We start from the raw sequence: 54,134 nt of genomic DNA on the forward strand, positions 1-54,134 counted from the left end.
ACCCCGCCGGTGGGTGACGATGTGACCGACACCGACGAGGAGGACGTGACCGCGGTGCAGACCCCGGCCATCGACCTGGTGAAGACGGCCGACGTCGAAACCTACGACGCCGCGGGCGACGTGATCAGCTACACGCTGACCGTCACCAACACCGGCAACGTGACGCTCACCGACGTGACCGTGACCGACGAGCTGCTCGGCGTGGAGGCTGCCCTCTGCGCGGAGACGCTGGCGCCCGGGGAAGGCTGTGCACTCGTCTTCGAGTACACCGTGACCCAGGCCGACGTCGACGCGGGCAGCGTCTACAACCTCGCCACGACGACGGGCAACCCTCCGGGTGAGACCCCGCCGGTGACGGACGAGGACGACGAGACGGTGCCCGGCGACCAGTTCCCGGCGATCGACATCGTCAAGTCCGCCGACGTCGACTCGGTGGACGCGGTCGGCGACGTCATCACGTACACGCTGACGGTCACCAACACCGGCAACGTGACGCTGACCGACGTCGTGGTCACCGACGAGCTGCTCGACGTCGAGAACGCGCTGTGCGCCGAGTCCCTGGCCCCCGGCGAGCAATGCTCGCTGGAGCTGGAGTACACGGTGACCCAGGCGGATCTGGACGCCGGTGACATCCTCAACGTCGCCACGACGACGGGTACGCCGCCTGGCGACAACCCGCCGCCGAGCGACGACGACGAGGAGACCGTGCCGGTCGGCCAGGCGCCCGCGATCTCGCTGGACAAGTCGGCCGACAAGGCGCAGTACGAGGTGGTCGGTGAGGTCGTTACCTACACCCTGGTGGCCACGAACACGGGCAACGTGACGTTGACCGACGTGGTGATCAGCGACGAGATGTTCGACCTGGTCGACGTGCTCTGCGCCGAGTCGCTGGCTCCGGGGGAGCAGTGCTCGATCGAGTTGAAGCACACCATCAGCCAGGGCGACATCGACGCGATGTTCGTGCACAACATCGCCGTCGTCGAGGGCACCGCCCCCAACGGTGACACCGTCACCGACGAGGACGACGTCCTGGTCGAGGCCCCCGAGGTCCTGGCCCCGGTCAGCAAGATCGAGATCGTCAAGACCGCCGACAAGGCCGGCCCCGTTCGCCTCGGCGACAAGCTGGTCTACAGCTTCAAGGTGACCAACACCGGTGAGGCGACGCTGTCCGATGTCCGCGTCGACGACCCGAAGCTGAAGGCAGCCGGCATCTCGGTGACCTGCCCGGTCACGGTGCTGGAGCCCGGCCAGTCCACCACGTGCACCGCCTCGGCCGCCTACACGGTCACGGCGGCGGACGTGGCGGCGGGCAAGGTCCTCAACGTGGCCACCGTCACGGGTGAGAACCCCGACGGTTCGCCGGTCACGGACGACAGCGAACACCAGGTGCCGGCGCAGCCGACACCGAAGCCGGCGCCCAAGCCGATCGTCAAGAGCGGTGACCCGCTGGGCATGGGGGCAGATTCCAGCCTCGTGCTCACCGGTGTCGCGCTGCTCCTGATGGCCGGTGGGGCTACCGCGATGGCCATGAGGAACCGTCGCCGTAGCTGAGATGTGCGTCTCCGGGACGGGCCTCATCCCCCCGTCCCGTCCCGGAGGCCTGCCGGGTCCGGTTGACGGACACAAGGATCGCCCCCGCGTCGAACACGACGCGGGGGCGTTTCCCCGTTTCAGGCTGGTGAGTGGGTCACTCGTCCACGTGCGTCATCGACACGTTCGTGAGCCGCACCGCCGACATCGACTCGGCGCCCCTGCGCAGCAACTCGGCGATCGCCATGGACGCCACGACGTTGGGTGAGCGGGCCAACAGCTCGTCGAGGTCTGCCCCGGGCGTGCGGCTGCCCTGGTAGCCGATGTCCTCCCCGCGCATGGTGGCGGCGTCGACCCTGTCCGCCAGGTGCTGCCGTCCGATGGCCTTGGCGGCCTCCACGTCCACCACCTCGACGGTGAACTCGAGGCGCATCCGGTGCGTGCTCATGGCTCAGCCCAGGGCGCCGGCGGGGGCCGAGCGTGCGTTCAGCACGCAGCGGCTGGCGTCGGCGGGGATCTCCGTCTCCAGCGTGAAGTCGCGGCTCTCGCCCGCCGGCACGCCGGCCTCCTGGAAGACCTTGACCGACAGCGAGCTGCCGCTGCCGTCCTTGCCCAGCCAGATGACCGCGACGACCACGTCGCGTGCCTCGTCAGCGGAGTTCGTCACGGTGCCCGTGGCGCTCACTGCACCGGCCTCGAGGCCGCACTCCTTGAGGTCCACGTCGGAGGCGATGCCTGCCTCCTCGGCGCCCAGCGTGGGGATGGTCTCACGCTCACCGTGTGCGATGGGCGACGGCTCGACGGCCGGGGTGCTGCTCTCCGTGGGTTCGACGGACGGCGCCTCGGTTCCGGTTGCGCTCGTCGAGCCTGTCGGGGTGTCGGGTGACGGGCTCTGCTCCCCTGTGCCGGTGCATCCGGTGAGGATCAGCCCGGATAGTGCCACGGCTGCGAGCGTCGTGCGGAAGTCCATGTCAGTGCCCCATTTCATCAAAGGTTCCGTCGGGCCTCACACTACTGCACGTTGTACTCTCACCGTCGTGAAGAGTTCAGGGGCCCGGAGGGCGGGGTTGGTCAGGAAGTTCCGCGGCCTGTTCGCCGACACCAGGCCCCTGCAGACCCCCGATTTCCGCCGCCTCTGGACCGCCAACATCGTCACGGTCATCGGTGCGCAGCTCACCGTGGTGGCCGTGCCGGCGCAGATCTACTCGATCACCGGGTCGTCCGGCATGGTGGGCCTCACCGGCCTGTTCGGCCTGGTGCCGCTGGTCGTGTTCGGTCTGTGGGGCGGGGCGCTGGCAGACCACATGGACCGACGTCGGCTCCTCGAGGTCACGACGCTCGGGCTGGTGGTCACCTCTGCGCTGTTCTGGCTGCAGGCGTTCCTCGGGCTCAACGACGTGTGGTTGCTGCTGGTGCTGTTCGCGCTGCAACAGGCGTTCTTCGCCATCAACCAGCCCACCCGCACCGCGATCCTGCCGAAACTGCTGCCCGCGGGCCAGTTGCCGGCGGCCAACGCGCTCAACATGACGGTGATGTCGGCCGGCGCCATCGCGGGGCCACTCGTGGGCGGCGCGCTCATCCCGGTGCTGGGCTACTCGTGGCTGTACCTGCTCGACACCGCCACGCTGTTCGCCACGCTCTACGCCGTGTGGAAGCTGCCGCCGCGGCCCATCGACAATCCGCAGGGGGCGCCCGGCCTGCGCTCGGTGTGGGAGGGCCTGGTCTACCTGGCCGGGCACAAGGTGCTGCTGCTCAGCTTCCTCGTCGACCTCATCGCGATGGTGTTCGGCATGCCCCGCGCCCTGTTCCCGGAGATCGCGCACGAGGCGTTCGGCGGGCCGGTCGGCGGTGGGCTGGAGTTCGCGCTGCTGTTCGCGGCCATCCCTGCCGGGGCCGTGCTCGGCGGCGTCTTCGGCGGCTGGGTCTCGCGGGTCAACCGGCAGGGCGTCGCGGTGCTGTGGGCGGTTGCCGTCTGGGGTGCGGCGATGGCGGCGGCCGGTTTCGCGGTGGGCCTGGCGCCCTGGGCGCCGCGGGCGATGCTCGGTTTCGCGCTGGGGATGCTCATCGTGGGCGGCGCGGCCGACATGGCTTCGGCGGCGTTCCGCCAGACGATCCTGCTGACGGCCACCGACGACGCGCGTCGGGGCCGCCTGCAGGGGGTGTTCATCGTGGTGGTCGCCGGTGGCCCGCGCATCGCGGACGTGCTCCACGGCGGGGCCGCGGAGGTGGCGGGTCCGGCTTGGGCCACGGGCGGCGGTGGGCTGCTGGTGCTGGCCGGCACCGCCGTCGTGGCCCTGCTGTTCCCCGCGTTCCGGCGGTACCGGGCCGGCTGATCAGACGGGGGTGCCGTCGACGGTCAGGCGCCAGTTGTCGACGAAGAAGTCGGCAGGGTCGATGACCTGGTTGGCCACGGCCCAGTCGATCAGCAGCTGGCGGATCTCCTGCATCTCGTTGTAGACCACCGGGGCCGACGCGATGTGCGGGAAGTTGCCGCCGCCGCTGCGCCGGTAGTTGTTGACCGCGACGACGAACTGCTGCTCGTCGGCGACCGCCACGCCGTCGACGCTGATCTCACCGATGCGCGAGCCCACCGGCTGGCTCAGGTCGATCTCGTAGTCGATGCCGGCGAGGATGTCGTAGTTGTAGTCCCAGACCTGCTGGCCCTCGTGGACGACGGAGGTGTGGGCGTCGGGGTCGAAGGTGCCGCCGGTGGGGACCTGCCCGAAGTACTTGGCGGAGTACTCGAGGTAGTCGCGGAGCTCGGCGCCAGTCATGACGACGGCCTCGAGGGTGTTGTCGTAGATGTAGAGGCCGGCCATGTCGCGGATGGTGACGTCGCCCTGCGGGAACACGGCGGTGCGGCTGAACGGGGCGGCGATGCTGAGCACGGGCAGGTCGCCGTACTCGGTGCCGGCCAGGGCCTGCTCCACGGTCTGCGTCTGCACCATCTGGATGTAGTCGATGATCGCGGTGTCGCGGTAGCGGCTCTCCGTGGCGGGCAGCTCGGCCACGGAGGTGGCGATCGTGGTGTTGACGTACTCGACGGTGGTGCTGTGCGCCTCGTCGAGGGCGTCGAGGAAGTCCTCGTCGGGGGCGAAGTCGCGCGAGTAGATGGGCTCGGCGTTGGCGGCGGCGACGGTCCACTGGCCGCGGACCTTCTTCAGGTCGAAGGTCAGGTCGCTGACGCCGGAGGCCCACCAACGGGGCTGGGTGATCAGCACGTCGCGGCCGGTGGCCTCGTTGGTGACGTACTGGACAGGGGCGTCGCGGTGGGTGTGGCCGATGACCATCGCGTCGATGCCGGGCACCTCGCGGGCGATGTCGGCGGCGGGGTTCTCGTCGCCCAGGCCGGTCGCCTCGGTGTCGTAGCTGGACAGGCCGATGCCGGCGTGGCTCAGCACGACGACGATGTCGGCGCCGGCCGCGCGCACCTTCGGCACCCAGTACTGCGCGGCGTCGACCATGTCGTCGATGCGCACCTCGCCCTCGAGGATGCCCTTGTCCCAGATCATCGAGCCGGGCGTGGTGAGGCCAAGGAACCCGACGGTGACCGGCTTGTTGTCGTCGACCTTGCGGGTGACCAACTCGAAGGGCTGGTAGGCGGGCTCGCCGGTGGCGGCGTCGACTACGTTGGCGCCGAGCACCGCGTGGTCGGCCTCGTCGATGTAGGCGTCGAGCAGGTCGAGGCCGTAGTTGAACTCGTGGTTGCCGAGGTTCTGCGCGTCGTAGCCGATCTCGTTGAACGCGTCGGCCATCGGGTGGGTCTCACCCGTGACGGTGACGGGTTCCTGCTTGGCGTAGTACGTCGTCAGCGGCGTGCCCTGCAGGAAGTCGCCGTTGTCGACGACGAAGACCGAGTCCTCGCCACGTTCCTCGCGCACCGAGTCGACGATGCTGGACACCTGGGCCAGGCCGATCTCATGGCCCGCGCGTTCGCTGTAGGGCTGGTTCGAGAAGTAGTTCCAGTTCTGCACGTTTCCGTGCACGTCGGAGGTGGCGAGCACCGTGACCTGGGTGGTCTGCTCGCTGCGGGGGTTGGGGGCTGCGGCGGCTGGGGTCACCAGCGAGACGCCCAGGGTGAGGGCGGCCGCGAGCGCGAGGGGGTTGCGCATGTTTCTCCTTGTGAGAGACGGGTACGGATCTCCGCAGCGTAGGCTCCCGCAGGCTCACCGGCCCCCCACTTCGTCAGGAGTTCAACCAAGCTTCATCCGCTCGTTCCGTTGAGGCGGGCGGAGTCGTCCTCGACCGCCCCGGCCAGCCTCTTCTCCAGCTTCTGCCGCCAGCGCTGCGGCAACTGTTGCGAGGCCAGGAGCCGGCGGGCACCGTCGAGGTCGCGCTTGTCACGGTTCATCACCCGGGCCACCTCGGCGACCGTGGGCTCGTCCGGGCGCTCGAGCAGTTCGACGGCGTCACCGGCGGCGACGGCGCCGGGTTCGAGCACCCGCACGTACCAGCCCGACCACCCCGTCTCCTGCACGTCCAGCACCAGCGAGGGGATGCCCCAGCGCTTGGCCAGCTTCCAGCAGGGCGAGCGGGGCTGGCTGACCTGCACCACCGCGCCGCCGATGCGCCAGGTCTCGCCCAGCACGACGGTGGTCTCGTCCGGGCCTGCGCCGTCGACGTCGGCGAGCGTGAGGTTCTCGAAGAAGCCGCCGTCGGGCATGGCGAGGGAGCGTTCGGCGTGCCAGCGCGGGTAGTGGTGTGCGGCGTAGAGCAGCGCCGCCTTCTCTGGCCCGCCGTGGACGGCGGTGTCGGCCTGTTCGTCGCCGTCGAAGCCGAGCGGGCCGAGGTGCACGGGGCCGTCGATGGCGTGCTTGACGGCGCCGCTGCTGACCTCGCGGCCCTCCCACAGGTGGGTCTGCACGCGGCCCACCCGGACGGCGGCGATGCGGGCGAGGATTTCCATCCCGCCACCATAGGCGCGGGGTAGCCTTCGGGTCATGTTGAGTGCTGACGATCGACGTTTCCTGGCCCGTGCGGTGGAGCTCGCGGAGGATGCGCTCCTGGCCGGCGACGAACCGTTCGGCTCCGTGCTGGTGTCCGCGGACGGGGAGGTGCTGTTCGAGGACCACAACCACGTCGCCGGCGGGGATCACACGCAGCATCCGGAGTTCGCCATCGCGCGGTGGGCGGCCGGCCACCTGACCGAGGCCGAGCGGGCGGCCGCCGTGGTCTACACCTCTGGGGAGCACTGCCCCATGTGTGCCGCGGCGCACGGCTGGGTGGGATTGGGGCGCATCGTCTACGCCTCGTCGTCGGCGCAGCTGGGGGAGTGGCTGGCGGAGCTGGGCTTCGGCCCTGGCCCGGTGGCGCCGCTGCCGATCCAGACCGTGGTGCCGGGCGCCGTGGTGGATGGGCCCGATGAGGAGCTGGCGGCGCGCGTGCGGGCGCTGCACGAACGCCGCGTCGTTTCCTGAGCCAGCCGTCTGCGGCTGGTCGAAGGACCCGGGGGGTTCGCCGTCGCAGGTTTCCTGAGCCAGCCGTCTGCGGCTGGTCGAAGGACCCGGGGGGTTCGCCGTCGCATGTTTCCTGAGCCAGCCGTCTGCGGCTGGTCGAAGGACCCTCGTCCTTATTCCCTCCCCCGCGCACATTCCTCTCTGAGCAGACTCGCTGGCTCCGGGGCGGGTGGGGCGCTTACGCTCCTCGGCATGAGCATCGTCGGATTCCCTGACCCGGTCAACGAGAAGGCGGCGCGTGTCGTCGCCGCCGGCGTCTGTGCGCTGTCCGTGCTGGTGCTGGCGACCGGCTGGCAGTGGCTGCTGCCGCTCATGGCGCTCGGCTTCGGCCTGCGTGTGCTCTCCGGCCCGAGGTTCAGCCCTCTGGGCCTGTTGGCCACCAGGGTGATCGCCCCCCGACTCGGCGAGCCGGTCCTCGTGTCGGGCCCGCCGAAGCGCTTCGCGCAGGGGATCGGGCTCGCCGTGACCACCGTCGCCACCGTCCTGGGGCCGGTCCTGGGCCTGGGCCTGGCTGCCGGTTGGCTCGTGGCGGTGCTGGTGCTGTTCTCGTTCCTCGAGTCGGTGGTCGGGTTCTGCGCGGGGTGCTGGATGTACGCCCAACTGATCCGGGTGGGCGTGGTGCCGGAGGCGAGTTGCGCGAGCTGCGCCGACATCTGGGCGCCGCGCGGCGCCTGATCAGGTGGGGGCCGCGGGCGGGAGGCCCTCGGGCGGTGCGCCGAACTTCGCGGCGTGCCAGCGCACGTAGGCCTGCACCGCCGTCGGCAGCGTGGCGAAGATGTACGACTGCCCCACTTTGTCGATGAAGCCGGTGCGCGCCAGTTGGTCCCTGGTCTCCTGCTTGACGCGCGCCATCGCGAAGGTGATGTCGCGCGCCGCCAGGTTCTCACGCAGTAGCTCCAACGTGTCGACGGCGGTGAGGTCCCATTCGACGTTGGCCTCCGCGTTGAGCAGGAACCAGTGCACGGGCTGTTGAGCCTGGTCGACCGCCCGCTCGGCGCGGGCCAGGAAGTTCTCGGCGTTGGCGAAGAACAGCGGCGAGTCGTAGCGGTAGACCACCAGGCCGGGCACCTGCTGGGCGTCCGGGTAGTCGGCCACGTCGTGCATCCCCGCCAGGTCCGGCGCATAGCCCAGCACACCGTCGTGGGGGTCCGAGATGCGGCGGACGAGGTCGAGGATGGACAGCGCGATGGCGATCCCGATGCCGATCAGGATGCCGAGGGAGAGCACCGCAGCGGTGGTGACGAGCATCAGGACGAGCTCGCTGGTGCGGAAGCGGGCGATGCGGCGCATCTCCGGGAGGTCGACGAGGCGGGTGGCGGCGTACATCACCAGCGCGCCCAGCCCCGCCGTCGGGAACGACGCCAGGACCGGGCCGGCGAACAGGAGCACCGCCACCACGCCGACCAGCGCCACGAGGGAGTGGAGTTGCGTGCGCGAGCCGGCGGAGTCGCCGAGCACGGTGCGTGAGTTGCTCGACGACACAGGGAAGCCCTGCACCAGTCCCGTGAGCACGTTGGCGGTGCCCAGCGCGAGGAGTTCCTGGGTGGCGTCGATGTGCTCGCGGCGCTTCGCGGCGAAGGCGCGGGCGGTGAGCACGTTGTCGGTGTAGCCCACCACCGCGATGCCCAGCGCGAACGGGAGGAGGGCCCAGACGGAGAGGTCGCCCAGCGCGGGCACCCGCAACGCCGGCAGGCCGGTCGGGACGCTGCCGATGGTGTCGATCCCGTGGCGCTGCAGGTCGAACAGCGCGACGGCGGCGGCACCCATCAGCAACACGATGAGCGGGCCCGGGGAGGTGGGGAAGAACCGTCTGGCGAGGAACAGCAGCGCGAGCAGGATGAGGGCCAGCGCCGTCGTCGGGAGGTGGGCGTCCGGCAGCTGCCTGAGGAAGGACCACGCCTCGTCGACGGGGCGCTCGGCGCTGACGTCCAGCTTGGTCACCTTGCCCAGCTGGCTGACGATCATCAGCACGCCGACGCCCGCGAGGTAGCCCACCAGCACGGGCCGGGACAGGAGGGTGGCGAGGAAGCCCAGGCGCAGCACCCACCCGGCCAGGCACACCAGCCCGACCGCGATGGCGAGGACGGCGGCCACCTCTGCGTGCCGGTCTGCGCCCACGGCCCCGACGAGCGCGCCCACGCCGGCGGCCGTCATCAGGGCCGTCGACGCCTCAGGGCCGATGGACAGTTGGCGGGAGGTGCCGAGGACCGCGTACACGGCGAGGGGCAGCAGGATGGCCCACAGGCCCGCGACGCTGGGGAGGCCGACGATGGCGGCGTAGGCCATCACCTGCGGCACCAGGTAGGCCGCCACCGTGATGCCGGCGACGACGTCGCCCCTCAGCCAGCGGCGCTCGTAGTGGCGCAACACCGCCACGCCGGGGAGGTAGTGCTCCCACCCGCGCTGCGTGTCGCCCATGCCCGGAATGTACCGCGCAGGGCATCGCGCTGGTCGGGGTTCGTGGCGCTCGGTGGCCGGCCGATGGGTGCGGTGGCCCACGCGGTCAGGGGCGCCAACCCTCCGGCGGGTCCTCGCCGACGACGCCGTCGACGGCCTCGCGGAGGAGGTCGGCGTGGCCGGTGTGGCGGGAGTACTCCTCGACGACGTCATGCAGCATGCGACGCAGGCTCATCGCCACGCCCCAGACCTCGCCGAGGTGCACGACCTGGTCCAGGCCGCCGTCGAGCAGGGCCTCCTCGAGCCGCTGCCGGGACCGGGCCACGGCCGCGTCGTAGTTGGCGTAGAGCTCCTCGGGGGAGTCGTCGGCGGCAGACCTGAAGGGCCAGTTGCGGTCACCCTCGTCGGAGAAGTCGAGCGAGGCCCACGGCTCGCCGGGGCTGCTGCCGTCGATCGCCCACGTGAACTTCGTGGACTCCACCTCGGTGAGGTGCTTGACGAGGCCGCCGAGGGTGAGGGCGGAGGCGCCGATGCGGGTGTTGAGCGCGGCTGAGTCGAGGCCGCCCACCTTCCAGCGGAAGGTCCATCGCATCCGGTCCAGCGAGCCGAGCAGCTGCTCGCGATCCGTGCCGGCCAGGGGCGGTTCCCAGGGGGTGAGGTCGTCGTCGGCCATGACAGCACACTACGCCGGGCCACCCCTGCTGGGAACCTCCCGCGGCTCGCGGGTCAGGCCGACATGTTGCTGCCCGACTCCAGCAGCGTCTTGAGGTCCGACAGCACCCACGGCCAGCCGCCGCCACCCTGCGCTGGGTCGTGGCCGCCGGCGAACTCGGCGCCGCTGCCGGGGGCTGCGCTGAGGTCGTGCGTGAGCACCACCTTGGTGAGGCCGCCCGGGTACTCGGTGAGTTCCCAGGTGAGGAGGGTGGCTGCGAGGCCCGGCATCCAGGTGGGCTGCCAGGAGAGCGCCAGCCGGTTGGGCGCCTCGACGTCGACCACCTCACCCTCGACGGCGACGTCGCCCATGCCCATCGCCTTCATCTCGTCGGTGGAGAGGTTGCGGTAACGGCCACCGGGCGTCAGTTCGACGTCGATGTCGCCGCCGTAGCCCCACTTGCGGGTGTACTCGGGGGTGGTGATGGCCTCCCACACCTTGTCCTTCGGGGCCTTGATGTAGACGGTGTAGACCTGCAGGTCGCTCATGATGGGTCCTCTTCTTCGAGTTGTCGCTTCAGGTGGAGCAGCCCCGCGGCGATCTCCGCGCGGCCGGTGTACTTGCCGATCCAACGTTCGTGGATCTGCTGGATGGGTACCGGGTTGAGGAAGTGCAGCTTCTGGCGTCCCCGCTTGACGGGGGTGACGAGGTTGGCGGCTTCGAGGATGCGCAGGTGTTTGGCGACCCCGAAGCGCGTCATCTCGACGTGCTCGTTGATGACCTGTTCCAGTTCGCCGAGCGGGCGGCCGTCCCGCTCGAACAGGGCGTCCAGGAGCAGTCGGCGGACCGGGTCCGCCAACGCCTTGAACACCAGGTCGTCGTCCATGACCACACGTTAGGTGACTGTTTGGTCACGTGTCAAGGGGAGTCTGGGCCTGACGTCCGGGCAGTCCTAGGCTGTGGGCATGAGAACCATCGGCCTCATTGGCGGCATGAGCTGGGAGTCCACCACCGAGTACTACCGCATCATCAACCGCGCCGTCGCGGAGCGGCTCGGCGGGCTGCACTCAGCCCGGATCCTGATGGAGTCGCTGGACTTCGCGGGGATCGCTGCGCTGCAGTCGGAGGGCCGGTGGGACGAGGCGGGCCGGGTACTGGCTGGTTCGGCTCGCCGGCTTGCCGATGCGGGGGCCGAGTTGATGGTCATCTGCGCCAACACCATGCACAAGGTGGCCGACGAGGTGGCCCACGCCGTCGACGTGCCGCTGGTCCACGTCGCCGACGCCACCGCACGCGTGGTGCTCGAGCGTGGCTTGGGCCGCGTGGGGCTGCTCGGGACCGCGTTCACGATGGAGCAGCACTTCTATCGCGACAGGCTGGAATCCCACGGGCTCTCGGTGCTCGTGCCGCCGCCCGACGACAGGGCCGAGGTGCACCGCGTCATCTACGACGAGTTGTGCCGCGGGAAGGTACTCGACGGCTCCCGCCGTCGGCTGTTGGAGGTCATCGGGCGCCTCATCGAGGCTGGCGTCGAGGGCGTGATCCTCGGCTGCACCGAACTCGAACTGCTGCTGGACGCCGATGCCGACGGGCCCGTTCCCCTGTTCGCGACCACCCGCATCCATGCCCTGGCGGCAGTGGACGCCGCGTTGGAGGCATGAGGATGGAACTGCTCATCGCCCGGAACCCGGAGGACTCCAGCCTGCCGTACCTGGTGCTGGTGCCGATCGGGGAGGGGATCGTGCTGCGGGTCAAGGACACCTGGCCCAGGGCGTCGAAGATCTACTGCCACCGGCACGGGCTGCCGTGGCCCGAGAACCCCGAGATCGTGGAGTCGCTCCCGCTGCGGTCATGCGTGCAGCGGGGAGCGGCGATCAGCATCGAGGTGGACCGGGCGCGCGAGTCACGCTCGCAGTTCGTGATCACCCAGGCGCGGGGGCGGGAGATGATCTTCTGGCAGTCGGCCCGCACCACCAAGGCGGCCCGGCCCAACGTGGCCCTGCCGACGGCGAGGGCGTCGGGGCTGGCAGACCTGCAGTTCTCCGTCGACACCCGGGAGCGTTACGCGTGGAAGTTCACGCAGCAGCAGGTGTCGACGGTGAAGGAGGCGCTGCCGGTGGGTGACTACGGCGTGAAGGTCCACGGGGAGTGGGCGGCCGTCGTCGAGCGGAAGTCCCTGGAGGACCTCGCGGGGAGCCTGACCACCGGCAAGCTGCGGTTCCGGCTGGAGGCGCTCGCGGAGCTCCCGCGGGCCGTGGTCCTGGTGGAGGACCGGTACTCCTCGATCTTCAAGCTGAAGCACGTGCGGCCGGCGCTGGTGGCCGACATGTTGGCCGAGTGCCAGATCCGCTACCCGCAGGTGCCCGTGATCTTCGCCGAGAACCGGACGTTGGCGCAGGAGTGGGCCTTCCGCTTCCTGGGCGCCGCCGCCCGCGAGGCGCTCGAGGGTGAGGCGGCGGCCGAGCGTTGGGCAGCGGCGGAGTAGGGACTTGGCCCGCCCTCCGAGGCCGTGATCGTGCCCCCGGGAGGTTGTGCGGGGCCAGTTGCGGTCAGGCGGCGCCCGGGAGTCGCGGGTTGCGCCATTCGCGGTAGCGGGCAACCAGTTCGTAGACCATCGTGCCCAACTTCCAGCGCCAGCGCTCCAATGGGCGGAAGTCGGCGGCGGGCTGGAGCTTGCGCGCCAGCTCGGGATGCAGCCGTGCCAGGAACTGGCGGGCGCGCCAGGCGTGCATCGGGTCGGACACCACGCGCAGGACGTCGAACTGGGCCACCAGGGGAGCCGAGTACTCGAGGTTCTGCCACGTGCTGAGCGCCTGCTCCTCGAGCACGATCAGGCTGTCGGGGATGCCCCGGCTGCGGGCGTGGGCCGCCATGGCCGATGCCTCGCTGACGCCTGTCTTCGCCGTCGTGCCGGTGAACACCACCACCTTCACGCGGGGGTTCATGGTGCGGGCGGCGATGTCGACGCGCCAGCGCTGGAGCGGATGGAGCGAGCCGTCGGGGTGAGTTGGGCACCCGAGCACGATGAGCGCCTCGGTGGCGTGCGGCCCCGTGGGCGGGTTGCCGTACTCACGGGTGCTGGCCCAGCAGTGGGCGAGGTCCGGAATCACGCCCAGCAGTACCGCCACTGCCGTAGTCGCCTTGACCCACCGTCGCATGGTGCTCAGCTTAGGCGTGGGTTGGGCTGGGGGCTCACGGAGCACCCCAGTGGACGGAGCGCCCGTGCGCCTGCGCCCAGCCGAGGGGCTCGCCGTCGAGGGCGATCAGGAAGCTCGCGGCCTCCGGCATGGGGCCCAACGACGACGGGTCGAGGCCCGGCACCACGCGCGGGCCCTCCATCGAGACCCAGTGGGCGCCGGAGCCGCGGATCGCGTCGACGACGGCCTGCCTGTCGTCGCGGGAGAGATAGGCCAGGAACGCGGAGTGGACGATCACGGGCGTGGCAGAGGGCGCCTGTTGGCGGACGGTGTCGACGGCGGCCGAGATCACCGTCGCCGGGTCCTGCGTCAGGTCCGCCCTGGTGATCCGCGGCCGGACCTCGGCGGCGACATGCAGGGCCGCCGCCAGTCGCTCCTCACGATCCTCCTCCCCGGGCCAGACCAGGGCCCGCAGCCAGCGGCGGGTGTCGGGATCCGTGGGGTCCAGCGGGTTGAGGTCGACGCCGGCGCGGGCGGCGACGGTGAGCTCCCGCGGGTCGCCGGGTGGTGCGCCGGTGACGCGGCAGGGGAACTCCGGGGCGTCGGGTGCTGCGGCCGCCGAGCGGATGGGGTCGCCGTCGTGGGAGTACGCGTAGCGGTCCGGGAGTAGACACAGCCCCGCAGAGGCGCCGAGTTCCACCAACGCGATCGGCTGGGGGAGGGAAGCCAGCACCGGGGCGACGACGGCGCACCGCCCCGGCTCGTTCGTCTGGGTCGTGCGGCTGAGGACGATGCGCTCGACCTCCGCCCAGTTGTCGTCGAGCCACGCGACGAACGCGGCTCCCGGCTCCGTCGGGCCGCCGAGGAACCGCAGCGCCGCTAGGAAGCGGTTGGGTTGCCGCGCCTGGCCCGGGAGGTCATCGAGGCGACTGTGTACCTCCGGCGTCCGCGCGATCCACCGCGACAGCGCCTCCCACGTGGGGGACGTGGCGGCGGTCTCGGTGGCGAACCACTCGTAGAGCCGCCCGACGGGCTCGGTCTCGAGGAATCGGCTGCCCCTCACGCCTCGTCCAACTCCGCTGGGCCGGGGTTCTCCCAGTGGCGGTGCAGGAGCGCGATCTGCTCCGGCAGGATCCGCGAGGTGGACAGCTCAGGCAGGTCGTCGACGGCGAACCACCCCAGCTCGCTGGTCTCGTCACTGCGGTACGCCAGGTCGACGGGGGCGAGGGCATCGCAGACGAACAACATCTTGTAGCAGTGGTGGTCGAGGGGCGGTTGGTGGCCCCAGACCCCGCGGTCGAGGACGGCGGCGAGGTGCCTCGCCCTGACGGCCACGCCCGCCTCCTCGAGGACCTCGCGCTCGATCGAGCCGCGTGGCGTCTCACCGATGTCGCACCACCCGCCGGGCAGGGTCCAGAGGTCGTCGTCGAGGATCTCGCGCACCAGCAGCACGCGGCCGTCGTCGTCGAACACGGCACCGCGCACGTCGATCTTCGGCGTGGTGTACCCCGCCGTCGAGGCGACCTCCCGGCTGAAGGGCGGCAGCTCGTCGCGCGAGACCAGTTGCAGGAGGTCGCGCCCGATCTCCGCGACGCGGTGGAAGCGCTCGATGTCGAAGCGGTCGGTGCAGTAGGCCAGCGCGCTCTGCGAGATGGCGGTCAGCTCCATCGCGATGCGGTGCAGGTCCTCCGACTCTCGGTTCAGGCCAGCCACTGGATTGCGCTATCCGAGGAGTTCGGAAGCCAGTCGGTCGACGCGCCGCTGGATGTCGTCGCGGATGAGGTCCATCCGCTGGTCGCCCTCGACGCCCTGCTCGGAGGGTTCGACGGTGTCCCACCGCTCGATGTCGGCCTTCATGCCGGCGACGGGTTGGACCTCGGCGTCGCGGCCGAGGATGATCACGCGGTCGGCGGTGCGCAGGGTGTCGTCGTCGATGGCCTTGCTGATGGCGCCGTCCATGCTGGCTCCGGCGCGGGCCACCGAAGCGGCAGACTGCTGGTTGACGGCGCCCTTCGGATGGGTGCCGGCCGAGGTGATCTGTGCCGAGTCGCCCACGCGGGCGCGCATGAGGGCTTCGGCCATCTGGGACTTGCCTGCGTTCGAGACGCAGATGAACAGGACGCTGGGGCGATCGGCGGTCATGACCACCACGCTAGCGCTGACCGGGGCATGGGAAGACCCGAATCCAGAGCCGCGCCAGGTCAGGCCTCCGGCTCCTCCTGGGCGATACGCGCCTCGATGGTCTCTTCCCCAGGCTCGTCGACGTGCAGGGCGTCGTCGACGGGGCGCTCCAGGTTGTCGGGCGTCATGTCTGCGGCATCCTCACCGTTGTCGATGAGGTCCTGCGTGCTGAGGTCCTCGCGGAGCACCTCGCGGTGCTCTCGGGCGGCGTCGTCGATCTGTTGCGCGACGAGGTCGTTGTCGGCGTCGGGGTCCACGAAGTTCTCCGGGGCAAGGTCGTCTGTGCTCATGCTCCACCCTGACAAGGGCGGGGAGGGTGCCGCATCCCCCTTGGGGGTAGGGCGACACCCTCCCGTCCCGGTTGCTCAGGCGGCTGCCACCAGGCCGTCGATCTGGTTGACCGCCTGCGTGGCGCCCTCCTCCATGCCCATGTCCAGCACGGTCTGGAAATCCTCGGCCGAGGCATAGGTGGTGGTGGCGATCAGGCGCGAGCCGCCGTCGATGGACTCGAAGCGGAACGTGTTCTCCCCGACGGGCAGGTTCTCGTCGGGCGTGAAGTCCTCCTTGGCGAAGCCGTCGAGGAAGCGGAAGCTCTGGCCGTCATTGACCTCCTGGATGTCCCAGTAGCCGTGGTAACGCTCGCCGTCGGGCCCCTGCATGTAGTAGTTCATGCGGCCGCCGGGCGTGAGGCTGTGGTCGACGAACGTGGCGGGGTAGCCGGGAGGGCCCCAGACGCGCTCGAGCTGGCGGGGGTCTGCGTAGACCTGCCACAGTCGCTCGACCGGTGCGGCGAACTCTGCGGTGAGGGTGAGCTTGCGCTCGTCGAGATTGCGTGTGATGTCGGTGACAGGCATGGTGTCCTCCTCGTGGACGGTCAGTGGGTGCCTGGGTACTGCTGGAGGAGGTCGTCGATCCGCGCCACGCGTCCGCGCCAGATGTCCTCCAGCTCATCGAGCATGGAGGCGACAGACCTCACAGCCTCCACGTCACCACTTGCGAGGGCCTCGCGCCCTTGGCGGCGCTTGGTGATGAGGCCCGCGCGTTCCAGCACGGCGACGTGTTTCTGCACGGCGGCGAAGCTCATGTCGTACTTCTCCGCCAGGGCGGAGACGGAATGCTCCCCGGTGAGGACGCGGCGCAGGATGTCGCGCCGGGTCCGGTCCGAGAGCGCGTGGAACAGCGCGTCTGCACGATCCTCGTCCGTCTCTCCCATGACCCAAATCTACAACCATTCGGTTGTATGTCAAGACCCATTCTGATCCTCTTGTGACCTCCCGGATTTATCGCTACGCCAAGAAGGGGTCAGGTGTGGATTATCCACATCTCTCACTCTGATGCCGTAGAGATAATCACCGCGGAGGTGAGAGGCTGGGGCATGCAGAGTCGCCATGTGAGTTGTGTCATCGAGGCGCCGCCGCTGCGCGTCTACGAATACGCCGCAAACCTGGACAACCTGCCGTCCTGGGCGGCGGGTCTGGCCGAGGCCAAGGTCGAGCACCGGGAGGGGGCGGTCGTCGTCGATTCCCCGATGGGCCGCGTGCAGGTGCTGTTCGCGGAATGGAACGAGTACGGAGTCCTCGACCACGACGTGACCCTGCCCTCGGGCGAGGTGGTCCACAACCCCATGCGGGTCGTCGCCCACCCGCTGGGCGCCGAGGTCATCTTCACCGTCCGGCAGCTCGACCTCAGCGATGAGCAGTTCGAGCGCGACTGCCAACTCGTGGCCGAAGACCTCCACCGCCTCAAGGGGATCATCGAGGAGTCCCAGCCCAACTAGCCCGACGGTCCCACCTCCCGGCGTGCCACTCCCGGGTGCCATTCCCTAGCCGATCGGCCGATGGGTACGGGGGCATGGGGAAACCTACGATTGCCGTTGAACCGTCAACGAACGAGGAGTGAGCATGGGACTGCGGCTACTGATGGTCGGCGCTTTGGTGATGGGCCTTGCCGCCTGCACGCCCGAGCCTGAGCGTGGGGCCGACGAGACCCCGAGCGCACCGGCGTCGCCATCGCCCGCCCCGTCCGCGTCCGCCTCTGCGGCCAGCCCCTCGCCAACGGCGGCGGAGCCGAGCCCGTCAGCGACGACGAGCGCGGCCCCGTCGGCGAGCCCCAGTCCGGCGGCACCGGCCACGCCGCAGGAGGAGCTCGACCAGCTGCTCCGCGACGCCGCGTGGGCCAACGACGTGGCCAAGGCCCGCGAACTCGTCCTGCAGGGCGCTGACGTCAACGCCAAGGACAGCACGCAGCAGTCGGCGTACCTCGTGGCCACCAGCGAGGGCTACGGCGACCTGCTCGACCTCACCCTGGTCAACGGCGCCCTCATCGACGACAAGGATTCGTGGAACGGCACCGGCCTCATCCGGGCCGCCGAGCGGGGCCACTGGCTGGTCGTCGGCAAGCTGCTCGAGGCGGGCATCGACCGTGACCACGTCAACCGCATCGGGTACCAGGCCATCCACGAATCCATCTGGCTGGGGGAGGACACCCCCGACTACGTCACCACCGTGCGCGTCCTCGCCGCCGGCGGCGTGCAGCTGGACCGACCCTCCGGCCAGCAGGGGCTCACCCCGCTGCAGAAGGTCGAGCAGCGCGGGCACGCCGGCCAGGAGGCCGCGCTCACGGCCGCCCTCAACGGCCAGTCCCCGGCAGACCCCGACGGCACGTTGCTGCAGGCCGCCGCCGACGGCGATGCCGACGCCGCCGTCGTGGCCATCCGCGCGGGCGCCGACCTGGAGGCCCGCGACGAGCGCCAGCGCACCCCGTTGCTGCTCGCCTCCGCCAACGACCACGTCGAGGTGGCCCGCGTCCTGGTGGCGCTGGGCGCCAACCCCGACGCGCTCGACAACCGCAGCGACACGCCCTGGCTGGTCACGGGTGTCACCGGCAGTGTGGAGATGGGCAAGACCCTCCTGCTTGCCCACCCGGACCTCACGATCCGCAACCGCTTCGGCGGCCTGTCGCCGATCCCTGCCGGCGAGCGCGGGCACGTCGAGTACATGCAGTGGGTGGTGGGCACCGGAGTCGACCTCGACCACGTCAACGACCTGGGCTGGACCGCCCTGCTCGAGGCGGTCATCCTGGGCGACGGCGGCCCCCGCCACCAGCAGGTGGTCCAGATCCTGGTGGACGCCGGCGTCGACACCTCCATCCCGGACGACGACGGGGTCACCGCGCTGGAGCACGCCCGTCGTCGCGGCTACTCGGAGATCGTCGCGATCCTCGGCGGCTGACGCCGCACGCGGCACGCCGCCCGCCCTCAGCCGGGCAGCGACTCCGCGGGGGTGTGTTCCTCATGGGTGGTCACCCAGAACCGCGCCGCCACCACCAGCCCGAGGACCAGGAGCGTCGAGGTGAGGAGGAACGGCCAGTCGCGGTCCATGCCGGAGAGCCACCCGCTGATCCACCCGAACGGGGCCGTGACCAGCATCACCGCGGTGCGCTGGATGGCCATCACGCGGGAGCGCTCGTGCCGGTCGACGTGCAGTGCGACCAGCGACTCCGCCAGCATGAACAGGATGCCCGCGCCGAAGGCGTCGAGCAGCAGGCACAGCGCGAGCAGCGCGTACGTCGAGGCGACGGCGGCGCCCTCCGGGGAGGGGATGCCCACCAGCAGGAGCTGGCCGGCGAGGTAGACCCCGAACCCGATCAGCGTCGGCGACTTGAGGTGCTTCGCATGCGTCAACCGAGGGATGATCGTGAAGAAGAACAGCACCGACAGCAGCGAGCGGATCATCGGGAAGAACGGCAGCAACGCGTCCGGCACGCCCAGTTCCTTGTTGATCACGACCTGCCAGAACGTGCCGTTGACCAGGGCGACGGCGCCGACGACTGCGGCCACGCACAGCGAGAAGATGGTGCCCTTCGACCGGACGATCAGCCCGAGCACCCCTCGGTACTCGGACAGGAGCTTCCACATGCTGACCCCGCGGGTCTGTTGCATGCGCACGCGCCCCGTCGCGGTCTCCGTGGTGTAGCGGTACAGCAGCCACACCTTCAGCGCCATGATCACGAACGCGTTGACGTACAGGATCCGGACGGCGTGCTCGAGGCCCAGGTTCATCACCAGCACGGCGGCGATGGGGGCGAACAGCGCGGAGAACTCCGCCGCCACCTTGACCAGCGAGTAGACCTTGGGGATCTCGGCGCGGTCGACGTCCTCCACCAGCAGGCAGTCCCACGAGTTCTGGGTCACCTGCCAGGCGCCGTTGATGACCGACGCGATCAGGAACCACCAGAAGTTCTGCGCCAGCGCCCACACCAGGCAGGGGATCACCCAGGCGATGATGTCGAACACCGCCGTGGTGACCCGGCGGCCCAGCTTGTCGGTGATGACGCCGCTGAGGAGGCCGAACACCACCTGCGACAGCATGGAGATGGTGGCCAGCAGGCCGATCTGGGCGTCGTGCACCCCCAGCGCCAGCATGTAGACCGACGCGTAGGGCAGCACCAGCATCATCGACAGGCCCCACATGGGCTCGGTGTAGACCGACGCGCGGCCGTTGCCGCGGAGGCCGACGAGGGTCGCGATCATGGGGTTGCGGGGGCGGTTGCGGTGCACCGCTCAAGTCAACTCTGGCCCGCCGAACTTGTCCAATGGCGAAACAATGCCCCGGCCGGCAGGCCCGCAGGGGGTTGCCTTGCGCAGCGGCCCCGCGTACCCTGATGACGGCCCTCGTGGCCGACCTGTCGTCGACTCCTGGAGCGTGCATCGTGTGGAACACCTCCTCAGCCCCCACCCTGCGCTGAGTCCGTAGACGGCCCCGTCGGGCCTCCGGATCAGCGCCGAAGCTGACCCAGGAGATCCCGACCATGCACAATCCTTCCATCACCTTTGCCGACGCGTCCTTCGCGTGGCCCGATGGCTCGGCCGTCCTCGACCATGTCTCGACGGCGTTCAGCCCCGGCCGCACGGGCCTCGTGGGCGACAACGGCGCAGGCAAGACCACCGTGCTGCGCCTCATCCGCGGCGAACTCGCACCCACGGCCGGCCAGATCACGACGAGGGGTGCCGTGGGCTACCTGCCCCAGCACCTGACGCTCGCCGTCGAATCGGACGTCGCGACCCTGCTGGGCGTGCGGCCGAAGCTGGCGGCGTTGCAGGCGATCGAGGCCGGTTCCGTCGACGAGCACGCCTTCGACACCCTCGGCGACGACTGGGACGTCGAGGCCCGTTCCCTCGCCGAACTCGCTGCGATGGGGCTGGCCGGGATCGGCTTGGACCGGCGGGTCGGGACGCTGTCCGGCGGTGAGGCGATGCTCGTCGCGCTCACGGGGCTGCGGCTGGCCGAGACCCCCGTCGTGCTGCTCGACGAGCCCACCAACAACCTCGACGGCGCCGCCCGGGAACGGTTGTACGCGGCGATCGCCGGGTGGCGCGGGGCGCTGGTGGTGGCCAGCCACGACGTCGGCCTGCTCGACCTCTTGGACGACACCGCCGAGCTGAGGGCGGGCGACGTCACGGTCTTCGGTGGCGGGTACACCGAGTTCGCGGAGGCGCTCGAGCGGGAGCAGGACGCGGCGCAGCAGGCGCTGCGCACCGCCGAGCAGCGGCTCAAGCTCGAGCAGCGCCAGCGACGGGAGGCGGAGACCAAGTTGGCCAGGCGCAAGCGCTACGCCGACAAGGACTACGCCAACAAGCGCAGGCCCAAGATCATCATGAACCTGCGCCGGGGCGAGGCCGAGGTCTCAGCAGGCAAGCTGCGTGACGGGCTCGACGACCGCGTGGAGTCGGCCCGCGGCGCCGTCGTCGAGCAGGAGGCGCGCGTGCGCGTCGACGAACGGGTGCGGATCGCGTTGCCCGACCCCGGCGTCGGGGCGGCCCGTCGGCTGGCGGAGCTCCGAGGCGTGCGCGGGGTTGGTCACGACGGCGTGCACACCGTCGCAGGGCCGGAACGGGTGGCACTCACCGGGCCCAACGGTGCGGGCAAGACGCGGCTGCTGAGCACGCTGTTCGACGCCGGCCTGCGCGCCCAGCTGGACGCGTACGCCGTGCCGCTGACCGAGCGGATCGGCTACCTCCCGCAACGCATCGACGGGCTCGACGAGGCCGACTCCGCCGTCGGGAACGTGCGGGCGAGCGCGCCGGAGTCGCCTCCGGGTGAGGTGCGCGCCCAGTTGGCGCGGTTCCTGTTGCGGGGCGACGACGTGGACCGCCCCGTCGCGACGCTGTCAGGCGGCGAGCGGTTCCGGGTGGCGCTGGCGCGGTTGTTGCTGGCCGAGCCGCCGCACCAGTTGCTGGTGCTCGACGAGCCGACCAACAACATCGACCTGCGCACCACGCAGGCGTTGGTCGACGCGCTCTCGGCGTATCGCGGTGCGTTGCTGGTGGTGAGCCACGACCGGCGGTTCCTGGATCAGCTGGGCATCGACACCTGGCTGACCTTGGACGGCGTCAATGGGTGACGGCCACCCGACGTCACACCGTGATGATCTCGACGACGTCCTCGAGGCCGGCGAAGTCCGCCGCGTTGCGGGTGACAAGCGGCAAGCCCTCCGCCACGGCCGTGGCGGCGATGAGCAGGTCCGCGAGGCGCCGCCTCGGCTGCCTGCCCGAGGCCGCGACCGCAGCGTAGATGCGGCCATACGCCCGTGCCGCCTCGATGCCGAACGCGATCGGCTCGAAGGCGGCCTCGGCGCGCTGGAGGCGGTCCTGTCGACGCGCTCGTTCCGCAGGATCGTCAGTGGCGGAGGGGCCAGCGGCCAGCTCAGCCATGGTGATGGCTGAGAGCCCCACGGTGAGCGGCAGGGCGTCGGGGCTGAGGCGCTCCAGATCGATGACCACCGAGGTGTCCAGGAGCCCCGCCTCGCGACGCTCAGCCACGAGGCTCCATCTCCTGGTCGGCGTACGCGTCGAGGTCGCGCTTGAACCTGTCAGCATCCACGGCGGGCGCGCCCCTGAACACCTCGCTCACCAGCCGGGAGTCGACGAGCCGCAGGCGGCGCAGGGGCCTCAACTCTCCCACCGGAACGGAGTGGCGGGTCAGGACGAAGCTGTGGCCCTCGTCCAGCGCCCGCATGATCCGGCCGCTGTCGTTGCGCAGCTCGCGTTGGCTGATGAGCTCACTCATGACACCAGTGTAGCAACTGGTGCTACAGGCGTTTCCTGCCCGCCTCCGGAAGGGTCTGGCCCTTGAGCACGTAGCGGAGGGTCTCCACCACCTGGTCGGTGGTGGTGCACCAGGCCTGGGCCTCGGCGTCGACCTCCTTGAGCGGGTGGATGATGTCGGCGTCGTGGAGCGTCAGGTAGGGCTTGCCGAGCGCGGCGCAGTACCCGGCGTCGAAGGCCGCGTTCCACTGCTTGTACTGGTCCCCGAAGCGCACGACGACGAGGTCGGCCTGCTGGATCAGGGTGCGGGTGCGGATGGCGTTGACCTTGGAGGACTGGTGGTCGCGCCAGAACTGGCTGGGGGTCTCGCCCAGGTGGTCGCCGGCGGCGTCGCTGGCGGGGTGGTCGGTCACGGGTGCGGTGAAGACGATGTCGAGCCCGGCGGCCTCGGCGCCGCGCTGGATCTCGTCGCGCCAGTCGGTGTGGATCTCTCCGGAAAGATAGCCATAAAAGCTCATGACTAGGTCTCCTGCAGGGTTTCTCGGGCGGGCCGGGTCAGCCCTGCCCTCTGCGAGCCACCCTACCCATCGACGGAGGGGCCCAGCTCGGTGCCCATCGTCGCTCAAGCGCACCTCTCGGCCCGGTGGGTCTGGCAGGTGTCCCGCTCAAGAACTCCCCGGTGAACTCACACAGCGCAAGGATCGTCTGGTGCGCGCCAGGGAGTCTCACCGATGCACCTATCGGCGATTCACTCGCTCAGTCAACGACGATGCAAGCGGGCCGTATCACGAGGGGATGAGTTCCACGTGCTGACGATCTGCTGGTGCCAGCCACTGGAGAAGCGACGCGTCGAAGGTGCACAGTCTTGCTCCGTGGCGCGCGGCCACATTTGCCAGGTGGAGGTCAGTCACCTGCTTGTGCCCCATGAGGACGTTGGTGGTGAGCGTCGTTTCGCTCAGCCTCGTGTCATCCGGCAGGAATCTCCAGCGCGGGTCGTCGGCGAGCCCGGCGATTGCCGACAGGACCGGGATGCCTCCCGAGCGCGTCCCGGTGATGGCGGGGTTCAGGAGCAATCTGGCCAGGCCTGACTCTGTGACCGGGGTGGTGGCCCATGCTGATAGCGGTCCAAGGAACGCATGTGCAGCGCGATGATGCTGGTGGGTGGTCAGCACCAGCGCCAAGAGAGCGTTGACGTCGAAGAGGCTGACGCGCGAATCAGGCGTCACGATGTTCCGCAACCAGTTCGTCGGTGACCAGGATCTCTGCGTCCCCGATCACAACCGGGAATGGGCTGTAGGTGAGGTCGACGCGGAGTGGGTCCGGTGAGTTCAAGCCCCGTCGGGCCAGCTCCGAGACGGCCTCACCCAACGAAGTCCGGCGGGCCTGCGCCAGCGAGCGTGCCGCCGCCAAGACCGTGTCGTCGATGTCCAACGTGGTACGCATGTGCGCATCATAACATCAGCGCATCACAGCCCATGTGGAGAACTGTCGCGGAGGTGGCCCCGCGGGTGGCCCGAAGGTAGGCGTCAGGAGGGACCCGAATTACAGGCGGGTAACTTATCGACAGCTGAGGACAACTCTGTGGACAAGTCTGTGCAAGGGTGTGGACGACACACTGAACGCCGTGGAAAATCACGACGTAAGCCGGGCCCGGCGGGGCTCGATGCGCCGGGCCCGACTGTCGGTCAACGACGCGTCGACAAGCGGTTCAGGGCCAGCGCGCCGACGAGCAGGCCGAAGTCACGCAGGGCCACGTCGTAGTACCCGCCCAGGATCAACAGGTTCACGATGATCCCCAACAGCCACGCGGCCACGACGAGCGAGCCGATCTTCGGGTTGATGGCGACGAGGATGCCGGCGATGATCTCGACGACGCCCACCACGTACATGAACACCTGCGGGCTCACCGGCACGATGTCGGTGGCCAGCGGCGCCAGGTACATCGTCCAGTCGGTCAGCAGGTTGAGGAACTTGTCGAGCCCGAACAGGATGGGCGCGACGGTGAAGATCGTGCGCAGGAGCAGGAACGCCTGCTGGCTACCGATGCGCACCTCGGAACGGACTGCCGTGTCAGCTTGCGTGAGCATGGCCACACCTTTCTAAAAGTAGGTATGCCCAATTTTAGATACGGCGCACTTCTTAAGTCAATGGTTTCTAGTTTTAGAGTACGCTTGAATCCATGAAGGACGTGCAGGCAGACCCGGTCAGCGCGGTGGCAGCACTGGCAGATCCGACGCGGCGCTCGCTGTACGACTACGTGCTCGACGCCGACGGCCCCGTGAGCCGCGACGACGCCTCGGAAGCGCTCGGCCTGGCACGCGGCACGGCCGCCTTCCACCTCGACCGGCTCGCCAAGGAGGGCCTCCTCGACGTCAGCTACCGCCGCCTCAGCGGCCGCGTCGGCCCCGGCTCGGGCCGCCCGACGAAGCTCTACGCCCCAGCCGAGGTCGAGGTCGCCTTCACCATCCCGGGCCGACAGTACGAGCTCGCCGCCCGCATCCTCGCAGGGGCCGTGGCCCAGTCGGCCGCCGACGGCGTGCCCATCAACGAGGCCCTCCGCTCGACGGCGGCGCGCGCCGGTGCCGACCTCGAGGTCGACGGCGGACTCGAGCAGGCCCTCGACGCCATGGGCTACCGACCCGCCGTCGAGGAGGACGGCAGCATCGTCATGCGCAACTGCCCCTTCCACGGGCTGGCCCAGTCCCACACCGCCATGGTCTGCGGCATGAACCTCGACCTCCTCACCGCCGCCGCGCGCGTGGCGGGAGTGGCCGAGTCCCGCGTCGTCCTGGACCCGGCACCTGGCAGGTGCTGCGTCCGCATCCTCCCCGACGGCGACTGACACCACCCGTTTTCCAGCGAAGGGGGTTCCCTCCGACGGCGGACGCGGCAATGATGGCTCCATGAAGCGCATCGGGTTCCTGTCCTTCGGCCACTGGGCGCCGCATCCGCAATCAGCCACGAGGTCGGCGTCCGACGTGCTGCTGCAGTCCATCGACCTCGCCGTCGCCGTCGAGGAGTTGGGCGCCGACGGCGCCTACTACCGGGTGCACCACTTCGCCCGGCAGCTCGCGTCGCCGTTCCCCATGCTCGCGGCCATCGGCGCCAGGACCAGCCGCATCGAGATCGGCACCGGCGTGATCGACATGCGCTACGAGAACCCGCTCTACACGGCTGAGGACGCCGGAGCCGCGGACCTCATCTCCGGCGGCAGGCTCCAACTCGGCATCAGCCGCGGATCGCCGGAGCAGGTCATCGAGGGCTACCGCCTGTTCGGCCACGCCCCAGGCGAGGGGGAGTCCGACGCCGACATGGCCCGGCGCCACACCGCACGCTTCCTCGAGGTGCTCTCCGGCGAGGGTTTCGCCGAGCCCAACCCGCGTCCGATGTTCGCCAACCCGCCCGGCCTGCTGCGCATCGAGCCGCACTCGGAGGGCCTGAGGGACCGCATCTGGTGGGGAGCCGGCACGCGCGCGACGGCGCAGTGGGCCGCAGCGGAAGGCATGAACCTCATGAGCTCCACCCTCGTGACGGAGGCCACCGGCCAGGCGTTCGACGAGCTCCAGGCCGAACAGATCCAGGTGTTCCGCGACGCCTGGGCAGCCGCCGGCCACCAGCGCGAACCGCGTGTCTCGGTCAGCCGCAGCATCTTCCCGCTGGTCACGCAGCAGGACGTCAACTACTTCGGGCTCGAAGGCCGCAGCCGCGACCAGATCGGGATGATCGACGGCGGCCGCGCCACGTTCGGCAAGACCTACGCCGCCGAACCCGACGTCCTCGTCGAACAGCTGGCGCAGGACGCGGCCATCGAGGCGGCCGACACCATCCTGCTCGCCGTGCCCAACCAGCTGGGCGTCGACTACTGCGCCCACGTCGTGGCCTCCGTCCTCGACGTGGCCCGGGACCTCGGCTGGCGCTGACGGGCGGCACCGTGAGGGGGCCACGCCACGGGCACGTTCACCTTCTGGTCATGCCCGGCCAGTAGGGTGACCCGGCACGCCCACGGAGGAGCCCAAGCCGATGTTGTTGCGCAGTGACCACGCCCCGCAGCCCCGCACCCTCGTCGACATCTTCCGCGAGACGGTCGCCCAGCACCCCGACGAGCCGGCGCTCGACAACGGCGCCTCGTCGCTGACCTACGCCGCCTTCGAGGAGGCCGCGAACGCCGTCGCCGACGACCTCGCGGCGCACGGCGTCGGCCTGGGCGACAAGGTGGGCGTGCGCATCGCCTCCGGCACGCTCGAGCTGTACGTCGCCATCATGGGCATCCTCCTGGCCGGTGCCGCGTACGTGCCGGTGGATGCCGACGACCCCGACGAGCGCGCCCGCACCGTCTTCGACGAGGCGCACGTGGCCGCTGTCGTCACCGACGGCCTCGTGATCCGGCCCGCCGCCTGGCTGGCCGGCCGCGCGGACGCGCCCGCCGCAGACGACCCCGGCCTCACCGACGACGCCTGGGTCATCTTCACCTCGGGCTCGACGGGCAAGCCCAAGGGGGTCGCCGTCACGCATCGCAGCGCCGCCGGCTTCGTCGACGCCGAGTCGAGGCTGTTCCTCGTCGGCGACCCCATCGGCCCGGGCGACCGCGTCATGGCCGGCCTCTCCGTCGCCTTCGACGCCTCGTGCGAGGAGATGTGGCTGGCCTGGCGCTACGGCGCGTGCCTCGTCCCCGCGCCGCGCTCCCTCGTCAAGAGCGGCATGGAGCTGGGGCCGTGGCTCGAGGCGAACCAGCTCACGGTCGTGTCCACCGTGCCCACGCTGCTGCTGCTCTGGCCGGCGGAGGCCCTCGCCGGCGTCCGCCTGCTGATCCTCGGCGGCGAGGCCTGTCCGCCGGAGATCGGCACCCGTTTCGCGACGGCGCACCGCGAGGTGTGGAACACCTACGGCCCCACTGAGGCGACTGTCGTGGCTTGCGCCGCACAAGTCCTCCCCAACGAGCCGGTCCGCATCGGCCTTCCCCTCGACGGTTGGGATCTGGCCGTCGTCGACCCCGAGGGGCACCAGGTCGGGGAGGGGGAGCTCGGCGAGCTCATCATCGGCGGCATCGGCCTGGCCCGCTACCTCGACCCGGCCAAGGACGCCGAGAAGTACGCGCCCATGCCCACGCTCGGCTGGGCGCGCGCCTACCGCAGCGGCGACCTCGTGCGCCACGACCCCGCCGGCCTCCTCTTCCAGGGCCGCGCCGACGACCAGGTCAAGGTGGGCGGACGGCGCATCGAGCTTGGCGAGATCGACTCCGCCCTCTTCGACGTCGACGGCGTGACCGCCGCCGCCACCGCCGTGCGCAAGACCGACTCGGGCAACACGCTGCTCGTCGGCTACCTCACCGTCACGCCCGCCTTCGAGCAGGACCGTGCCATGGAGCAGCTCCGCGGGGCCCTCCCGGCCGCGCTCGTGCCGCGCCTGGCCGTCGTCGACGACCTCCCCACGCGCACCTCGGGCAAGATCGACCGCGACGCCCTCCCGTGGCCGCTGCCCACCTCCACCGACGACCAGCTGCACCTCGAGGGCACGCAGGCGTGGCTGCGCGACCTGTGGCAGCGGGTGCTCGGCGCCGACGTCACGTCGGTCGACGACGACTTCTTCACGCTCGGCGGCGGCAGCCTCACCGCCGCCCAGATGGTGGCGCGGGTGCGTGAGCGCCAGCCCGAGGTCACCGTCGCCGACATCTACGACCACCCGACGCTGGCCGGGCTCGCCGCCCACCTCGACGCCATGGACGCGCCCCGCGCCCGCCTCAACGAGAACGTGCGCCCCGTGCCGCGCAAGACGCAGGCCGGCCAACTGGCTGCCCTCCTTCCGCTGCGCACGCTGGCCGGGCTCCGCTGGCTCACCTACGTGGCGCTCGGCGCCAACATCGGCGCCCTGCTCGGCCTCGACTGGCTGCCCACCGCGCCATGGCCCATGGTCATCCTCGGCTGGTTGCTGTTCATCTCCGCGCCCGGCCGCATGCTGCTCACCGCCGGGCTGGTGCGCCTCGTGCTGGCCGGCATCGGCCCAGGCACCTACCCGCGCGGCGGCAGGATCCACCTCCGCGTGTGGCTGGCCGAGCGCATCGCAGACGAACTCGGCGCCGCCAGCGTGGCCGGCGCGCCGCTCATCAAGTGGTACGCCCGGCTGCTCGGCGCGCAGGTGGGCCGCGACGTGGACCTGCACACCGTGCCGCCCGTCACGGGCATGCTCGCGCTCGGCAACGGCTGTTCCGTGGAGCCCGAGGTGGACCTCACCGGCCACTGGCTCGACGGCGACACCCTCCACCTGGGCCCCGTCGTCATCGAGGCCAAGGCCGTGGTCCGCGCCCGCAGCACCCTGGTGGCCGGCGCCACCGTCGGGCGTGGTGCCGAAGTGGCGCCCGGCTCCAGCGTCACCGGCCACGTGCCCGACGGCGAGTTCTGGTCCGGCGCACCCGCGCAGCACGTCGGCGCCAACCGCGGCCCGTGGGACGAGGAACTGCCCCGGCCCAAGCCGGCCTGGCTCCTGGCGTATGCCGCCATGAGCCACCTCACCGCGCTGCTCCCGGTGGCGGCCGTGGTGGCCGGGCTCGCCGTCGCCTGGCCGGCGCTCTCGACGGCGGGCTCGCTGCACGGCGCGCTCGGCGCGGCCTTCGCATGGCTCCCCGTCTCGGTGACCGTCGGGCTCGCGGTGCTGACGCTGCTCATCCTCGGGCTCGTGCGGCTGCTGGGCCGGGGGCAGCGCCCCGGCCACTACCCCACGGAGAGCGGCCCTGCCTGGCGGGCGTGGAGCATCTTCCGCATCCTCGACGAGGCCCGCACCTGGCTGTTCGGCCTGTACGCCTCCACCTGGACGCCCGCGTGGCTGCGTGCGCTCGGCGCCAGGATCGGCCCCGGCGTCGAGGCGTCCACGGTGCTGATGCAGCCCAGGCTCACCACCGTGGCGGAGGGCGCGTTCCTCGCAGACGACACGCTCATCGGCTGCTACGAGCTGGGCGGCGGCTGGCTGCGCATCGACAACGTCAAGATCGGACGCCGCGCCTTCGTCGGCAACTCCGGCATGGCGGCGCCCGGCCGCCGGGTGCCCAAGGGCTCGCTGGTGGCGGTGCTGTCCGCGGCGCCGCGTCGGCAGCACGCCAAGCGCGGCACGTCCTACATCGGCAGCCCGCCGGCGAAGCTGCGCCGCGACGCCGGTGCCGGCGACGAGAGCCGCACCTTCGAACCGCCCACGTCGGTGAAGGTGCAACGGGCCCTCGTCGAGCTGTGCCGCATGCTCGCAGCATGGTCCGACGGCGGGTTGCGGCTGCTGGCAGTTGCCGCCCTCCTCGCGCTGGCGTCGGTGCACTGGCTGCTCGCGGCGGTGCTCGCGGGCGTCGTGTTGGCCGCCACGGGCATCGTCGGCGTGGCGCTGGCCACCGGCGTGAAGTGGGCACTGGCGGGCCGCGTCCGGAAGGCCGAGTACCCCCTGTGGAGCTCGTTCGTGTGGCGCAACGAGTTGGCAGACGCGTTCGTCGAGCTGGTCGCCGCCCCGTGGTTCGCCCGCGTGGTCATGGGCACGCCGCTGCTCGGGGCGTGGTTCCGAGCGATGGGCGCCCGCGTCGGCTCGGGCGTGTGGTGCGAGACGTACTGGCTGCCGGAGCCCGACCTGGTCGACCTGCGCGACGGCGTCAGCGTCAACCGCGGCTGCGTGGTGCAGACCCACCTGTTCCACGACCGAGTGCTCAGCCTCGACCTCGTCACCATGAAGGCCGGCGCCACGCTCGGCCCCAACGGGGTGATCCTGCCCGCAGCGGTGATCGGGCGGTCCGCGACGACCGGCCCGGGCTCGCTGGTCATGCGCGGCGAGTCCGTGCCCGACGGCACCCGGTGGATGGGCAACCCCATCGCGCCGTGGCTGGAGGACGACGACGTGCCTGACGCCGCCCCGGCCGTGACGGCGTGACAGGATAGGCCCCGATGAAACCCGCCGACTACGCATTCGGGCACGGCGACGACCGGTTCGACGTCACGCACTACGACCTCGACCTGGCGTGCAACGTGACCACCAACCGCCTCACCGCGCGCGCCGAGCTGACCTGCGTCGCGCTCGCCGACCTGCCGGAGTTCGAGCTCGACCTCCACTCGTTGAAGGCAGACAAGGTGCTCGTCGACGGCGCGGCACCGGCCAAGGTGACGCACAAGGCGGCCAAGCTGAAGGTCAAGCCCGCCAAGCCGCTGAGGGCCGGGCGCACGTTCACCGTCGTGGTGAAGTATTCGGGCAAGCCGCGGCCGGTGCCGGGCCTGTTCGGGGGCGCCGGGTGGGAGGAACTCACCGACGGCATCCTCGTCACGTCGCAGCCGTACGGGGCGCCGTCGTGGTTCCCGTGCAACGACCGGCCCGGCAACAAGGCCGGCTACCGGGTGACGGTGAAGTACGCCGGCTCCTACTGGGCCTCCGGCAACGGCGCGGTGGTCGAACACGTCGCGCGCGGCGGCCAGCACCGGTGGGTGTTCGAGCAGCCCGAACCCATGCCCACCTACCTCGCGGCGCTGCACATCGGCGTCGGGGTGGCGCGCCCCGTGCCGTCGGAGTCGGCCGTGCCGGTGGAGATCGTGCACCCGCCGCTGGTCAACGTCGGCGCCGGCAGCGCGTTCGAGCGGCAGGGCGAGATGGTCACGGTGTTCGAGGAGCTGTTCGGGCCCTACCCGTTCGGGGGGTACCGCGCGGTGGTCACCGAGGACGCGCTCGAGATCCCGCTCGAGGCGCAGGGCATGAGCATCTTCGGCGCCAACCACGCCGCCGCGGGGTGGGCCAACGAGCGGCTCGTGGCGCACGAGCTGGCGCACCAGTGGTTCGGCAACAGCGTCACGGTGGGCCACTGGCGCGACATCTGGCTGCACGAGGGCTTCGCCTGCTACGCCGAATGGCTGTGGTCGGAGGCCTCGGGCGGTCGCACGGCCGCGTCGCACGCGGAGGAGCACTGGAGGAGGCTCAGCGGGCTCGGCGTCCCCGGCCCCCTGGTGGATCCGGGCCCCGGCCGCATGTTCGACGACTGGATCTACAAGCGCGGCGCCCTCACGCTGCACGCCCTCCGCGCCCGGGTCGCCGACAAGGCGTTCTTCACCATCCTGCGGGAGTGGGGCACCCGGCACCGCTTCGGCGTGGTCACCACGCAGGACTTCACCGCCCTGGCGGAGGAGGTCTCCGGGCAGGAGCTCACCGCGCAGTTCGACGCCTGGCTGTTCAGCAAGAAGCTCCCGGCGCTGGGATGACGGCCAGCGCGGCCTGGTAGCCGTCGAGCTCCAGGTCGTGCAGCGTGGCGGCCGGCAGGCCGGGGGCGACGGCGGCGCCTCCCCGGTCGTGCACCGTGGCCGGTTCCAGGTGGAGGCCGCACCCCCACGCCTTGAGCGCCGCCTCCTTCCGGACCCACGCCCTGGTGCGGGCGTCGGCTCCCGGGTACGGGGCCTCGACGGCGTGGCGCAGCACTCGCTCCAGTGCGGGGTCCGCCGCGGCCCCGGCCACCTCGACGTCCACCCCGAGCCCCGCCACCGCTCCGAACGCGGCCAGCGCCACGCCGTCGGCCCGCGAGACGCTGACCGCGAGGGGGAGTGGCCGGCCCCGGTGCGTGAGCGCGGGCACGCCATGGTCGGTGCTCCCGCAGCGGCTGCACCGGTGGATCACCCGCAGCCCACCGGCGGGTAGTCCGAGGGCCGCGGCCACGGCGTCCGCCAGCGCGTCGTGCGCCTCGGCGCCGTCGCGTACCACGAGGATGGTGACGTCGCCGATGGTCAGGGGCATGCGCGCAGGATACGGGAGCGCCCGGCAGTGCATGGAAACGCGGGGCCTGCGGCGTATAGAGGGGCATGGAGGCAGTGATGACCCGGTTCGAGCCAGTGACGGCCGGATTCGACCAGTACGTCGAGCGACGTGCAGCTGAGCTGTACTGGTCTGCCTGGCTCCTGACCGGAGACCACCAGCACGCAGAGGACCTCGTCCAGACCGCCCTGTCGAAGACCTACCAGCGCTACGGCTCCTTCGACAACGACCGGCACTTCGAGAGCTACGTGCGCACCACCATGTACCGCACGTTCGTCTCGTGGTGGCGACGGCGGAGCTGGCGGTCCGAACTGCCCACCGACGACGCGCCGGACCGGAGCTCACAGGACCGCACGCCGGACACCGACCTCCACCGCGCGCTCGCCGCCCTGCCCCGACTCCAGCGCACGGTCCTCGTGCTGCGCTACTTCGACGACCTGCCGATCCGCCAGGTGGCCGAGGTGCTGCGCATCCCTGAGGGCACCGTCGCCTCCCACGCCTCGCGCGGCCTGGCCGCGCTGCGCCAGTCACCGCACCTGAAGGACTGAGACATGAACGAGAACGAACTCTCCGACGCGCTGCGCCGCTCCCTTCCCCCGCGCCCCGACGCGAAGGGCTGGGCCGACGGCGCCCGCCGCAAGGCGCGGACCCGTCGCGTGGCAGTCGCCTCAGCCGCGCTCCTCGCCGTCGTGGGTGTCGGCGTGCCGCTCGCGGGGCAGCTGGCCGACGAGCCGCCCAGCATCGTCGCCTCCCCGGCGCCGAGCACGCCCACCCCGGCAGCGCCATGGATCCCCGAGGCCTGTGACGCGGCCGGGATCGAGCCCCTGGTCGACGGCGCGCTGCCCCCGGACGCGGCGCGGCTGTGGCTCTGCGGTGCCCCCGCCTCCGAGGGCTATCCCGTCGCGTTCATCGGCGCGCCGGAGCCGCTGGAGGGTGACCGCGTCGCGGACGCGGTTGCCGACTTCAACGCCCGCGAACGCTCCGAGGGCGTGCTCGACTGCATGGGCGGCTTCCACGTCCCGTTCACCGCCGTGGCCGAGTACCCGGACGGCACGCGCCGCGCCGTGCGGATGGGCGGGTGCGGCGAACTCGTCGACGCCGCCGACTACGTGGGCGGGTTCCGCGAGGGCGGCGACGACTACCTGGCCACGCTCGAAGGACTCTGGGCCGCGCAGCGCGAGGAGCTCACCTACACATGGGCCGGCACCGACGTGTCGTGCACCGAGACCACCCGCTCGGTGTGGTCCGAGGTGGCTCCGGCCGAGTTGACGCGCGCGCTCGCCTGCGTCGACGGCCGACCGGTGGAACTGCCGGCCGACCTCACCGCCGACCTGCTGGCCTCCGTGGCGGCCGACTTCACCGACGACGGCCGACAGCCGCTCATCTCGGGCGCCCCGCAGTTCGTCCTGTTGACGCCCGCCGGGGACCCCGTCGCGCTGCTCGGCTGGGGTGACGTGCTCGCGTGGCACCACGGCTCCGCCTACCGCACCTGGGCCATGCCTGATGACCTGCGCGGGCGAATCGACGACTTCCTCGGCCAGCTGCCGGCCCCGACGACGGAGCCCACCGCCGAGCCGACGCCCGTGCAGCTCCCGGAGGAGCCGCTGGTGGGGATCGTGCGCCAGGTGTGCGCCGACATCAGCGGCCTTGCACTGCCCGCCGACACGGTGCAGCCAGAGGGCCTGCCCTCCGGCGTGCAACGCGCCTGGCTCTGCGGCGACCCGCGGTTCGGCGGCAACGTCGGCCCGCTCGAGCCGTTGACCACGCAGCCAGACCGGGTCGTCGAGGCCATCAACGCGCTGCCCGTCTCGACCGCCGACGCCTGCACCGAGATCGGCGGCCCCACGCACCACGTCGTGCTCGACTACGCCGACGGCGGCCGCACCGTCGTGGCGATGGAGACGGTGAACTGCCAGTTCGTGGGCGGCAGCCGTGAGGGCGGTGCACAGTTGACCGACGACCTGCTGGCCATGTGGCAGGCCCAGCGCGAGGCCACGCCCCAGCCCTTCACCGACGAGGTGGCCCTCTGCTCGCCCTATGACGAGAACGGCTACCCGTCCTACCTGAATTCGTTGCTGCCCGTGCAGCGAGCCGAGCTGACGAGGGGCGTGGCGTGCGGCCTGCCCAAGGGCACCGAGGGCTTCGACGCGGCGCCGATGGAGGTGGCGCTGCCGCCCGACCTGCTGCTGCCCATGGGGCAGGCGCAGCTGGAACCGCTCGACCCGGTCCAGCCGCAGCACTCGCGGTGGCCCGTGGGGCTGCCCATCCTCGTGCTGCTCAACCAGTACGGCGACCCCATGACCGCCACCGTCGGGCCGGACGCCACGGGCGTGGTGTTCATCAACGAGGTCACGGGCGAGCAGGGCCTCTGGACGCCGACGGAGGCGGAACGCGGCCTCCTCCTGGAGGTGCTCGCGGGGATGCGCACCGAGGGCTGAACGCCGGCTGCTAGCCGGTGATCAGCCGCTGATCAGCCGGGTGAGGGCGGCGGCCACGGCGCCGACGATCACCACCACCAGGTACGGGGCCTTCAACCGCAGGGCGACGGCGGCCGCGAGCAGCGCCACCACGCGCGCGTCGAGCCGCACCTCCTGTCCGGTGATGAACGTGTTGGCGGCCACGAGGCTGGCCAGCAGCCCGACGGTGACCCCGTGGCTGAGCGGCAGCACCCACGGGTTCTCCAGCCACCGCTCGGGCAGCAGGTAGCCCACGAACTTCGTGCCGAAGGCGATCAGGCACGCCACGAGGATCCAGATCCACAAGCTCACTGCGCCTGCCGTGCCTTCCTGGTCTGCCACACGGTCAGCCCGATGGCGACGACCGCGGCGAGGATGATCGGGATGCCGGCCGGCACCACCGGCGCCACGACGACGGTCACCACCGCGGCCAGCACTGCGATGACGATGGGGTCACGGCCCTTGAGCCTCGGCCACAGCAGGCCGAGGAAGGCGGCGACGGCGGCGCCGTCGAGCCCCCACGCCTTCGGGTCGCCCAGCGCGTTGCCGGCGAGCGCCCCGACCAGCGTGAACAGGTTCCACAGCACGAACACGGCCAGCCCGGCCGCCCAGAAGCCGCGGCGCTCCTCGTCACCGTCCTCGGTGCCCGACGCGACGGCGATCGACTCATCGATCGTCACCTGCGCGGCCGCCACCTTGCGCCAGCCGTGGGGGCGCAGCATGGCGTTGGCGGTGACGCCGTAGATGGCGTTGCGGACTCCCACGAGCGAGGCCGCCGTCGTCGCAGCGCCCAGCGACCCGCCCCCGCCCAACACGCCGATGAACGCGAACTGCGACCCGCCGGTGAACATCAGCAGGCTCAACGCGCACGCCTGCCACACGGACAGGCCGGCCACCACGGCGAGCGCGCCGAACGAGATGCCGTACAGCCCCGTGGCAAGCCCGACCGACAGCCCGCGCTTCTGTGCGGGGCTCAACCACTTCACTCGTACTGCTCGCTCAACTCGACGACGGGTAGGCGCAGCGTGAAGCGCGCGCCGCCGTCGGGGTCGTTGCCGGCCTTGACCGAGCCGCCGTGCGCCTCGACGGTGTGCGCCACGATCGACAGGCCCAGGCCGGTGCCGGGGGTGTTGCGGGCCTTGTCGGAGCGGTAGAACCGGTCGAAGATGTTCGGCAGGTCCTCCTCCTCGATGCCCTGGCCCTGGTCGATGATGGTCAGGGTGCCGTCCATGAGGAACACGCGGATGGTGCCGTCGGGCGGCGAGAACTTCACGGCGTTGTCGAGCAGGTTGGTGATGGCGCGCTCCAGCGTGGACGCGTCGCCCATCACCGGCGTCGACTCCAGCGCGACGTCGAAGCGCAGGTTCGGGCCCCGCCTTGCCGCCCGCGACAGCGCCGATTCGGTGACCTCCGCCATGTCGAGCAGTTCGTGCGGGCGCTGGAGGTGGTCGTCGCGGGTGAGCGCGACGAGGTCGCCGACGAGCGCCGAGAACTCGCCCAGCTGCGCCGCCACGTCGCCGAGCACCTCCGAGCGTGCGCCCTCGGGCAGCATGCCCGACTTGTCGTCGGCCAGCAGCAGCTCGACGTTGGTGCGCATCGAGGTGAGAGGGGTGCGCAGTTCGTGGCCGGCGTCTGCGATCAGCTGGCGCTGCTGCTCCCGCGACTGCTGCAGCGAACGCAGCATGGTGTTGAACGACTTGGTGAGCTCCCCCAGGTCGTCGCGGCCGTAGATGCGGATGGGGTTGAGCTGGTCGGTCTGCGTGACGGCCTTGACGGCGCGCGAGAGCCGGCGGACCGGGGCCAGCACGGCGCGGGCCGCCCAGAGGGCCGCACCCGTCGTCGTCAGGATGCCGAGCATGCCGGCCACCAGCAGCACCACCCACAGGGAGCCCAAAGTCGCCTCGAGTGACGTGAGCGGCCGGGCGTACATGACGGCGTAGTACTCGTCCTCCACCTGCATCGGCACCGAGACCATGCGGTACGTCTGCCCCTCGAATTCGACGCTGCGCGCCGAGGAACCGGAGTTCAGGCGCGCAACGGCGATCTCCTCAGGGCCGGCGTGCAACATCTCCCGCTGACCGGGGACCTGGTTGATGGTGCCGCGCGCCGACACGACCCCCACCAGCCCGCGGTACGAACCCAGGGCGTCGGGGGAGAGCCCGCCCAGCGTGGCGACGTTCAGCGACACCGTGCTCGACGCGTTCTGCGCCACCTGCACGAGTTCCTCGTCGAGTTGTTCGAGCAGCGACCAGCGCGTGGTCACGAACGATGCGGTGCCCACGACGGCGACGGACGCGGCGACGCAGACGCCGGTGAGGAGCGCCAGGCGCCACTGGAGCGACTGCCCGCTGACGAGACGGCCGATGCCACGCCGGAGGCGAATCCACCAGCTCCAGATCACGGGGGTGTTTCACGCAGGACGTAGCCGATGCCGCGCACCGTGTGGATGAGGCGCGACCTGCCGCCCGCCTCCGTCTTCCGGCGCAGGTAGCCGATGTAGACCTCGAGCGAGTTCGCCGTCGTGGGGAACTCGAAGCCCCACACCTCGTTGAGCAGCGTGTTGCGTTCCATCACGCGGCGCGGGTTCTCCATGAACACCTGCAGCAGGGCGAACTCGGTGCGCGTCAGCGAGATGTTCTGGCCGTCGCGAGTGACCTCGCGGTGCTGGGTGTCGAGCGTGACGTCCTGGAACGTGAGCACCTTCGACTCCGCCTCCGTCACCGGCTTCGAGCGCCGGGTGAGCGCGCGCAGGCGGGCGAGGAGTTCGTCGAGGGCGAAGGGCTTGACCATGTAGTCGTCGGCGCCCGCGTCGAGGCCGTCGACACGGTCGCCGACGGCGTCACGGGCGGTCAGGATGAGGATGGGGATGTCGTTGCCGCCCTGGCGGAGCATCCGGGTGGTCTCGAGCCCGTCGAGGCGGGGCATCATCACGTCCATGATGATGGCGTCTGGCTGCCAGCTGACGAGCTTCGCCAGCGCCTCGACGCCGTCCGCGGCCGTCTGGACCTCGTCGCCGGAGTAGGTGAGGGAGCGGGCAAGAGAGTCGCGCACGGCCTGATCGTCGTCAACCACCAAGATCTGCATAGCCCTACCCTGTCACCTTCCTCGGACGAGTTGTCATCCTACCCGGGTCTCGCGTTGAACCACGTACGTCCTCGCCGCGGCAGACAGGTCGTCGTCGCAGACCTGCGCCCGTCGTCGCAGACTTGGGCCCGACCTCGCAGACTTGCGCTCGTCGTCGCAGACTTGGTGTTGGTCGTCGCAGACGGTGCCCCGTCGTCGCAGACCTGCTGCGGTGTCGCAGACAGTCCTCTGTCTGCGAGGCCATGGGCCGTCTGCGACGTCGAGCCTCCGTCTGCGAGGCCATGGGCCGTCTGCGAGGCCCAGGCCGTGGGCGGTCTGCGACGTCGAGCCGCGGCGCTAGGCTGACCGTCATGGCCAGGTTGGTTTTCGTGTGCTGGGGCAACATCTGCCGCTCCCCGATGGCGGAGCGCGTCGCGCGGCGGATGATCGACGAGCAGGGGCTGGACATCGACGTCGAGAGCTTCGGGCTGTCCACCGAGGAGGCGGGCAACGGCATCGACCGCCGCGCGGTGCGTGTGCTCACCGAGCACGGCTATGACGCCGAGGCCCACGCAGCCCGTGCCATCGCCGCGAAGGACCTCACCGACGACACGCTGTTCGTCGCCGTCGAGCAGTACCAGGTGGACCGACTCCGGGCCCTGATGCCGACGGCGAACGTGGTCCTGCTCAACGACCTCAACCCCGCCAAGCCCAAGGGCGAGGCGCTCATCGACCCCTGGTACGGCGACCAGGCCGGCTTCTACGACACGCTCGCCGACATCGAAGCGGCGATGCCCGGCATCCTCGACGCGGTCCAAACCCTCTGAGAACTCGCCGCCACACAGAACCTTCCGCCCCACCTCAGGCGTCTGGACGGGTGTAAGGAGGCGCCAATGCCCACCCGTGAGGAACTCAGCGGCGACTTCACCGATTTTGCCAACGCCCGGCTGCCAGATCTCGTGCGCATCGCCCGCGCGCTGACCGGCAACCCGCACGCGGCCGACGACCTGGTCCAGACCGCCCTCGAGAAGGCCTACCGGGCCTGGCATCGAGTCCATCGGACCGCACCCGACGCGCAATTCGCCTACGTCCGCCGCATCCTGGTCAACTCAAGCTACGACTCGTGGCGCCGCAAGGTGCGCCTCCAGAACCTCATCGGGCGCCGCGTCGAGCCCGAGGACAGGGCCGCTCAAGGCCCCGGTCCGGAGGACCAGGCCGTCAGCGCACGCACCGTCGACGCGCTCCTGGCGCCGCTCACTCCGAGGGAGCGACAGGTGCTCGTCCTGCGCTGCCTCGCCGACCTGTCCGAAGCCGACACCGCCCGCGAACTAGGGCTCGCCGTCGGCACCATCAAGAGCACCACCGCGCGGGCGCTGAACAAGCTCCGCGCCACCGTCCCCACCCCGATCGGAGTCTGATCATGCAGCTGTCCGACCTCAAGGACCTCCTCGACGACACCCCCTCCACCACGGCAGTCTCACCCGCAGCGGTAGCCGCCAGGATCGACCGCCGCCGCAACCTGGCCCAGCGCGCGACAGCCGCCGTCGCTGCGGTGGCCCTCGTCGGGTCGGCCGGCGTCGCGCTGGCACTGCGCTCGGGCCCCGACGCGGTGCCCGCAGCGCCCACCGCCAGCACCACCGCCCCGGCCCCGGCCGCCACCGTCACCCAGACCGGCAGCCCAGTGGGCGCGCCGTTGGAGACCTTCTCGGAGTGCACCATCGCCATGCCCGAGTCCTGGCTGCCACTCTTCGAGGTCGGCTCGACCCCGGGGATCACGGCGTGGCTCGAGCAGGAGGGGCAGACCCTCACCTGGCATGGGGACGAGGTCCGGGTCCTCACGGAAACCGCCGACCCCGCCACGCCGGAGCACACCGACGGCCGCCATGCGGCCTGGGTGGGCGACGACGGGCGCGTGATGGTCTGGGATGCCCGCATGCCCGAGGACGCGCCCGTGGCCGTCACCGGCCCGGACTTCTCACCCGTCGACAGCCTCAACTCCTTCCAACTGGACGACGGCGTGCTCTGGCTGAGCCGGACCATCACCCACAGTGACGACTACAAGCGCAGCGGCAACTGGACCGGACGGGTCGAGGCGATCGAACTCGACGGCGACCGCGTGCCCCGCCTCGTGGTGGAGGCCAAGGGGCTCGATGCGGTCGGGCTGTGGGACGGGGCGATCCAGGTGATGATCGACGGGGGTGCCATCACCCTGTACGAGCCCGACGGCACCGTCCGGGACATCCCGCTTCCTGAGGAGCTGCAGACGAGCCGCGTGCTGTCCCACTCGGACACCGCTCTCCTCCTGTACGACAGGAGCGGCACGTCGTCGCTGTACCTCCTCGAAGAGGGCAAGCGGTACGAGATCAACAGCCCCGAGGGCCCGGCCGGCACGGTATCGGGTGACTGGGCCCTGCTGAGCGCCCACGCCCCGGAAGCCCGGCAGACCCTCGTGGACCTGCGCAACAGGGTGCGGGTGAACCTTCCGGACCTCGACCCCTCGGGCAACGCCTACGGGCTGCGCGACGGGGTGCTCTGGGTCGATGTGCAGGGTTTGGCGCATCCCATTGCGGTCGAGGACCTGCCTCCGGTCGGCTGCGGCTGATTATCCCTACCGGAAGTGGGGGGTCGATGTGGATTATCCACATCGGCCACTCTTTCGGCGTAGCGATAAATTCTGGACCCTCGAGAACGCCCCGAGGCGCGGGCATATCCTGAGGGCTTCCATCCGGACATCCCAGCGAAAGGCGACCCATGAGCCTGCTCGGCCGTTCCTTCCTCAAGGAACTCGACTTCACCCCCGACGAGTGGCAGTCGCTGCTCGACCTCTCGGCAGAGCTGAAGACGGCCAGGCGTGAGCGACGCGAGCGGCAGCGGCTCGTGGGCAGGCAGGTGGCGCTGCTCTTCGAGAAGACCTCCACGCGCACGCGGTGTGCTTTCGAGGTCGCGATGGCGGATCAGGGCGGCACCACCACGTACCTCGACCCGTCGGGTTCGCAGATCGGCCACAAGGAGTCGGCCGCCGACACCGCCCGCGTGCTGGGCCGCTGGTACGACGGCATCGAGTACCGCGGATCGGCCCAGGCCACCGTCGAGACGCTCGCAGAGCACGCCGGGGTTCCCGTCTACAACGGCCTGACCGACGACTGGCACCCCACCCAAATGCTCGCCGACCAGCTCACGATGCTCGAACACTCCGGCAAGCCGCTCAGCGAGATCTCGTTCGCGTTCCTCGGCGACGCACGCAACAACGTCGGCAACTCGCTGCTGATCAGTGGCGCGATGATGGGCATGGACGTGCGCATGGTGGCCCCGAAGCAGCAGCAGAACGCCGACGACGTGCTGGCCGAGGCACACCGCCTCGCGGAGACCAGCGGGGCTCGCATCACGGTCACCGACGACACGGACGCCGTCGAGGGCGCCGACTTCCTCTACACGGACGTCTGGGTTTCCCTCGGGGAACCCAAGGAGGTCTGGGCTGAGCGCATCGAACTGCTGCGCGGCTACCAGATCAACGCCCAGCTCATGTCCAAGGCCGGCCCCAACGCGAAGTTCATGCACTGCCTACCGGCCTTCCATGACCTGGACACGACGGTGGGGCAGGACCTGTTCGACCAGTTCGGCCTCGACGGAGTCGAGGTGACCGACGAGGTGTTCGAGTCGCCGGCCAGCGTGGTCTTCGACCAGGCCGAGAACAGGATGCACACCATCAAGGCGGTCCTGGTGGCCACCCTCGCGGGCTGACCCACCGTCGGCGCGACCGCCACGTCGCAGACCGCCGACCACCTCGCAGACCGCCGACCACGTCGCAGACGGCCCGCGGTGTCGCAGACAGAGCACTGTCTGCGACACCAGCGCCGGTCTGCGACGTTGCGGCAGCGTCTGCGACGACGAGCCCCAAGTCTGCGACGTCGAGCCCCAGGTCTGCGACGGCGGGCTCAGCTCTGCGACGGCGGGCCCAGGTCTGCGACGTCCCACCCAACCAACGGGGCCCCGGAGCGTCTGCTCCGGGGCCCCGTGGTCACGCGATGATCACTTGGCGTAATCGCCGAACATCACGATGTTGTTGAACACCCACTCGTTGTTCTGCGAGAAGACGTAGCCGCCCTCAGGCTTGGCGGTGGCCTTGTAGACCGTCACCATCGCGTAGGTGCGGCAGCCGTCGCGACCGGTGGCGGGGGTGGCGCACTCGGTGCGCCACTGGCGACCGTCGGTCTTCGCCGTCCACGAACCCGTGTTGGCCAGCGGGTTGGCGCCCCACTCCGACTTCGTCATGTACGGCAGGTACGTCAGGTTGTTGAACGCCCACCCGGTGGTGCGCACGAACTTGCCGTCCTGGATGGTGATGACGGTGGCCCAGATCTCGGTGCGGCAACGCTCGGTCTGCGAGTACGGCTCGCAGGTGGTGCGCCACTGGCGACCGTTGAGGTTGTGCTCACCGGCCAGGGTGTACGGCGCGGTGCGCTTGTACACGGGCTTGGGCGCGGCCTTCAACTGGACGGTCACGGGCACGTCGATGAGCGTGCCGGACTCCAGCACGACGAACGTCAGCATCTGCTCGCCGGCGGGCACCTCGGTGCCGACGGGGAGCTTGACCGTGATGGTGGCCGCACCGTCGGTGACGGTGGCGGAGCCGAGTTCCACGTCGCCGATGAAGGCCACGATCTCGGAGTTGGCCAGCGCAGGCGACACCGTCAGCACGGTGCCGTCCTTCAGCACGGCGCCCTTGAGCGCCATGTCCAGGGTGCCACCGGCGACGCCGCCCTCGAGCGGCACGCCGAAGGTGAAGGTCAGGCCCGCGCCGCCCTCGGCGAGGACGTTGCCCGACGGCAGCTTGGCGGAGACGCCGCGCTTGGAGTAGTCGGGGGCCAGCGACTCGTGGTCGCCCACCCAGTTCACCCAGGCCTCGAGATCTGCCCAGCCGGTGTCGGCGGTGTTGATGCCCTCGGCGAGCTCCCAGAAGTTGTCGCCGCCGGCGATCAGGAACGAGGCGCCGCCGACGGTGTAGAGCTTGTCCATGTCGATGGGTTCGCCGTTGATGGCGATCGAGGTGATGCGGTCACCCTCGGGGCGTGACTCGTCGTAGGTGTAGGACACGTTGTCCGACAGACCCAGCTGGAGGAACGGCCGCGACGGCACCTCGCCCGCCGCGTTGCGCTGCCACTGCTGTTCCAGCACCGTCTTGAACTGGGCGCCGGTGATCTGCGTGGTGAACAGTGAGTTCGCGAACGGCAGCGTGTTGGCCGCCTCCTTGTAGGTGATGTCACCCGCGTCGAAGGAGGCCCGGGTGCCGCCGGGGTTCTGGATGCCGATGAAGTTGTCGGCGTCTGCGTCGCCGAGCACCTCGAAGAACATCTGCGCCACGAGGTTGTTCATCGGCGACTCCGTGTCACGCACGTCGGCGTTGCCCGCAGGGGTCGAGATGGCCTCCTCGGCGAAGCCGATGACCCGGGTGCCCACCTCGGCGGCCACGGCGTTGGCGGCAGTCACGATCGCGTTGATCGCGACGATCGGTGCGCTCGTGCCGGCCACGTCGGGCAACTTCGGCATCGCCACGGTGGTGCCGCACAGGCCGCCGGTGTCGCTGTCGACCGACAGGTCGAGCCGCGCCAGCGCGGTGCCGTAGGAGGCTGCCTGGATGACCGGTACGCCACCGGTGGTCTCATAGGTGTAGAGCTGGTGGGTGTGGCCGTTGAAGATGGCCGCCACGCGCGGGTCGACGTCGTTGTAGATCGCGTCGAAGGCCTCCGAGTTGGCTGCGTTCTGGGCCGCCGTGAGGGAACCGTTGGCGGCGCCCTCGTGGAACGAGGCGAGCACGATGTCGGCCTCGCCGTTGGCGGCGTTGCCGTCGAGCAGTTCCGCAGTGACGCGGTTGACGGCCGCGACCGGGTCACCGAACTCGATGGTGGCGATGCCGGAGGGGTCCACCAGCGACGGCGTGTCGGCGGTGACGGCGCCCACGACGGCGATGGTCACGCCGCCCTTCTCGAAGGTCTCGTAGGCCTTGAGGGGGGCCGCGACGGTGGTGGTGCCCTTGGTGTAGACGTTGGCGCCGAGGTAGCTGAAGTCGGATCCGGTGGACACCCGGCCGGACAGGTCCGCCCAGCCCTTGTCGAACTCGTGGTTGCCGACGGTGCTCACGTCGAGGCCGATGGCGTTGAGGATGTCGAGCGTCGGCTTGTCGTCGGCGATCATCGACTCGAACAGCGAGGCGCCGATGTTGTCGCCGCTGCTGAGCAGCAGCACGTTGTCCGCACCCAGGTCGGCGCGGGCGTCCTCGACCGGCGTGAACAGCTTCGCTGCTGTGCCGATCCGGCCGTGGAAATCGTTGAAGCCGAACACGCTGACGGTGCTGTTGGCCGCGACACATTCGCTGATGGCCGCGTCGGCTGGGGCGGTGGTGGCGAACGCGAGCCCGCTCGCCACCAGGGCGGTGGCGGCGAACGACGCGGTCGCGCGCTTGATGTTGGTCATGTCTCTCCGATGCTTCTGGGCATTAGATACGACCACCGACCGGTGGTTACCTGACACTCTTGAGCCTAGTCAGGGGCTCGTCAAGCTCGTAACCGGTTGTTAACGTTCACTTCATCGCGCAGTCACCCAAAATCCCCCGCGCACCGGGGATTGTCGGATTTCCACAACAGATCTGGGCCATGTGTGGAGGTGCCCGCTCCCCGGGAACGCCGATTCCGCAAGCTACGCTGGCGTAAGTTACGGTTTCGTAGGTTCAGTTGGCGGAAGGAGGCCGCGTGCGCGGTCAGAGTCACGAGATGGTGCAGTTGCTCACCCCCGACGGGCAACGCATCGACAACGACGACTTCGAATTCACCGGCACCACCGAGGACCTCGTCGGCTACCTGCGCGACATGATCCTCGCCCGCCGCTTCGACGCGGAGGCCACCGCCCTCCAGCGCCACGGCGAGCTCGGCATGTGGCCGCCGCTGCTGGGCCAGGAGGCCGCGCAGGTCGGCTCCGCCCACGCCGTGCGCCCCGCCGACGTCGTGTTCCCCAGCTACCGCGAGCACGCCGTCGCGATGGTGCTGGGCGTACCCCTGACGAACTTCATCGGCCTGTTCCGCGGCATCGACCACGGCAACTGGGGCAACCTCGAGAAGTTCAAGAACTACCAGATCGTCATCGGCTGCCAGACGCTGCAGGCCACCGGCTACGCCATGGGCCTCCAGTTCGACGGCGTGGTGGGCCCCGACGTCGAGGACCCGGCCGCGGTGATCGTCTACCACGGCGACGGCGCCTCCAGCCAGGGCGACGTCAACGAGGCCTACGTGTTCGCGGCCTCGTACAACGCGCCAGTCGTCTTCTTCTGCCAGAACAACCAGTGGGCCATCTCCGAGCCCATCGCGCTGCAGAGCCGCATCCCGCTGTACGAACGCGCCCGTGGCTTCGGCTTCCCGGGCGTCCAGGTCGACGGCAACGACGTCCTCGCCGTCAAGGCCGTCACCGACTGGGCGCTGGACCGGGCCCGGCACGGCGAGGGCCCCACGTTCATCGAGGCGTTCACCTACCGGATGGGCGCCCACACCACCTCCGACGACCCGACGAAGTACCGCACGGGTGCGGAGGAGGAGGAGTGGCGCGGCCGCGACCCGATCTCCCGCCTCACCACCTACCTGCGCAACGAGGGCGCCATCGACGACGCCTGGCAGGCCCGGATGGACGAGGAGGCCCGCCAGCTCGGGGTGGAGGTGCGCGCGAGCATCCCGAAGCTCGAGTCGGTCACCATGGACCGCCTGTTCGAGACCGTCTACGCCGAGCCCTCCGTCGCGCTCGAGGCGCAGCGCCGCGAATACAACGACTACGCGTCGGACGGGGAGGACGAACCCGGTTCCCTGAGCGGCGAGTCCCACGAACCGTCGAAGGGCCGGTGACCCCATGAGTGAGACCCTGACCATGGCCAAGGCCCTCAACCGCGGCCTGCGTCGCGCGCTGCAGGCCGACCCGAAGGTGCTGCTGGCCGGCGAGGACATCGGCAAGCTCGGCGGCGTGTTCCGCATCACCGAGAACCTCCAGGCCGAGTTCGGCGAGAACCGCGTGATCGACTCGCCCCTCGCGGAGTCGGGCATCGTCGGTACCGCCATCGGCCTGGCCATGCGCGGCTACCGGCCCGTCGTCGAGATGCAGTTCGAGGGCTTCGTCTTCCCCGCCTTCTCGCAGATCGTCACGCAGGTCGCCCGGCTGCACACCCGCACCGGCGGGCAGACCCGCATGCCGATGGTGATCCGCATGCCCTACGGCGGCGGCGTGGGCGCCATCGAGCACCACTCCGAATCGCCCGAGGCCTACTTCGCGCACACGCCCGGCCTCAAGGTGGTGACCTGCTCGAACTCCAACGACGCGTACTGGATGATCCAGCAGGCCATCCAGTCCGACGACCCCGTCGTGTTCTTCGAGCCGAAGCGCCGCTACCACACCAAGGGCGAGGTCGACTTCGCCTCGCGCCCGCAGCCCATGCACCAGGCGTCGATCACGCGCTACGGCACCGACGCGACCCTGCTGTGCTACGGCCCCATGGTCAAGACCTGCCTCGACGCGGCCGCCGTGGCCGCCGAGGAGGGCACGTCGCTGGAGGTCGTGGACCTGCGCACGCTGAGCCCCGTCGACTGGGTCACGATCATGTCGTCGGTGCGCCGCACCAAGCGCGCCGTCGTCGTGCACGAGGCCCCGCTGAGCCTGGGGCTGGGCGCCGAGATCGCCGCGCGCCTGCACCAGGACCTGTTCTACGTGATGGAATCGCCCGTACTGCGGGTGACGGGCTACGACACCCCCTACCCGCCGTCGCGGGTGGAGGAGGAGTACCTGCCGTCCGTGGATCGCATCCTCGACGCCGTCGACCAGTCCCTCGCCTTCTGAGCCCCAAAGGAGCACCCATGTTGCGCCAGTACCTGCTTCCCGACCCGGGCGAGGGCCTGCTCGAGGCCGAGGTCGTCGCGTGGCGCGTCGCCGTCGGCGACGTGGTCGAGGTCAACGACGTCCTCGTCGAGATCGAGACGGCCAAGTCGCTCGTCGAACTGCCCTCGCCCTTCGCGGGCACCGTCACGGGGCTGCTCGTGGCCGAGGGCACGATGGTCGACGTCGGCACGCCGATCGTGGAGATCGACGACGGTGTCGCCGCCGAGGCCGAGGAGCCGGCCGACGAGGGCTCGGGCCCCAACCTGGTGGGCTACGGCGCCTCCGACACGCCGTCGACGCGGCGCCGCCGTCGTCACCAGAGCAGCCCGGCCGAGGCCAGCCACACCAGCGAGGCGCTGTTCGCCGCGTACGAGCCCCACGAGCCGGGCCGCCGCCCCGACGAGGTGCACCCCGCCGAACCGGTCCACGCCGAGGCCACGGGTGACCCGTTGCCGACGCCGGGCACGGCGCCGTCGGAGTCGACGCTGGTGCTCGCCTCCGACGCAGGCGACTCCAAGGCCAAGCCGCCCGTGCGCAAGTACGCCAAGGACCTCGGGGTCGACCTGAGCACCGTCGTCGGCACCGGTCCCGACGGCACCATCACCAGGCGCGACGTCGAGGCCGCGGCCGCGTTCCGCCTGCTCGACGACCAGCCCAGGCAGGGCCGCATCCTCAACGACCAGGCCTCCTTCCAGGGCACCGGTGAGCAGCAGGGCGCCTTCGGCGCGGGCTTCGGCCCGACGGAGGGCCTGGGCGGCTTCGACCCCTTCGAGGGGCGCGCGGAGCGCCGGGTGCCGATCAAGGGCGTCCGGAAGGTCACGGCCGACAACATGGTGCGCTCGGTCAGCACGAAGGTGCACGTGACCGAGTGGATCACCGTCGACGTCACCGGCACGATGGAGTTCGTCGAGACGCTGAAGAACCGCCGCGAGTTCACCGGGCTGAGGGTGTCGCCGCTGCTGGTCTACGCCAAGGCCATCTGCCTGGCGCTGGGCCGCAACCCCGACCTCAACACCAGCTGGGACGAGGACGCGCAGGAGATCGTCTACCACGCCGACGTGAACCTGGGCATCGCCGCCGCCACCCCGCGCGGGCTGATGGTGCCCAACATCAAGGGCGCGCAGCGGTTGAGCCTGCTGCAGCTGTGCCAGGCGGTCAACCAGCTGGTGCAGGTGTCGCGCGAGGGCAAGCTGCAGCCGCGCGACTACTCGCAGGGCACGTTCACGATCACCAACGTGGGTGTCTTCGGCATCGACGCCGGCACGCCCATCATCAACGGCGACGAATCGGCGATCTTCTGCATGGGTTCGATCCAGCGCCGCCCCTGGGTGGTGGGCGAGGGCGCCGACGAGCGCGTCGAGCCCCGCTGGGTCACCACGCTGGCAGTGGCGTTCGACCACCGGATCATCGACGGCGAGCAGGGCTCACGCTTCCTGCACGACGTGGCCTCGATCCTGGCCGAGCCGGCACTGGCGCTGCTCTACTGACCGGCTGCGACACCGACGGCACGCGAAAGGGGCGGAAGCACTGCGCTTCCGCCCCTTTTCGCGTGGCCGGGTTCAGACCGACGTGGTGTCGTCTGCGTCTGCCTTGGTGGAGTCGGGCTTGTTGAGCAGGCCGACGGCCGCCACGCCCACCTCGAGGACGGCGCGCAGCAGCATGACGGCGAACAGCGCGAGGCCGCCCTCACCGATCAGCGCGAAGAAGAAGTCCAGCGGGAACTCGAAGACGTAGGTCAGCGCGGCGATGACCTCGAACAGCCACCACACGCCGATGCCGATGGTGCCGACGAGGAAGATGGTGCCGGCGGTGCCGGGCAGCGAGCCGCTCTTGAACCCGAAGTCGAACGGGCTGGGCTTCTTCGCCACCGGCACGGGACTGCCGCCCTGCCACGGCCCGGCGTAGCCGCCGCCCGCCGGGAACTGGCCGGGGCCCTGCGGCGCGGCCTGCTGTCCCTGCCACTGTTGCTGCTCCCAGGCCTGCTGCGCCTGCTGGTCCCAGTTCTGCTGCTGCGGCTGGTTCCAGCCCTGCTGGTTCCAGTCCTGGGCCGACTGCTGCGGCTGCGCCTGGTGCCAATCCCCGGCGCTGGGCTGCGGGTGGGCCTGCTGCCAGTCGTTGGCGGCCGGCTGCTGCGGCGCCTGCTGCCAGTCCTGCGCGGCCGCCGGCTGCTGCGGCTGCCCCCATTCGCTGGCGGAGGTCTGGCCCTGCTGCGTCCAGTCGGCCTGCTGGCCCCAGTCGTGCTGGGTGGTGGGCTGCTCGTGTGCGCCGCCCTCCGGCTGCTGCGGCGGCCACTGCTCGCCCTGGCCGGTGTTCCACTGTTGGTTAGACATGCCTGAAGTCTGCCACGGTGGCGGACCAGCGCGATGGACATCACCGGTGCGCGTACCCACCGCGCGTGCGGGTGCGCAATAGTTGGGGGCATGGCGTCTCCCACCACGTTCCGGGTCGACCTCGACGCGATCCACGCAAACCTCGCCACCGTGCGCAGCCTCAGCGGCGGCCGCGCGGTGCTGGCGGCGGTCAAGGCGAACGCCTACGGCCACGGGCTGGTGCCGGTGGCGCGCAGCATCCAGGAGCGGCGCTCCGCCGAGTGGCTGGGCGTGGCCCTGACGGCCGAGGCCGAGGAACTGCGCGCCGGCGGCGTGACCCTGCCCCTCCTGAAGTTCACCCCAACGTTCCCCGACGAACTGCCCGCTGCGCTGCACGCCGGCGTCACGCTCTCCGTCGGCGCGGCCGACGCCGTCGACGAGGCCGCCGCCGCCGCGCGCGCCGCCGGCACGGTGGCCGACGTGCACCTGAAGGTCGACACCGGCATGCGCAGGGTAGGCGCCGAGCCGGCCGACGCCGTCGACCTCGCCCGCCGCATCGCCGACTCGGGCAGCCTCAGGCTGGGCGGCGTCTTCACGCACCTGCCCGTCAGCGACGTCTCCTCCGGCGAGGAGTTCACCCGCGCCGAGTTGGCACTCTTCGACGACGTGGTCGCCCGCATCGAGGATGCCGTCGGCCCCGTCGAATGGGTGCACGCCGCCAACTCCGGCGCGGTGCTGGGCCACGACCTGGGCCGCACCACGATGGTGCGCCCGGGCATCATGGTCTACGGGTCCTACCCCGACGCCGAGACCCCGCCCACGCGCCCGCTGCGCGACGTCGGCACCTGGGTGGCGCGCGTCAACTTCGTCAAGCGCGTCGCCGCCGGGGAGACGGTCGGCTACGGCCGCTCGTGGACGGCGCCGCGCGACACGTGGATCGCCACCGTCGCCGTCGGGTACGGCGACGGCTACTCGAGGCTGCTGTCCTCACGCGGCCGGATGCTGGTCGACGGCCGCTCCTACCCCGTCGTGGGGCGCGTGTGCATGGACCAGACGATGATCGACCTCGGCCCCGAGGACCCGTCGGTGAGGGTCGGCGACGAGGCCGTGCTGATGGGCACCTCCGGCGCCGAGCGGATCGGCGTCGAGGAGCTGGCCGAGCTGATGGGCACGATCACCTACGAGGTGACCTGCCTCATCACCGCCCGGGTGCCCAGGGAGTACTTCGGCTAAGTTCCTACGCCGTGTCCACGGCCCCGCTGCTGCGACGCGGGCGACGGCTCGGCAGGGAATCGAGCGCGTGCATCGCGATGGTGCGGGTCGACCAGCCGTCGACGGCGGCACCCACGCCACCGCCCACGAACGGGATGCGCTTGCCCACCCAGACGCCCAGGCGCTTGCCGGTCACCTGGTTCATGGCCCGGTCCAGCAGCGCGCGGGAGACCTGCCCGTCGAGCTTCGCGTCGAACACCGGAGCGGTGGCGACAGTGGCGGGAGACGACGGGATGAGGCCCTTCTTCAGCAGGTCGGCGTTGCCGCCGGGGCCGAGCATCACCATCAGGATCGCGGTGCGCACCCGCGGGTCGTCGAGCTCGTAGCCGCGCAGGTGCGCGATGCCCGCCACCAGCCGCGCCTGCAGGAACGAGGCAGCGGCGATGTTGGCGGGAATGGTGAGCAGCGAGACGAAGAAGCCGCCCCAGTTGGTGGCGAAGCCCTGGCCGCTGGCCATGGCGATGTGGCTGGTCACGAGGCTGCGGATGGCCGCCTCGGCGTCGCCGTGGCGCAGCAGCGACTGCTTGGCGGAATGCTTGGCGCCGGGGAGCTTGCCCTTGCCCTTGATGGCCAGGTCGAGGAGTTGGTGGAAACCATCTGCGGTCAGGCCCTCGGCCACTGCGACGGCATCGCTGGGTTGCATCATGGAGGCCTCCTTACCCCATCAGCTTGCCACGCGCCCCGGACGGGGTCGAGGGCCCGCCAGTGGGATCAGGGTCGAACCCGGGGTGCACCGGAGGGGTCCACTTGTGGGCCGCCACCTGCAAGACTGGAGGGATGTTGGGCGTGACGTTCGGCCGGCCGGACCAGTGGCCGAGCCAGGATCTCATCGGGTGGTCCGAGGAGTTCAGCCCTGCCCTGGCGCTGGAGGGGTACCGCTGCGGGGTCTTCCCCATGCCGCTGGACCCCGATGACGAGGAGATGGGCTGGTGGTCGCCCATGCGCCGCGGAATCCTGCCCGTCGAGGGCCTGCACGTCACGCGCTCGCTGCGGAAGAACGCCAAGCGCTACACCACCACGGTGGATTCGGATCCCGACGGCGTGCTCGCCCGCTGCGCGGACCCGTCGCGGCCGCACGGTTGGATCGACCAGCGCATCATCGCCGCGTACCGCCAGCTGTTCGACGCCGGCTGGATGCACACCGTCGAGGTCTGGGACGACGAGGGCGTCCTCGTCGGAGGCCTGTACGGGGTGCACCTGGGCGGCATGTTCGCGGGGGAGTCGATGTTCCACGACCCCGAGCGGGGCCGCGACGCGTCGAAGGTGGCGCTGGTCAGGCTGATCACGCAACTGCGCCAGGTCGGCGTCGGGCTGCTCGACGTCCAGTGGCTCACCGAACACCTCGGCTCGCTGGGCGCCTACGAGGTCCCGCGCGGGGAGTACCTGCGCAAGCTCGAGCCGGCCATGGCGTACCCAGACCTCGAATGGACCGACCTCGGCCCCCTGACCGGCGAGGGCCTGCTGCGCAGGTTCGACGACGGCTCCCGGGCCACACTGCAACTGAGAGGGGAGCGCCGTGCCTGAACTACCCGAAGTCGCGGCCCTGGCCGCCGCGCTCGACGAGAAGCTGCGTGAGCGCATCATCGCGGAGGGGCATCTGGTGAGCTTCTCCGCGCTCAAGACCTTCAAGGTGGGGCTCGACGCCATGGCGGGGCTGGAGGTCTCCTCCGTCACCCGGCACGGCAAGTTCGTCGACATCGACGCCCAGGGCGTGCACCTCATCTTCCACCTCGCCCGCGCAGGCTGGGTGACGTGGCACGACGTCGCCCCCACCGTGCCGGCCCGCCGCGGCAAGTCGGGCCTCGCGCTGCGGATGGTGCTCGACGACGGGTCGGGCTTCAGCATCACCGAGGCCGGCACCCAGAAGGGCCTGGCGATCTACGTCGTGGAGGACCCGGCTGAGGTGCCCGGCATCGCGGCACTGGGCCCAGACCCGCTCGCGCCCGACTGCACCGCTGACGACTTCCGGGCCATCCTGTCGCGAGCCGGCCGCTCGCAGTTGAAGGGCGTCCTGCGCGACCAGAAGGTGCTGGCCGGCATCGGCAACGCGTACTCCGACGAGATCCTCCACGCCGCGAAGCTGAGCCCCTTCAAGGCGGCGAACTCGCTGACGCCGGGGGAGGCCGACGACCTCTTCGGCCACGTCCGCGGCGTGCTGGGAGACGCGCTCGCCTTGGCCGTGGGCACCCCCATCGAGGAGCTCAAGGACGCCAAGCGCGCCCACATGCGTGTGCACGGCCGCACCGGCGAGGCGTGCGACGTCTGCGGCAGCACCATCGCGGAGGTGTCGTTCGCGGACTCGTCCCTCCAGTACTGCCCGGGCTGCCAGACCGGCGGCAAACCCTTGGCCGACCGACGCATGTCGCGGTTGTTGAAGTAGGAGCCCAATGCTCGAACACGCCATCTGGTGGCACATCTATCCCCTCGGCGCCACCGGCGCCCCCATCCGCACCGAGCACGGGGCGCCCGAGTCCAGGCTCCGCAAGCTCGACGCGTGGCTCGACTACGCCGTCGAGCTCGGCTGCAACGGCCTGCTCCTCGGCCCCGTCTTCGCGTCGGCCTCCCACGGGTACGACACGCTGGACCACTACCGCATCGACAGCCGTCTGGGCACTGACTCAGACTTCGATCACCTCGTCGCCCAAGCAGGGGCGCGCGGCCTGCACGTCGTGCTCGACGGCGTGTTCAACCACGTGGCGCGCGGGCACCACCTCGTGACGGAGCGGCCGGAGCTGGTGAAGTGGGACGGGGACCGGCCACGGGGGTGGGAGGGGCACGACGCGTTGGTCGAGCTCGACCACGCCAACCCCGACGTGCTGGACCTCGTCGTCGACGTCATGCGGCACTGGCTGCGGCGGGGCATCGCCGGCTGGCGCCTCGACGTCGCCTACGCGGTGCCCACGTCGTTCTGGCGGGAGGCAGCGGACCGGGTGCGGGCCGAGTTCCCGGAGGCCCTGTTCCTGGGCGAGGTGATCCACGGCGACTACCTCGGCTTCGTCACCGACTCCACGCTCACCACGGTCACCCAGTACGAGCTGTGGAAGGCCATCTGGAGCTCGCTGACCGACGTCAACGGTTGGGAGCTCGCGCACGCCATCGAGCGGCACACGGTGTTCGCGGAGCGGTTCATCCCCAACACGTTCCTCGGCAACCACGACGTCACCCGGATCGCCACCCGCGTCCCGAAGGCCACGACGGTGGTGCCGTACCTGCTCATGACGCTGCCCGGCGCGCCCAGCATCTACTACGGCGATGAACAGGGTTTCACCGGCACCAAGACCGAGACCTGGCACGGCGACGACGAGGTCCGGCCGCCGCTGCCCGCCACCCCGTCGGACCTGTCCCCGCTGGGCGCGCACGTGCTGCACCACTACCGCTCCGCGGTGGCGCTGCGCCGCCGCCACCCCTGGCTGGCCACCGCGACCGCCGAGGTGCTGCACAAGTCCAACGAGCACCTCACCTTCCGCGTGCACGACGGCGGCCGCGCGCTCACCGTCGACCTCGACCTGGCCACGCCCGGCGTCCGGATCACCGGAGAGGGCGAACACCTCCACATCGTCGCCCACGCTTAGCCAGCCAGGGTCGTTGGATCGAAGTGGGAGACCGACCAACTCCTACGCCTCCGGCCTCGATGACGAGGGCCGCGCCCTACGATGGCGGGATGGGCAAGCGTGACACGGCGGAACGGACCGCCAAGAAGGTCGAGCAGCATCCCGCCGCCGTGCTGGCGGCCTCCGTCGGCCACGTCGTCAACGGCACCGTGCACATCATCATCGGCCTGATCGCCATCGGCATCGCGCTCGGCGCGGGCGGCTCCGCCGACCAGAGCGGGGCGATGCGCGCCATCGACTCCACGCTGCCCGGGTCGATCGCGCTGTGGGTGGCAGGCATCGCGATGTTCGCCTTGGCGCTGTACTCGTTCGCGACCGCCATCACCGACGTGCGTAGCGACACCTGGGATGCGGTCAGGGGTGTCGGTCGCGGC

General features: G+C 70.6%; 57 protein-coding genes (1 of these 57 running past the window's edge). 27 read left to right on the forward strand and 30 right to left on the reverse strand.

What is annotated here, in order from left to right:
• Window positions 1-1,551: DUF7507 domain-containing protein (locus ABEA30_RS00005; protein ID WP_345577103.1), on the forward strand; the 1,551-nt coding region annotated here is incomplete at its 5' end.
• A gap of 136 nt (window positions 1,552-1,687) precedes the next feature.
• On the opposite strand, the gene ABEA30_RS00010 is transcribed toward ABEA30_RS00005, so the two are convergent.
• Window positions 1,688-1,978 (reverse strand): hypothetical protein, encoded by a 291-nt coding sequence (locus ABEA30_RS00010; RefSeq protein ID WP_345577106.1) that lies wholly within the window; start codon window positions 1,976-1,978, stop codon window positions 1,688-1,690.
• Window positions 1,979-1,981: 3 nt separating this feature from the next.
• Complete coding sequence (locus ABEA30_RS00015; protein ID WP_345577109.1) at window positions 1,982-2,518, reverse strand: hypothetical protein; 537 nt, start codon at window positions 2,516-2,518, stop codon at window positions 1,982-1,984.
• A gap of 49 nt (window positions 2,519-2,567) precedes the next feature.
• On the opposite strand from ABEA30_RS00015, the gene ABEA30_RS00020 reads away from it, so the two are divergent.
• A complete protein-coding gene (locus ABEA30_RS00020; protein WP_345577112.1) occupies window positions 2,568-3,863 on the forward strand; it encodes an MFS transporter in 1,296 nt (431 codons plus the stop codon).
• On the opposite strand, the gene ABEA30_RS00025 is transcribed toward ABEA30_RS00020, so the two are convergent.
• On the reverse strand, window positions 3,864-5,642 hold the full coding sequence (locus ABEA30_RS00025; RefSeq protein ID WP_345577115.1) for a bifunctional metallophosphatase/5'-nucleotidase: 1,779 nt from the start codon (window positions 5,640-5,642) through the stop codon (window positions 3,864-3,866).
• Window positions 5,643-5,734: 92 nt separating this feature from the next.
• Window positions 5,735-6,436 carry an MOSC domain-containing protein gene (locus ABEA30_RS00030; RefSeq protein ID WP_345577118.1) on the reverse strand — a complete coding sequence of 234 codons (702 nt, stop codon included), beginning with the start codon at window positions 6,434-6,436 and terminating at the stop codon, window positions 5,735-5,737.
• Window positions 6,437-6,470: 34 nt separating this feature from the next.
• Between ABEA30_RS00030 and ABEA30_RS00035 the strand changes: the two genes are divergently transcribed.
• Together ABEA30_RS00035 and ABEA30_RS00040 are read left to right on the forward strand one after the other, a co-directional pair.
• Complete coding sequence (locus tag ABEA30_RS00035; protein ID WP_345577121.1) at window positions 6,471-6,947, forward strand: nucleoside deaminase; 477 nt, start codon at window positions 6,471-6,473, stop codon at window positions 6,945-6,947.
• A 231-nt stretch (window positions 6,948-7,178) separates the two neighbouring features.
• Entirely contained in the window at window positions 7,179-7,661 is a 483-nt protein-coding gene (locus ABEA30_RS00040; protein ID WP_345577124.1) for a DUF4395 domain-containing protein, read from the forward strand.
• Here the strand turns inward: ABEA30_RS00040 and ABEA30_RS00045 are convergent, their stop codons facing one another.
• From ABEA30_RS00045 to ABEA30_RS00060, 4 genes are all read right to left on the reverse strand, one after another.
• Window positions 7,662-9,404 carry a SulP family inorganic anion transporter gene (locus tag ABEA30_RS00045; protein WP_345577127.1) on the reverse strand — a complete coding sequence of 581 codons (1,743 nt, stop codon included), beginning with the start codon at window positions 9,402-9,404 and terminating at the stop codon, window positions 7,662-7,664. It abuts the gene before it with no gap.
• Window positions 9,405-9,489: 85 nt separating this feature from the next.
• Window positions 9,490-10,056: a mycothiol transferase gene (locus ABEA30_RS00050; protein ID WP_345577130.1), complete on the reverse strand. Its 567-nt coding sequence runs from the start codon at window positions 10,054-10,056 to the stop codon at window positions 9,490-9,492.
• A 53-nt stretch (window positions 10,057-10,109) separates the two neighbouring features.
• On the reverse strand, window positions 10,110-10,583 hold the full coding sequence (locus ABEA30_RS00055) for an SRPBCC domain-containing protein (protein ID WP_345577133.1): 474 nt from the start codon (window positions 10,581-10,583) through the stop codon (window positions 10,110-10,112).
• Window positions 10,580-10,921, reverse strand: a complete 342-nt coding sequence (locus ABEA30_RS00060) for an ArsR/SmtB family transcription factor (protein WP_345577136.1) — start codon at window positions 10,919-10,921, stop codon at window positions 10,580-10,582. Before ABEA30_RS00060 ends, ABEA30_RS00055 begins: the two co-directional genes overlap by 4 nt.
• 79 nt (window positions 10,922-11,000) lie before the next feature.
• On the opposite strand from ABEA30_RS00060, the gene ABEA30_RS00065 reads away from it, so the two are divergent.
• A complete protein-coding gene (locus ABEA30_RS00065) occupies window positions 11,001-11,696 on the forward strand; it encodes an aspartate/glutamate racemase family protein (RefSeq protein ID WP_345577138.1) in 696 nt (231 codons plus the stop codon).
• Window positions 11,697-11,698: 2 nt separating this feature from the next.
• Window positions 11,699-12,520 (forward strand): ERCC4 domain-containing protein, encoded by an 822-nt coding sequence (locus ABEA30_RS00070; protein ID WP_345577140.1) that lies wholly within the window; start codon window positions 11,699-11,701, stop codon window positions 12,518-12,520.
• 64 nt (window positions 12,521-12,584) lie between these two features.
• On the opposite strand, the gene ABEA30_RS00075 is transcribed toward ABEA30_RS00070, so the two are convergent.
• The 7 genes from ABEA30_RS00075 to ABEA30_RS00105 all read right to left on the reverse strand — a co-directional run bounded on the left by ABEA30_RS00075 (window position 12,585) and on the right by ABEA30_RS00105 (window position 16,566).
• On the reverse strand, window positions 12,585-13,193 hold the full coding sequence (locus ABEA30_RS00075; RefSeq protein WP_345577142.1) for a YdcF family protein: 609 nt from the start codon (window positions 13,191-13,193) through the stop codon (window positions 12,585-12,587).
• A 34-nt stretch (window positions 13,194-13,227) separates the two neighbouring features.
• Window positions 13,228-14,235, reverse strand: coding sequence for a DUF2332 domain-containing protein (locus ABEA30_RS00080; protein WP_345577144.1), 1,008 nt, complete (start codon window positions 14,233-14,235; stop codon window positions 13,228-13,230).
• Window positions 14,232-14,885, reverse strand: coding sequence for an NUDIX hydrolase N-terminal domain-containing protein (locus ABEA30_RS00085; RefSeq protein ID WP_345577146.1), 654 nt, complete (start codon window positions 14,883-14,885; stop codon window positions 14,232-14,234). Before ABEA30_RS00085 ends, ABEA30_RS00080 begins: the two co-directional genes overlap by 4 nt.
• 9 nt (window positions 14,886-14,894) lie before the next feature.
• Entirely contained in the window at window positions 14,895-15,314 is a 420-nt protein-coding gene (locus tag ABEA30_RS00090; RefSeq protein WP_345577149.1) for an arsenate-mycothiol transferase ArsC, read from the reverse strand.
• Between the two features lie 59 nt (window positions 15,315-15,373).
• The gene (locus tag ABEA30_RS00095; RefSeq protein WP_345577152.1) at window positions 15,374-15,643 is read right to left on the reverse strand and encodes a hypothetical protein; all 270 of its coding nucleotides are present in this window, start codon (window positions 15,641-15,643) and stop codon (window positions 15,374-15,376) included.
• A 75-nt stretch (window positions 15,644-15,718) separates the two neighbouring features.
• Window positions 15,719-16,207 carry an SRPBCC family protein gene (locus tag ABEA30_RS00100; RefSeq protein WP_345577155.1) on the reverse strand — a complete coding sequence of 163 codons (489 nt, stop codon included), beginning with the start codon at window positions 16,205-16,207 and terminating at the stop codon, window positions 15,719-15,721.
• A 20-nt stretch (window positions 16,208-16,227) separates the two neighbouring features.
• A complete protein-coding gene (locus tag ABEA30_RS00105; protein ID WP_345577158.1) occupies window positions 16,228-16,566 on the reverse strand; it encodes an ArsR/SmtB family transcription factor in 339 nt (112 codons plus the stop codon).
• Window positions 16,567-16,728: 162 nt separating this feature from the next.
• Here ABEA30_RS00105 and ABEA30_RS00110 point away from each other — a divergent pair, with 162 nt between their 5' ends.
• On the forward strand, window positions 16,729-17,130 hold the full coding sequence (locus ABEA30_RS00110) for an SRPBCC family protein (protein ID WP_345577161.1): 402 nt from the start codon (window positions 16,729-16,731) through the stop codon (window positions 17,128-17,130).
• 124 nt (window positions 17,131-17,254) lie between these two features.
• Window positions 17,255-18,583, forward strand: coding sequence for an ankyrin repeat domain-containing protein (locus ABEA30_RS00115; protein WP_345577164.1), 1,329 nt, complete (start codon window positions 17,255-17,257; stop codon window positions 18,581-18,583).
• Between the two features lie 26 nt (window positions 18,584-18,609).
• Here the strand turns inward: ABEA30_RS00115 and ABEA30_RS00120 are convergent, their stop codons facing one another.
• Entirely contained in the window at window positions 18,610-19,911 is a 1,302-nt protein-coding gene (locus ABEA30_RS00120; protein WP_345577167.1) for an MFS transporter, read from the reverse strand.
• Window positions 19,912-20,162: 251 nt separating this feature from the next.
• Between ABEA30_RS00120 and ABEA30_RS00125 the strand changes: the two genes are divergently transcribed.
• The gene (locus ABEA30_RS00125; protein ID WP_345577169.1) at window positions 20,163-21,755 is read left to right on the forward strand and encodes an ABC-F family ATP-binding cassette domain-containing protein; all 1,593 of its coding nucleotides are present in this window, start codon (window positions 20,163-20,165) and stop codon (window positions 21,753-21,755) included.
• Between the two features lie 13 nt (window positions 21,756-21,768).
• Here the strand turns inward: ABEA30_RS00125 and ABEA30_RS00130 are convergent, their stop codons facing one another.
• The 6 genes from ABEA30_RS00130 to ABEA30_RS00155 all read right to left on the reverse strand — a co-directional run bounded on the left by ABEA30_RS00130 (window position 21,769) and on the right by ABEA30_RS00155 (window position 24,485).
• Window positions 21,769-22,173, reverse strand: coding sequence for a type II toxin-antitoxin system VapC family toxin (locus ABEA30_RS00130; protein WP_345577171.1), 405 nt, complete (start codon window positions 22,171-22,173; stop codon window positions 21,769-21,771).
• The gene (locus ABEA30_RS00135) at window positions 22,166-22,420 is read right to left on the reverse strand and encodes a prevent-host-death protein (protein ID WP_345577173.1); all 255 of its coding nucleotides are present in this window, start codon (window positions 22,418-22,420) and stop codon (window positions 22,166-22,168) included. Before ABEA30_RS00135 ends, ABEA30_RS00130 begins: the two co-directional genes overlap by 8 nt.
• A gap of 22 nt (window positions 22,421-22,442) precedes the next feature.
• Window positions 22,443-22,916 (reverse strand): YtoQ family protein, encoded by a 474-nt coding sequence (locus ABEA30_RS00140; protein WP_345577176.1) that lies wholly within the window; start codon window positions 22,914-22,916, stop codon window positions 22,443-22,445.
• 267 nt (window positions 22,917-23,183) lie between these two features.
• Window positions 23,184-23,636, reverse strand: coding sequence for a TA system VapC family ribonuclease toxin (locus tag ABEA30_RS00145; protein ID WP_345577179.1), 453 nt, complete (start codon window positions 23,634-23,636; stop codon window positions 23,184-23,186).
• Window positions 23,614-23,841, reverse strand: coding sequence for a DUF2191 domain-containing protein (locus tag ABEA30_RS00150; RefSeq protein WP_345577182.1), 228 nt, complete (start codon window positions 23,839-23,841; stop codon window positions 23,614-23,616). Before ABEA30_RS00150 ends, ABEA30_RS00145 begins: the two co-directional genes overlap by 23 nt.
• 242 nt (window positions 23,842-24,083) lie before the next feature.
• Window positions 24,084-24,485 (reverse strand): hypothetical protein, encoded by a 402-nt coding sequence (locus ABEA30_RS00155; protein WP_345577185.1) that lies wholly within the window; start codon window positions 24,483-24,485, stop codon window positions 24,084-24,086.
• Window positions 24,486-24,577: 92 nt separating this feature from the next.
• Here ABEA30_RS00155 and ABEA30_RS00160 point away from each other — a divergent pair, with 92 nt between their 5' ends.
• From ABEA30_RS00160 to ABEA30_RS00175, 4 genes are all read left to right on the forward strand, one after another.
• Entirely contained in the window at window positions 24,578-25,240 is a 663-nt protein-coding gene (locus ABEA30_RS00160; protein WP_345577188.1) for a helix-turn-helix transcriptional regulator, read from the forward strand.
• 61 nt (window positions 25,241-25,301) lie between these two features.
• Window positions 25,302-26,318 (forward strand): LLM class flavin-dependent oxidoreductase, encoded by a 1,017-nt coding sequence (locus ABEA30_RS00165; RefSeq protein ID WP_345577191.1) that lies wholly within the window; start codon window positions 25,302-25,304, stop codon window positions 26,316-26,318.
• A gap of 100 nt (window positions 26,319-26,418) precedes the next feature.
• Complete coding sequence (locus tag ABEA30_RS00170; protein WP_345577194.1) at window positions 26,419-30,291, forward strand: Pls/PosA family non-ribosomal peptide synthetase; 3,873 nt, start codon at window positions 26,419-26,421, stop codon at window positions 30,289-30,291.
• A gap of 14 nt (window positions 30,292-30,305) precedes the next feature.
• Window positions 30,306-31,601, forward strand: coding sequence for a M1 family metallopeptidase (locus ABEA30_RS00175; RefSeq protein ID WP_345577197.1), 1,296 nt, complete (start codon window positions 30,306-30,308; stop codon window positions 31,599-31,601).
• On the opposite strand, the gene ABEA30_RS00180 is transcribed toward ABEA30_RS00175, so the two are convergent.
• Entirely contained in the window at window positions 31,573-32,127 is a 555-nt protein-coding gene (locus tag ABEA30_RS00180; RefSeq protein WP_345577200.1) for a 4'-phosphopantetheinyl transferase family protein, read from the reverse strand. The two genes, ABEA30_RS00175 and ABEA30_RS00180, sit on opposite strands and share 29 nt — an antisense overlap.
• A gap of 77 nt (window positions 32,128-32,204) precedes the next feature.
• On the opposite strand from ABEA30_RS00180, the gene ABEA30_RS00185 reads away from it, so the two are divergent.
• Entirely contained in the window at window positions 32,205-32,693 is a 489-nt protein-coding gene (locus ABEA30_RS00185; protein WP_345577203.1) for a SigE family RNA polymerase sigma factor, read from the forward strand.
• A 3-nt stretch (window positions 32,694-32,696) separates the two neighbouring features.
• On the forward strand, window positions 32,697-34,583 hold the full coding sequence (locus ABEA30_RS00190; RefSeq protein ID WP_345577206.1) for a hypothetical protein: 1,887 nt from the start codon (window positions 32,697-32,699) through the stop codon (window positions 34,581-34,583).
• Window positions 34,584-34,604: 21 nt separating this feature from the next.
• Here ABEA30_RS00190 and ABEA30_RS00195 read toward each other — a convergent pair whose 3' ends face one another.
• From ABEA30_RS00195 to ABEA30_RS00210, 4 genes are read right to left on the reverse strand one after another with little or no spacing between them, the layout of a single operon-like run.
• The gene (locus ABEA30_RS00195) at window positions 34,605-34,913 is read right to left on the reverse strand and encodes an AzlD domain-containing protein (protein ID WP_345577209.1); all 309 of its coding nucleotides are present in this window, start codon (window positions 34,911-34,913) and stop codon (window positions 34,605-34,607) included.
• Entirely contained in the window at window positions 34,910-35,587 is a 678-nt protein-coding gene (locus ABEA30_RS00200; RefSeq protein ID WP_345577212.1) for an AzlC family ABC transporter permease, read from the reverse strand. Before ABEA30_RS00200 ends, ABEA30_RS00195 begins: the two co-directional genes overlap by 4 nt.
• Window positions 35,584-37,002 carry a sensor histidine kinase gene (locus ABEA30_RS00205; RefSeq protein ID WP_425584579.1) on the reverse strand — a complete coding sequence of 473 codons (1,419 nt, stop codon included), beginning with the start codon at window positions 37,000-37,002 and terminating at the stop codon, window positions 35,584-35,586. Before ABEA30_RS00205 ends, ABEA30_RS00200 begins: the two co-directional genes overlap by 4 nt.
• The gene (locus tag ABEA30_RS00210; RefSeq protein WP_182766996.1) at window positions 36,999-37,685 is read right to left on the reverse strand and encodes a response regulator transcription factor; all 687 of its coding nucleotides are present in this window, start codon (window positions 37,683-37,685) and stop codon (window positions 36,999-37,001) included. Before ABEA30_RS00210 ends, ABEA30_RS00205 begins: the two co-directional genes overlap by 4 nt.
• A 350-nt stretch (window positions 37,686-38,035) precedes the next feature.
• Between ABEA30_RS00210 and ABEA30_RS00215 the strand changes: the two genes are divergently transcribed.
• From ABEA30_RS00215 to argF, 4 genes are all read left to right on the forward strand, one after another.
• Complete coding sequence (locus ABEA30_RS00215; RefSeq protein ID WP_345577217.1) at window positions 38,036-38,491, forward strand: arsenate reductase/protein-tyrosine-phosphatase family protein; 456 nt, start codon at window positions 38,036-38,038, stop codon at window positions 38,489-38,491.
• A gap of 66 nt (window positions 38,492-38,557) precedes the next feature.
• A complete protein-coding gene (locus ABEA30_RS00220) occupies window positions 38,558-39,082 on the forward strand; it encodes a SigE family RNA polymerase sigma factor (protein WP_345577220.1) in 525 nt (174 codons plus the stop codon).
• Window positions 39,083-39,084: 2 nt separating this feature from the next.
• On the forward strand, window positions 39,085-40,266 hold the full coding sequence (locus tag ABEA30_RS00225; protein ID WP_345577223.1) for a hypothetical protein: 1,182 nt from the start codon (window positions 39,085-39,087) through the stop codon (window positions 40,264-40,266).
• A 149-nt stretch (window positions 40,267-40,415) separates the two neighbouring features.
• Window positions 40,416-41,405 (forward strand): ornithine carbamoyltransferase, encoded by a 990-nt coding sequence (gene argF, locus ABEA30_RS00230; protein ID WP_345577226.1) that lies wholly within the window; start codon window positions 40,416-40,418, stop codon window positions 41,403-41,405.
• 288 nt (window positions 41,406-41,693) lie between these two features.
• On the opposite strand, the gene ABEA30_RS00235 is transcribed toward argF, so the two are convergent.
• On the reverse strand, window positions 41,694-44,135 hold the full coding sequence (locus ABEA30_RS00235; RefSeq protein ID WP_345577228.1) for a bifunctional metallophosphatase/5'-nucleotidase: 2,442 nt from the start codon (window positions 44,133-44,135) through the stop codon (window positions 41,694-41,696).
• Between the two features lie 275 nt (window positions 44,136-44,410).
• Here ABEA30_RS00235 and pdhA point away from each other — a divergent pair, with 275 nt between their 5' ends.
• Genes pdhA through ABEA30_RS00250 form a run of 3 tightly spaced genes read left to right on the forward strand, consistent with a single transcriptional unit; the run spans window position 44,411 to window position 48,055 of the window.
• Window positions 44,411-45,547: a pyruvate dehydrogenase (acetyl-transferring) E1 component subunit alpha gene (gene pdhA, locus ABEA30_RS00240; RefSeq protein ID WP_345577231.1), complete on the forward strand. Its 1,137-nt coding sequence runs from the start codon at window positions 44,411-44,413 to the stop codon at window positions 45,545-45,547.
• A 4-nt stretch (window positions 45,548-45,551) separates the two neighbouring features.
• Window positions 45,552-46,529, forward strand: coding sequence for an alpha-ketoacid dehydrogenase subunit beta (locus tag ABEA30_RS00245; RefSeq protein ID WP_345577234.1), 978 nt, complete (start codon window positions 45,552-45,554; stop codon window positions 46,527-46,529).
• Between the two features lie 17 nt (window positions 46,530-46,546).
• Window positions 46,547-48,055 carry a dihydrolipoamide acetyltransferase family protein gene (locus ABEA30_RS00250; protein WP_345577237.1) on the forward strand — a complete coding sequence of 503 codons (1,509 nt, stop codon included), beginning with the start codon at window positions 46,547-46,549 and terminating at the stop codon, window positions 48,053-48,055.
• 72 nt (window positions 48,056-48,127) lie between these two features.
• Here ABEA30_RS00250 and ABEA30_RS00255 read toward each other — a convergent pair whose 3' ends face one another.
• Entirely contained in the window at window positions 48,128-48,898 is a 771-nt protein-coding gene (locus ABEA30_RS00255) for a hypothetical protein (protein WP_345577240.1), read from the reverse strand.
• A gap of 90 nt (window positions 48,899-48,988) precedes the next feature.
• Between ABEA30_RS00255 and alr the strand changes: the two genes are divergently transcribed.
• The gene (gene alr / locus ABEA30_RS00260) at window positions 48,989-50,110 is read left to right on the forward strand and encodes an alanine racemase (protein WP_345577243.1); all 1,122 of its coding nucleotides are present in this window, start codon (window positions 48,989-48,991) and stop codon (window positions 50,108-50,110) included.
• 4 nt (window positions 50,111-50,114) lie between these two features.
• On the opposite strand, the gene ABEA30_RS00265 is transcribed toward alr, so the two are convergent.
• Window positions 50,115-50,795, reverse strand: coding sequence for a hypothetical protein (locus ABEA30_RS00265; RefSeq protein WP_345577246.1), 681 nt, complete (start codon window positions 50,793-50,795; stop codon window positions 50,115-50,117).
• A 131-nt stretch (window positions 50,796-50,926) separates the two neighbouring features.
• Between ABEA30_RS00265 and aat the strand changes: the two genes are divergently transcribed.
• The 4 genes from aat to ABEA30_RS00285 all read left to right on the forward strand — a co-directional run.
• A complete protein-coding gene (gene aat, locus ABEA30_RS00270) occupies window positions 50,927-51,673 on the forward strand; it encodes a leucyl/phenylalanyl-tRNA--protein transferase (RefSeq protein WP_345577249.1) in 747 nt (248 codons plus the stop codon).
• A complete protein-coding gene (locus tag ABEA30_RS00275) occupies window positions 51,666-52,529 on the forward strand; it encodes a DNA-formamidopyrimidine glycosylase family protein (RefSeq protein WP_345577252.1) in 864 nt (287 codons plus the stop codon). Before aat ends, ABEA30_RS00275 begins: the two co-directional genes overlap by 8 nt.
• A 7-nt stretch (window positions 52,530-52,536) precedes the next feature.
• On the forward strand, window positions 52,537-53,721 hold the full coding sequence (locus ABEA30_RS00280; protein ID WP_345577254.1) for an alpha-amylase family glycosyl hydrolase: 1,185 nt from the start codon (window positions 52,537-52,539) through the stop codon (window positions 53,719-53,721).
• A gap of 89 nt (window positions 53,722-53,810) precedes the next feature.
• Window positions 53,811-54,134, forward strand: the 5' portion of a protein-coding gene (locus tag ABEA30_RS00285) for a DUF1206 domain-containing protein (RefSeq protein WP_345577257.1). It continues 495 nt past the right edge of the window; only the first 324 of its 819 coding nucleotides appear in the window; the start codon lies at window positions 53,811-53,813; the stop codon falls past the right edge of the window.

The sequence above is a fragment of the Tessaracoccus lubricantis genome, from assembly GCF_039544535.1.
Lineage (GTDB): Bacteria > Actinomycetota > Actinomycetes > Propionibacteriales > Propionibacteriaceae > Arachnia > Arachnia lubricantis.

What these genes read in the sequence shown, in the direction of transcription:
- ABEA30_RS00225 (WP_345577223.1), top strand. Translation starts at nt 39,085, where the DNA reads ATGCAGCTGTCCGACCTCAAGGACCTCCTCGACGACACCCCCTCCACC.
- ABEA30_RS00210 (WP_182766996.1), bottom strand. Translation starts at nt 37,685, where the DNA reads ATGCAGATCTTGGTGGTTGACGACGATCAGGCCGTGCGCGACTCTCTT.
- ABEA30_RS00010 (WP_345577106.1), bottom strand. Translation starts at nt 1,978, where the DNA reads ATGAGCACGCACCGGATGCGCCTCGAGTTCACCGTCGAGGTGGTGGAC.
- ABEA30_RS00100 (WP_345577155.1), bottom strand. Translation starts at nt 16,207, where the DNA reads ATGCCTGTCACCGACATCACACGCAATCTCGACGAGCGCAAGCTCACC.
- ABEA30_RS00215 (WP_345577217.1), top strand. Translation starts at nt 38,036, where the DNA reads ATGGCCAGGTTGGTTTTCGTGTGCTGGGGCAACATCTGCCGCTCCCCG.
- ABEA30_RS00135 (WP_345577173.1), bottom strand. Translation starts at nt 22,420, where the DNA reads ATGAGTGAGCTCATCAGCCAACGCGAGCTGCGCAACGACAGCGGCCGG.
- ABEA30_RS00075 (WP_345577142.1), bottom strand. Translation starts at nt 13,193, where the DNA reads ATGCGACGGTGGGTCAAGGCGACTACGGCAGTGGCGGTACTGCTGGGC.
- ABEA30_RS00040 (WP_345577124.1), top strand. Translation starts at nt 7,179, where the DNA reads ATGAGCATCGTCGGATTCCCTGACCCGGTCAACGAGAAGGCGGCGCGT.
- ABEA30_RS00150 (WP_345577182.1), bottom strand. Translation starts at nt 23,841, where the DNA reads ATGCGTACCACGTTGGACATCGACGACACGGTCTTGGCGGCGGCACGC.
- ABEA30_RS00030 (WP_345577118.1), bottom strand. Translation starts at nt 6,436, where the DNA reads ATGGAAATCCTCGCCCGCATCGCCGCCGTCCGGGTGGGCCGCGTGCAG.
- ABEA30_RS00090 (WP_345577149.1), bottom strand. Translation starts at nt 15,314, where the DNA reads ATGACCGCCGATCGCCCCAGCGTCCTGTTCATCTGCGTCTCGAACGCA.
- ABEA30_RS00065 (WP_345577138.1), top strand. Translation starts at nt 11,001, where the DNA reads ATGAGAACCATCGGCCTCATTGGCGGCATGAGCTGGGAGTCCACCACC.
- ABEA30_RS00025 (WP_345577115.1), bottom strand. Translation starts at nt 5,642, where the DNA reads ATGCGCAACCCCCTCGCGCTCGCGGCCGCCCTCACCCTGGGCGTCTCG.
- ABEA30_RS00035 (WP_345577121.1), top strand. Translation starts at nt 6,471, where the DNA reads ATGTTGAGTGCTGACGATCGACGTTTCCTGGCCCGTGCGGTGGAGCTC.
- ABEA30_RS00280 (WP_345577254.1), top strand. Translation starts at nt 52,537, where the DNA reads ATGCTCGAACACGCCATCTGGTGGCACATCTATCCCCTCGGCGCCACC.
- ABEA30_RS00180 (WP_345577200.1), bottom strand. Translation starts at nt 32,127, where the DNA reads ATGCCCCTGACCATCGGCGACGTCACCATCCTCGTGGTACGCGACGGC.
- ABEA30_RS00185 (WP_345577203.1), top strand. Translation starts at nt 32,205, where the DNA reads ATGACCCGGTTCGAGCCAGTGACGGCCGGATTCGACCAGTACGTCGAG.
- ABEA30_RS00160 (WP_345577188.1), top strand. Translation starts at nt 24,578, where the DNA reads ATGAAGGACGTGCAGGCAGACCCGGTCAGCGCGGTGGCAGCACTGGCA.
- ABEA30_RS00170 (WP_345577194.1), top strand. Translation starts at nt 26,419, where the DNA reads ATGTTGTTGCGCAGTGACCACGCCCCGCAGCCCCGCACCCTCGTCGAC.
- ABEA30_RS00140 (WP_345577176.1), bottom strand. Translation starts at nt 22,916, where the DNA reads ATGAGCTTTTATGGCTATCTTTCCGGAGAGATCCACACCGACTGGCGC.
- argF (WP_345577226.1), top strand. Translation starts at nt 40,416, where the DNA reads ATGAGCCTGCTCGGCCGTTCCTTCCTCAAGGAACTCGACTTCACCCCC.
- ABEA30_RS00175 (WP_345577197.1), top strand. Translation starts at nt 30,306, where the DNA reads ATGAAACCCGCCGACTACGCATTCGGGCACGGCGACGACCGGTTCGAC.
- ABEA30_RS00190 (WP_345577206.1), top strand. Translation starts at nt 32,697, where the DNA reads ATGAACGAGAACGAACTCTCCGACGCGCTGCGCCGCTCCCTTCCCCCG.
- ABEA30_RS00110 (WP_345577161.1), top strand. Translation starts at nt 16,729, where the DNA reads ATGCAGAGTCGCCATGTGAGTTGTGTCATCGAGGCGCCGCCGCTGCGC.
- ABEA30_RS00060 (WP_345577136.1), bottom strand. Translation starts at nt 10,921, where the DNA reads ATGGACGACGACCTGGTGTTCAAGGCGTTGGCGGACCCGGTCCGCCGA.
- ABEA30_RS00220 (WP_345577220.1), top strand. Translation starts at nt 38,558, where the DNA reads ATGCCCACCCGTGAGGAACTCAGCGGCGACTTCACCGATTTTGCCAAC.
- ABEA30_RS00250 (WP_345577237.1), top strand. Translation starts at nt 46,547, where the DNA reads ATGTTGCGCCAGTACCTGCTTCCCGACCCGGGCGAGGGCCTGCTCGAG.
- ABEA30_RS00045 (WP_345577127.1), bottom strand. Translation starts at nt 9,404, where the DNA reads ATGGGCGACACGCAGCGCGGGTGGGAGCACTACCTCCCCGGCGTGGCG.
- ABEA30_RS00105 (WP_345577158.1), bottom strand. Translation starts at nt 16,566, where the DNA reads ATGGGAGAGACGGACGAGGATCGTGCAGACGCGCTGTTCCACGCGCTC.
- ABEA30_RS00095 (WP_345577152.1), bottom strand. Translation starts at nt 15,643, where the DNA reads ATGAGCACAGACGACCTTGCCCCGGAGAACTTCGTGGACCCCGACGCC.
- ABEA30_RS00265 (WP_345577246.1), bottom strand. Translation starts at nt 50,795, where the DNA reads ATGATGCAACCCAGCGATGCCGTCGCAGTGGCCGAGGGCCTGACCGCA.
- ABEA30_RS00255 (WP_345577240.1), bottom strand. Translation starts at nt 48,898, where the DNA reads ATGTCTAACCAACAGTGGAACACCGGCCAGGGCGAGCAGTGGCCGCCG.
- ABEA30_RS00155 (WP_345577185.1), bottom strand. Translation starts at nt 24,485, where the DNA reads ATGCTCACGCAAGCTGACACGGCAGTCCGTTCCGAGGTGCGCATCGGT.
- ABEA30_RS00070 (WP_345577140.1), top strand. Translation starts at nt 11,699, where the DNA reads ATGGAACTGCTCATCGCCCGGAACCCGGAGGACTCCAGCCTGCCGTAC.
- ABEA30_RS00165 (WP_345577191.1), top strand. Translation starts at nt 25,302, where the DNA reads ATGAAGCGCATCGGGTTCCTGTCCTTCGGCCACTGGGCGCCGCATCCG.
- ABEA30_RS00050 (WP_345577130.1), bottom strand. Translation starts at nt 10,056, where the DNA reads ATGGCCGACGACGACCTCACCCCCTGGGAACCGCCCCTGGCCGGCACG.
- ABEA30_RS00115 (WP_345577164.1), top strand. Translation starts at nt 17,255, where the DNA reads ATGGGACTGCGGCTACTGATGGTCGGCGCTTTGGTGATGGGCCTTGCC.
- ABEA30_RS00125 (WP_345577169.1), top strand. Translation starts at nt 20,163, where the DNA reads ATGCACAATCCTTCCATCACCTTTGCCGACGCGTCCTTCGCGTGGCCC.
- ABEA30_RS00055 (WP_345577133.1), bottom strand. Translation starts at nt 10,583, where the DNA reads ATGAGCGACCTGCAGGTCTACACCGTCTACATCAAGGCCCCGAAGGAC.
- aat (WP_345577249.1), top strand. Translation starts at nt 50,927, where the DNA reads ATGTTGGGCGTGACGTTCGGCCGGCCGGACCAGTGGCCGAGCCAGGAT.
- ABEA30_RS00015 (WP_345577109.1), bottom strand. Translation starts at nt 2,518, where the DNA reads ATGAAATGGGGCACTGACATGGACTTCCGCACGACGCTCGCAGCCGTG.
- ABEA30_RS00235 (WP_345577228.1), bottom strand. Translation starts at nt 44,135, where the DNA reads ATGACCAACATCAAGCGCGCGACCGCGTCGTTCGCCGCCACCGCCCTG.
- alr (WP_345577243.1), top strand. Translation starts at nt 48,989, where the DNA reads ATGGCGTCTCCCACCACGTTCCGGGTCGACCTCGACGCGATCCACGCA.
- ABEA30_RS00245 (WP_345577234.1), top strand. Translation starts at nt 45,552, where the DNA reads ATGAGTGAGACCCTGACCATGGCCAAGGCCCTCAACCGCGGCCTGCGT.